47 protein-coding genes (1 of these 47 running past the window's edge) are annotated in these 41980 nt (G+C 48.1%); 27 read left to right on the top strand and 20 right to left on the bottom strand.

Annotation, left to right across the window (positions count from 1 at the left end; all coding sequences use genetic code 11):
* Positions 1-233 precede the first annotated feature (233 nt).
* Both XMG59_RS09025 and XMG59_RS09020 read right to left on the bottom strand, forming a co-directional pair.
* Positions 234-440, bottom strand: coding sequence for a hypothetical protein (locus tag XMG59_RS09025; protein ID WP_173498568.1), 207 nt, complete (start codon positions 438-440; stop codon positions 234-236).
* A gap of 86 nt (positions 441-526) precedes the next feature.
* Positions 527-1393 carry a ChaN family lipoprotein gene (locus XMG59_RS09020; RefSeq protein WP_173498567.1) on the bottom strand — a complete coding sequence of 289 codons (867 nt, stop codon included), beginning with the start codon at positions 1391-1393 and terminating at the stop codon, positions 527-529.
* A gap of 146 nt (positions 1394-1539) precedes the next feature.
* On the opposite strand from XMG59_RS09020, the gene parC reads away from it, so the two are divergent.
* Positions 1540-3780: a DNA topoisomerase IV subunit A gene (gene parC, locus XMG59_RS09015; RefSeq protein ID WP_371731451.1), complete on the top strand. Its 2241-nt coding sequence runs from the start codon at positions 1540-1542 to the stop codon at positions 3778-3780.
* Between the two features lie 73 nt (positions 3781-3853).
* Here the strand turns inward: parC and XMG59_RS09010 are convergent, their stop codons facing one another.
* A complete protein-coding gene (locus XMG59_RS09010; protein ID WP_173498566.1) occupies positions 3854-5674 on the bottom strand; it encodes a hypothetical protein in 1821 nt (606 codons plus the stop codon).
* A 201-nt stretch (positions 5675-5875) separates the two neighbouring features.
* Between XMG59_RS09010 and XMG59_RS09005 the strand changes: the two genes are divergently transcribed.
* From XMG59_RS09005 to lipA, 12 genes are all read left to right on the top strand, one after another.
* A complete protein-coding gene (locus XMG59_RS09005; protein WP_173495637.1) occupies positions 5876-7129 on the top strand; it encodes a glutamate-5-semialdehyde dehydrogenase in 1254 nt (417 codons plus the stop codon).
* Complete coding sequence (nadD, locus tag XMG59_RS09000; protein WP_173498565.1) at positions 7129-7782, top strand: nicotinate-nucleotide adenylyltransferase; 654 nt, start codon at positions 7129-7131, stop codon at positions 7780-7782. The genes XMG59_RS09005 and nadD overlap by 1 nt, the downstream gene beginning before the upstream one ends.
* Positions 7783-7792: 10 nt before the next feature.
* Complete coding sequence (gene rsfS, locus XMG59_RS08995; protein WP_173482044.1) at positions 7793-8122, top strand: ribosome silencing factor; 330 nt, start codon at positions 7793-7795, stop codon at positions 8120-8122.
* Between the two features lie 5 nt (positions 8123-8127).
* Positions 8128-8595 (top strand): 23S rRNA (pseudouridine(1915)-N(3))-methyltransferase RlmH, encoded by a 468-nt coding sequence (gene rlmH / locus XMG59_RS08990; RefSeq protein WP_173482032.1) that lies wholly within the window; start codon positions 8128-8130, stop codon positions 8593-8595.
* Positions 8596-8600: 5 nt separating this feature from the next.
* Positions 8601-10490, top strand: a complete 1890-nt coding sequence (gene mrdA / locus XMG59_RS08985) for a penicillin-binding protein 2 (RefSeq protein ID WP_173482031.1) — start codon at positions 8601-8603, stop codon at positions 10488-10490.
* Positions 10490-11629 (top strand): rod shape-determining protein RodA, encoded by a 1140-nt coding sequence (gene rodA / locus XMG59_RS08980; RefSeq protein WP_173482030.1) that lies wholly within the window; start codon positions 10490-10492, stop codon positions 11627-11629. Before mrdA ends, rodA begins: the two co-directional genes overlap by 1 nt.
* A gap of 29 nt (positions 11630-11658) precedes the next feature.
* The gene (gene mltB / locus XMG59_RS08975; RefSeq protein WP_173498564.1) at positions 11659-12642 is read left to right on the top strand and encodes a lytic murein transglycosylase B; all 984 of its coding nucleotides are present in this window, start codon (positions 11659-11661) and stop codon (positions 12640-12642) included.
* Between the two features lie 3 nt (positions 12643-12645).
* Positions 12646-13512, top strand: coding sequence for a septal ring lytic transglycosylase RlpA family protein (locus tag XMG59_RS08970; RefSeq protein WP_371743740.1), 867 nt, complete (start codon positions 12646-12648; stop codon positions 13510-13512).
* Between the two features lie 30 nt (positions 13513-13542).
* A complete protein-coding gene (locus XMG59_RS08965) occupies positions 13543-14691 on the top strand; it encodes a D-alanyl-D-alanine carboxypeptidase family protein (RefSeq protein ID WP_173498563.1) in 1149 nt (382 codons plus the stop codon).
* Positions 14692-14731: 40 nt separating this feature from the next.
* Positions 14732-15004, top strand: coding sequence for a YbeD family protein (locus XMG59_RS08960; protein ID WP_173482027.1), 273 nt, complete (start codon positions 14732-14734; stop codon positions 15002-15004).
* A gap of 68 nt (positions 15005-15072) precedes the next feature.
* A complete protein-coding gene (gene lipB, locus XMG59_RS08955) occupies positions 15073-15663 on the top strand; it encodes a lipoyl(octanoyl) transferase LipB (RefSeq protein WP_254442908.1) in 591 nt (196 codons plus the stop codon).
* Positions 15660-16637, top strand: a complete 978-nt coding sequence (gene lipA, locus XMG59_RS08950) for a lipoyl synthase (protein ID WP_173482025.1) — start codon at positions 15660-15662, stop codon at positions 16635-16637. The genes lipB and lipA overlap by 4 nt, the downstream gene beginning before the upstream one ends.
* A 6-nt stretch (positions 16638-16643) precedes the next feature.
* On the opposite strand, the gene XMG59_RS08945 is transcribed toward lipA, so the two are convergent.
* Entirely contained in the window at positions 16644-17564 is a 921-nt protein-coding gene (locus tag XMG59_RS08945; protein WP_173494305.1) for a LysR family transcriptional regulator, read from the bottom strand.
* Between the two features lie 186 nt (positions 17565-17750).
* On the opposite strand from XMG59_RS08945, the gene XMG59_RS08940 reads away from it, so the two are divergent.
* The 5 genes from XMG59_RS08940 (at position 17751) to XMG59_RS08920 (ending at position 23198) form a co-directional block, all read left to right on the top strand.
* Positions 17751-18644 (top strand): TAXI family TRAP transporter solute-binding subunit, encoded by an 894-nt coding sequence (locus XMG59_RS08940; RefSeq protein ID WP_173489130.1) that lies wholly within the window; start codon positions 17751-17753, stop codon positions 18642-18644.
* A gap of 64 nt (positions 18645-18708) precedes the next feature.
* Positions 18709-20646, top strand: a complete 1938-nt coding sequence (locus XMG59_RS08935; protein WP_173498562.1) for a TRAP transporter fused permease subunit — start codon at positions 18709-18711, stop codon at positions 20644-20646.
* The gene (locus XMG59_RS08930) at positions 20643-21959 is read left to right on the top strand and encodes a sulfatase (protein WP_173482020.1); all 1317 of its coding nucleotides are present in this window, start codon (positions 20643-20645) and stop codon (positions 21957-21959) included. The genes XMG59_RS08935 and XMG59_RS08930 overlap by 4 nt, the downstream gene beginning before the upstream one ends.
* 28 nt (positions 21960-21987) lie before the next feature.
* Positions 21988-22776 (top strand): sulfite exporter TauE/SafE family protein, encoded by a 789-nt coding sequence (locus tag XMG59_RS08925; protein WP_173482019.1) that lies wholly within the window; start codon positions 21988-21990, stop codon positions 22774-22776.
* Positions 22777-22859: 83 nt separating this feature from the next.
* On the top strand, positions 22860-23198 hold the full coding sequence (locus XMG59_RS08920) for a carboxymuconolactone decarboxylase family protein (RefSeq protein WP_173498561.1): 339 nt from the start codon (positions 22860-22862) through the stop codon (positions 23196-23198).
* Between the two features lie 62 nt (positions 23199-23260).
* On the opposite strand, the gene XMG59_RS08915 is transcribed toward XMG59_RS08920, so the two are convergent.
* The 3 genes from XMG59_RS08915 to XMG59_RS08905 form a co-directional block, all read right to left on the bottom strand.
* Positions 23261-24106 carry a universal stress protein gene (locus tag XMG59_RS08915; RefSeq protein WP_173482017.1) on the bottom strand — a complete coding sequence of 282 codons (846 nt, stop codon included), beginning with the start codon at positions 24104-24106 and terminating at the stop codon, positions 23261-23263.
* Positions 24107-24115: 9 nt separating this feature from the next.
* A complete protein-coding gene (locus XMG59_RS08910) occupies positions 24116-25594 on the bottom strand; it encodes a SulP family inorganic anion transporter (RefSeq protein ID WP_173482016.1) in 1479 nt (492 codons plus the stop codon).
* Positions 25595-25677: 83 nt separating this feature from the next.
* Positions 25678-25917, bottom strand: coding sequence for a hypothetical protein (locus XMG59_RS08905; protein WP_173482015.1), 240 nt, complete (start codon positions 25915-25917; stop codon positions 25678-25680).
* An 18-nt stretch (positions 25918-25935) separates the two neighbouring features.
* Between XMG59_RS08905 and XMG59_RS08900 the strand changes: the two genes are divergently transcribed.
* The 4 genes from XMG59_RS08900 to XMG59_RS08885 are packed head-to-tail and all read left to right on the top strand — an operon-like array spanning position 25936 to position 28741.
* Positions 25936-26418 (top strand): DUF2489 domain-containing protein, encoded by a 483-nt coding sequence (locus tag XMG59_RS08900; RefSeq protein WP_173498560.1) that lies wholly within the window; start codon positions 25936-25938, stop codon positions 26416-26418.
* The gene (locus XMG59_RS08895; protein WP_173482013.1) at positions 26418-26792 is read left to right on the top strand and encodes a hypothetical protein; all 375 of its coding nucleotides are present in this window, start codon (positions 26418-26420) and stop codon (positions 26790-26792) included. The genes XMG59_RS08900 and XMG59_RS08895 overlap by 1 nt, the downstream gene beginning before the upstream one ends.
* A 9-nt stretch (positions 26793-26801) precedes the next feature.
* Entirely contained in the window at positions 26802-27953 is a 1152-nt protein-coding gene (locus XMG59_RS08890) for a methionine aminotransferase (RefSeq protein ID WP_371731449.1), read from the top strand.
* Positions 27941-28741 (top strand): amidohydrolase, encoded by an 801-nt coding sequence (locus XMG59_RS08885; RefSeq protein ID WP_173484713.1) that lies wholly within the window; start codon positions 27941-27943, stop codon positions 28739-28741. Before XMG59_RS08890 ends, XMG59_RS08885 begins: the two co-directional genes overlap by 13 nt.
* Here XMG59_RS08885 and XMG59_RS08880 read toward each other — a convergent pair.
* Both XMG59_RS08880 and XMG59_RS08875 read right to left on the bottom strand, forming a co-directional pair.
* Positions 28738-29268, bottom strand: a complete 531-nt coding sequence (locus XMG59_RS08880; protein WP_173482011.1) for a hypothetical protein — start codon at positions 29266-29268, stop codon at positions 28738-28740. The two genes, XMG59_RS08885 and XMG59_RS08880, sit on opposite strands and share 4 nt — an antisense overlap.
* Before the next feature lie 102 nt (positions 29269-29370).
* The gene (locus XMG59_RS08875) at positions 29371-29946 is read right to left on the bottom strand and encodes a rhodanese-like domain-containing protein (RefSeq protein ID WP_173482010.1); all 576 of its coding nucleotides are present in this window, start codon (positions 29944-29946) and stop codon (positions 29371-29373) included.
* 152 nt (positions 29947-30098) lie between these two features.
* Here XMG59_RS08875 and XMG59_RS08870 point away from each other — a divergent pair, with 152 nt between their 5' ends.
* A complete protein-coding gene (locus XMG59_RS08870; RefSeq protein WP_173498559.1) occupies positions 30099-30641 on the top strand; it encodes a hypothetical protein in 543 nt (180 codons plus the stop codon).
* A 9-nt stretch (positions 30642-30650) separates the two neighbouring features.
* Here XMG59_RS08870 and XMG59_RS08865 read toward each other — a convergent pair whose 3' ends face one another.
* Positions 30651-31070, bottom strand: coding sequence for a hypothetical protein (locus XMG59_RS08865; protein ID WP_173483247.1), 420 nt, complete (start codon positions 31068-31070; stop codon positions 30651-30653).
* Positions 31071-31244: 174 nt separating this feature from the next.
* On the opposite strand from XMG59_RS08865, the gene XMG59_RS08860 reads away from it, so the two are divergent.
* Entirely contained in the window at positions 31245-32033 is a 789-nt protein-coding gene (locus tag XMG59_RS08860) for a DUF3530 family protein (protein ID WP_173482007.1), read from the top strand.
* A gap of 2 nt (positions 32034-32035) precedes the next feature.
* Here XMG59_RS08860 and ppiC read toward each other — a convergent pair whose 3' ends face one another.
* The 3 genes from ppiC to XMG59_RS08845 all read right to left on the bottom strand — a co-directional run bounded on the left by ppiC (position 32036) and on the right by XMG59_RS08845 (position 34251).
* A complete protein-coding gene (ppiC, locus tag XMG59_RS08855; protein ID WP_173482006.1) occupies positions 32036-32314 on the bottom strand; it encodes a peptidylprolyl isomerase PpiC in 279 nt (92 codons plus the stop codon).
* 40 nt (positions 32315-32354) lie between these two features.
* A complete protein-coding gene (locus XMG59_RS08850) occupies positions 32355-33506 on the bottom strand; it encodes a SulP family inorganic anion transporter (RefSeq protein ID WP_173482005.1) in 1152 nt (383 codons plus the stop codon).
* Positions 33507-33579: 73 nt separating this feature from the next.
* Positions 33580-34251, bottom strand: coding sequence for a DUF4395 family protein (locus XMG59_RS08845; protein ID WP_173482004.1), 672 nt, complete (start codon positions 34249-34251; stop codon positions 33580-33582).
* A gap of 168 nt (positions 34252-34419) precedes the next feature.
* On the opposite strand from XMG59_RS08845, the gene XMG59_RS08840 reads away from it, so the two are divergent.
* On the top strand, positions 34420-34854 hold the full coding sequence (locus tag XMG59_RS08840) for a flavodoxin domain-containing protein (RefSeq protein ID WP_173482003.1): 435 nt from the start codon (positions 34420-34422) through the stop codon (positions 34852-34854).
* Here XMG59_RS08840 and XMG59_RS08835 read toward each other — a convergent pair.
* Genes XMG59_RS08835 through XMG59_RS08825 form a run of 3 tightly spaced genes read right to left on the bottom strand, consistent with a single transcriptional unit; the run spans position 34834 to position 37815 of the window.
* Positions 34834-35409 (bottom strand): alpha-ketoglutarate-dependent dioxygenase AlkB, encoded by a 576-nt coding sequence (locus XMG59_RS08835; protein WP_173482002.1) that lies wholly within the window; start codon positions 35407-35409, stop codon positions 34834-34836. The two genes, XMG59_RS08840 and XMG59_RS08835, sit on opposite strands and share 21 nt — an antisense overlap.
* Complete coding sequence (locus XMG59_RS08830; protein WP_173482001.1) at positions 35409-36299, bottom strand: ribose-phosphate diphosphokinase; 891 nt, start codon at positions 36297-36299, stop codon at positions 35409-35411. Before XMG59_RS08830 ends, XMG59_RS08835 begins: the two co-directional genes overlap by 1 nt.
* Before the next feature lie 7 nt (positions 36300-36306).
* Positions 36307-37815 carry a thymidine phosphorylase family protein gene (locus XMG59_RS08825; protein WP_173482000.1) on the bottom strand — a complete coding sequence of 503 codons (1509 nt, stop codon included), beginning with the start codon at positions 37813-37815 and terminating at the stop codon, positions 36307-36309.
* 141 nt (positions 37816-37956) lie between these two features.
* Here XMG59_RS08825 and XMG59_RS08820 point away from each other — a divergent pair, with 141 nt between their 5' ends.
* Complete coding sequence (locus XMG59_RS08820) at positions 37957-38751, top strand: DnaT-like ssDNA-binding domain-containing protein (RefSeq protein WP_173481999.1); 795 nt, start codon at positions 37957-37959, stop codon at positions 38749-38751.
* Positions 38669-39475, top strand: a complete 807-nt coding sequence (locus tag XMG59_RS08815) for a replication protein P (protein ID WP_173481998.1) — start codon at positions 38669-38671, stop codon at positions 39473-39475. Before XMG59_RS08820 ends, XMG59_RS08815 begins: the two co-directional genes overlap by 83 nt.
* Before the next feature lie 15 nt (positions 39476-39490).
* Here the strand turns inward: XMG59_RS08815 and XMG59_RS08810 are convergent, their stop codons facing one another.
* The 4 genes in view from XMG59_RS08810 to XMG59_RS08795 are tightly spaced (at most 49 nt apart) and all read right to left on the bottom strand, a layout consistent with a single transcriptional unit that may run on beyond the window.
* A complete protein-coding gene (locus tag XMG59_RS08810) occupies positions 39491-39757 on the bottom strand; it encodes a hypothetical protein (protein ID WP_173481997.1) in 267 nt (88 codons plus the stop codon).
* Between the two features lie 3 nt (positions 39758-39760).
* Positions 39761-40762: a nucleoid-associated protein gene (locus XMG59_RS08805; protein WP_173481996.1), complete on the bottom strand. Its 1002-nt coding sequence runs from the start codon at positions 40760-40762 to the stop codon at positions 39761-39763.
* A 9-nt stretch (positions 40763-40771) separates the two neighbouring features.
* Positions 40772-41824: a DUF3549 family protein gene (locus XMG59_RS08800; RefSeq protein WP_173481995.1), complete on the bottom strand. Its 1053-nt coding sequence runs from the start codon at positions 41822-41824 to the stop codon at positions 40772-40774.
* A 49-nt stretch (positions 41825-41873) separates the two neighbouring features.
* On the bottom strand, positions 41874-41980 hold the 3' end of the coding sequence (locus XMG59_RS08795) for a monovalent cation:proton antiporter family protein (protein WP_173481994.1). It continues 1876 nt past the right edge of the window; the window shows 107 of its 1983 coding nt (coding positions 1877-1983); the start codon falls outside the window, past its right edge — the gene reads right to left on this strand; it ends in the stop codon at positions 41874-41876.

Raw genomic sequence — 41980 nt, 5'->3', positions numbered from 1 at the left:
CAGTCGTGAAACGCGTCATCGCCGATGGTAGTGTGGGGTTTCCCCATGTGAGAGTAGGTCATTGCCAGGCACCTAATAAACAAAGAACCCCAGTACCGAAAGGTCCTGGGGTTTTTTGTTTTTTGGTAGCAAGGAGACTTCTGAGCGAATGCCCATGTGACAACCCATGCCCCAACGGGGCGGGGTTGAGGCGCTGCAAGCGTCGCGAAGCGATGACGAGCAACGCTCGGCACCTATTGTAGGTCATTGAGAGCTTCGTAAAGGATCTCTGCCAAATCCATCGCGGCCTTTGCAAGACCGCTCCAACGGTTCAGAATCTCTGCCAACGTCAATAGCGGATGACAGGCTGAAGGCCAGTCACCGTAGCTTCGTAGTGAGTTAAGCACACCAGTGACAGGCTGAAGGCCAGTCACCGCAGCTTCGTAGCGAGTTAAGCACACCAGTGACTGGCTTTAGCCTGTCACCTGCTCTCTAATTACGCGCCCAACCTTCACGGCCTTTACAAGACCGCTCCAACAGCTAACTACTACCCTTCAATCTGCGAACAGTGATCCCTCTGCTCCACTTTCGGTGTGAATATCACATAATCAGCTATCGCTTCATCCTGATAACTGTCCGGTACTATTTCAAAGGGGTCCTGGCTTTCCCCAAAGGATAGCATCATAATCGATAAGCTGTTCAGCTCATTATGAAAGGGGACGCCGGCATCTTTTCTGACATGCATGTTGCCTGCAATGTATAGATCGACTTTATCGGTGCTGTTCTCTTTAAGTACTCTGCCCATCTGTCGATCACGGGCTATTTGAACTCTTAACATGTTGCCCAGTTGTGATTTGGGTAGCTTGCCGCAGTGGCTTTCATAGAGTATGTCGAGCATAAAGTTTTTGTAGTGTTCGTTAGGATGATCTATTGATTCATCCATGTAGGCTTGCATCTGTTGTTGTCGAGTTAGGTCTGTGCTGAGTACTCTGTTTGCTTTCGTTAAAGCTAAGTTCACGGGTGATTCATACCACTCCCAAGGCCAGCCTTTTTGCCAGTTGAGTTGTTCTGGATTCGACGGCTCCCCTAATGCGCTGTCTAGTGCACTCTGTTGATCTGTATTCGCCATTTCAAAGGCAACATTACCGAGTATCTTCTTTTGGGACAGTAGCTCTAGTATCTCTGTTTGAAGTTCGTGATGAATATCCGTTTCATGATTTTCACCCAACAATATCCAATCTATCTCACTCATTTGATCCAGTAATTGCTGTTGAGTTATGAAACGCTGGTTTGCGTTATCCCATATTTTTCCAACAATGGGATTATTACTTTTTATATCAGTTTGCCACTCAGCTGCTGATACGGCTGATATGCCAAATAGAATTGAAATAGAAACAGCTTTTAACAGGTTCATCTTGTCCGTGTCTTTTTGTTGATACTCGTTTTCACTCTACGCATTTGATCCTATCTTGGTGCTTTTCAGATGCAAGCGCGTGTCTATGGTGGCATACTCGTAAACAACTGTTTTTGTAAATGCTAACCCGTCTGGGAACACTATTTGTGGAAAATCTGATCGATGAAGGGGTCGAAACCCTTCCTTTAAAGACCTTTACAGAGAAAGCCTACTTAGATTACTCAATGTACGTCATTCTTGACCGTGCATTGCCTCATCTAGGCGATGGTATGAAGCCAGTACAACGCCGTATTGTTTATGCAATGTCTGAGCTTGGACTAAAGGCGAGCGCCAAATTTAAAAAGTCAGCACGTACGGTAGGTGACGTTTTAGGTAAGTTTCATCCGCACGGTGATTCGGCCTGTTATGAGGCTATGGTGCTTATGGCACAGCCTTTCAGTTATCGCTATCCACTTGTAGATGGTCAAGGCAACTGGGGTTCTGCTGACGACCCTAAATCTTTCGCAGCAATGCGATACACTGAAGCGCGACTCTCTAAATATGCCGAGGTGTTGTTAAAAGAGTTAGGTCAAGGAACGGTTGAATGGGTACCTAACTTTGATGGCACGATGGATGAGCCTGAGGTTCTGCCAGCGCGTCTACCTAACGTACTCTTGAATGGTTCTACGGGTATCGCCGTTGGTATGGCGACTGATATTCTTCCCCATAACCTTCGCGAAGTCGCTCGGGCTTGTACTTATCTGCTCGACAATCCTGATGCCAGTGTTGCGCGTCTTTGTCAGAAAGTAAAAGGCCCTGATTTCCCAACCGCTGCTGAGATCATTACACCGACGGCTGATCTTAAAAAGATCTATGAGACCGGTCGTGGTTCTGTAAAAGCACGTGCTATTTATGAAATTGAGGATGGTGACGTTGTCATTACGGCTCTTCCATATCAGGTATCTGGTGCTAAGGTGCTTGAGCAGATTGCAGCTCAAATGCAGCAGAAAAAATTGCCAATGGTTAGCGATTTGCGTGATGAGTCAGACCATGAGAATCCGACTCGGTTCGTGATTGTGCCACGCTCAAATCGTATCGATATTGAGCAGTTGATGGCTCACCTGTTTGCAACCACCGATCTAGAGCGAAGCTACCGAGTTAACTTCAACATGATCGGCATTGACGGCCGTCCACAGGTTAAAGATCTTCGTCAGATCTTAACGGAGTGGCTTACTTGGCGTACCCAGGTTGTTCGACGCCGTCTCGAATTCCGTTTGCAGAAAGTATTAGATCGACTGCATATCCTCGATGGTTTGATCATTGCTTATCTTAATATCGATGAAGTGATCGCAATCATCCGCAACGAGGATGAGCCTAAAACGGTTATGATGGAGCGCTTCGGTCTAACGGATGTCCAAGCTAACGCCATCCTCGATCTCAAACTTCGTCATTTGGCGAAACTGGAAGAGTTTCAGATCCGTGCAGAGCAGTCTGAGTTAGATGAAGAGCGTAAAAAACTTGAATCTATTCTTGGTTCTGATGAGTTGATGCGTAATCTCATTAAAGAGGAGATTGAACAAGCTGCTGAAGAGTTTGGCGATGATCGCCGCTCTCCTCTGGTTGAGCGTGAAGAGTCTCAAGCGTTCAGTGATAAAGATCTGCTTACCTCTGATCCTGTTACCGTCGTCCTCTCTAAACAGGGGTGGATCCGTGCTGCTAAAGGGCATGACATTGATCCGGCTACTCTGAATTACAAAGCGAGTGATGGTTATAAACTCTCGATTGCTGGACGCATGAACCAGCCGACGATCCTGCTAGACAGTATGGGGCGCAGTTATACATTAGAGACTCATAACCTGCCTTCAGCTCGGGGGCAAGGCGAGCCTGTTACCGGTAGCATTAGTCTGCAAAAGGGTGCTTCGATAGAGGCACTAACCGCGGGTAAAGAGAGTGATAAGGTTCTTCTCTCTTCAGATGCTGGTTATGGCTTTGTCACGTCGATAGGTGATATGACCAGTAAGACGAAAAACGGTAAAGCGGTACTGACGCTACCCAAAGGGGCCAATATCGTAGCGCCTGCTTCCATTTCTGATAGCGAAAATGGTTTGATCGCTGCCGTAACTTCTGAAGGGCGTCTACTGGTGTTCCCAGTCTCTGAGCTGCCTGTATTGGGACGAGGTAAAGGTAATAAGATCATTAACATCCCGTCGGCAAGGGCTCAAGCTCGTGAAGAGTTGATGGTTGCTGTGGCTGTTCTTAATGAAGATCAGGAACTTCTGGTTCATGCGGGTAAGCAGTACCTAAAAATGACCAAAGCCGATCTAGAACACTACCGTGGAGAGCGCGGTCGTCGAGGCAATAAACTGCCAAGGGGCTATCAGCGAGTGAGCCATCTATCGGTAGAGTAATGACTACCTAAATATCAAAAGGGAGCCACTGGCTCCCTTTTTTGTTGAATCAATAATGTGCGGTTTATGCAGATTACTGTGCGGCCTGCTGTGCCAGTTTTGCCAGAAGATAACGCCCCTGTTTTTCTAACAGATCTTGATAGCTTTTACTCAACGATAGGATCAGCACCTTGTCCTCATCTTCGCGTTTGATCTCAGCGGTTGATAGAACACCGCTTTTTAGATCGGGTGCCTCTGAGAGTGCTGTATGGCTAATCAATCGATCTGTTTTGGTTGAGCGAGTTAAGAAGCGGGCTTCGTCGGCCATTCTATCCTGACGACCCTGTTGACCTCTTACAATTGCGGTGTGGACGTTCAGTATCGGCTCCTGCTGATCTGAACGACTTCTATTGTACGAACGGGCAAGTTGGGCAAATAGCATGGCTGCACAAGCCGCATTAACGCCATGCTCGTCATCCTCGCTGGCATTATCAAACTGAATCAGTATGTCTTCGCCAAGTGCGGAGACCTCGCCTTCGTAAATATTGGCAACGGAGTTCGCCAGTGTTCGGTAAGTGCGTTTGATCTGTAACTGCTCTTCATTGGAGATCAGCGCCGAGTGGGGGCTGGTAAAGTCGATCAGGACAACGTAGGCCGCTTCACTGGCTGGTGTTAACAGATCAAGCTCCTGTTCAATGGTGTATAGATCGAGCTGTTCTTCATTGATGATAGGCAGTTTGCGCGCCAGTTTCTTCACGGGCTCTTGGCGCTCTGGCGTTGTATCAAACATCAACGTTTCAAAGCTGGGCTCTTCACGCTCTTGTTCGGGCTCTTTTGATAGAGGCTTGAAGGGCGGTACGCTCGGTTCGCGTCTCTCTGGTTTTAGAAGTTCAACCAGATCGATCTCATCCTTATCGGTCTCATCTATCTGCATTTTGACGATTGGCGGTTCAATGTTGGTAGGTTCATTGGTCTCTACCACTGTCTCATTTTCGCTAGGTTCCCAAGGCGGAATGTCTGCCTCATCAGTGTTTGGCTCGTGAACTTCTTCAAAGTTAGGTTCGCTAGGCTCATCTGAAGTGCTGTTTTCAACAATCGGGTCATCGTACGCGGATCCGAAATTGCCTATGTCATCGTAATCTACTTCAGTGTCCACTTCAGTCTCAATAGTCGATTCAATCTCTGTCTCCGCCTCGGATCCAAGGTGGTTATCTAGGGAGTTGAACTCAGTGTCCTGTTCTTGATAGTCTAGCTCTGGTTCTTGTTCGATTAGCGCTTCTGCCTCTACATCGTCTTCATAAACTTCTTCATCGCTGTCGTCGATTGTTTCCTGAGCTTCCGTTGAGTCTGTGATTTGATCATCAAAATGTTGCTCAATCTGTTCAATATAAGCCACTTCCTCTTCAAGAAGTTTGCTCTGACGACGATAGATAAACAGTGATAACAGAAATGCGATAATGGCGCCGCTGCTGATCAGTCCCGTTTGGTAATTGAGTTGTTGCTGAACGGGAGTCGGGTCAATCCACACCTCTAACTGAGCAATGGTTTCGTTATTTGGGGCGATGGATTTGGCTGTGTGGACACCCTCCTGCTTTCCAGCTGCAGCTAATCGCATAGTCTGGCTATCGGTGATTTGAATGCCTGCTACGAAGGGGTCGTCTGCAATCTGGTTGGTGACAAAGTTAAGGCTGACCAAATCCTTAGAGAGAATCAGAGGGGCAACCAGCATGGAGGCGCTGTTACTCCAAATTTTGGCCTGTTTTAGTGCTTCGTTTTCTGCGGCATTTTTGGCCAACAGATAGGAGCCAACCAAGGTCGAAGAGAAGAGCAAAATCAGAGCGATGGCTGCAGCAAAGGCAGGGCGCTGGTACCAACGTAGGTAACCTTTGTATTGTTCGCCGTCTTGTTCAAGCATGCCTTTGTTTCCAGTACACAAAATAAGAGTTTCATAATACCAGTCTGTCTTCGACCGATCGACCAGTTGGTTCCTAAAATTTGTAACTATTTCATAGGCATTAAAAGCAATTTTTGCTGGCGTAATTTCTTGTTATTGGTGGGTTCTTTATCGCTCTCACGCTATACTAGACTTCTCAATAAATTGATCGGTAAAGACCTGATGAATGTAGCGGATTACATGCAGACGCTTGGTGCGAATGCGCGCGAAGCTTCACGTGTCGTAGCACGTGCTAATACAGAACAGAAAAACAGTGCATTGCTTGCAATGGCTGAACTTATTGATGCCGATCGTGATGCGATCACTCAAGCTAACCAGAAAGACCTTGAGGCTGGAAAGGCTCGTGGGCTTGATGATGCGATGCTGGATCGTCTAGCGCTAACTCCAGAGCGTATCGATGGCATGATCGAGGGTCTTCGTCAGGTTGCCGCTCTACCAGACCCTGTCGGTGATGTATCCGACATGCGTTTTCTGCCATCCGGAATTCAGCTAGGTAAGATGCGTGTTCCTCTAGGCGTAATAGGCATCATCTATGAGTCACGCCCGAATGTCACAATGGAAGCCGCCAGTCTCTGTCTAAAGTCGGGTAACGCTACGATTCTTCGCGGTGGTTCTGAGGCAATTCACTCTAATCAGGCGATTGCTAAATCGATTATGGCGGGCCTAAAACAGGCTGGTTTGCCTGAAACGGCTGTCCAGGTGGTGGAAACCACGGATCGTGAAGCCGTTGGTCAGTTGATTACTATGCCAGAGTTTGTGGATGTTATCGTGCCTCGTGGCGGTAAGGGGTTGATCGAGCGTATCTCGAACGATGCGCGCGTGCCTGTTATTAAACACCTCGACGGTATTTGTCATGTCTATATTGATGCAGAGGCTGACCTAGCTAAGGCTATCAATATTGCCATCAATGCCAAGACTCATCGCTACGGTACTTGTAACACCATGGAGACACTGCTGGTGCATGAATCGGTTGCTAATGAGGTTCTTAAAGAGCTAGCTGAGGCCTACGCTGAGGCGGGTGTAGAACTTCGTGGATGTGACAAGACATGTGCCATTATTCAAGCCAATGCAGCGACTGAAGAGGATTGGGCGACTGAGTACTTGGCGCCGATACTTTCAATCAAAATTGTTGAGGGTATAGATCGTGCAATTGAGCACATCAATCACTACGGCTCTCACCATACCGACGCGATCATTACTGAAAACTACACGCTGTCGCGTCAATTTTTGCGTGAGGTCGACTCCAGCTCTGTCATGATCAACGCCTCTACTCGATTTGCCGATGGCTTTGAATACGGCCTAGGTGCTGAAATCGGTATATCTACGGATAAGATTCACGCTCGTGGGCCGGTCGGTCTAGAGGGGCTGACGTCTCAGAAATACATTGTTTACGGAGAAGGGCAGGTTCGTAAGTAATGCAGAAACCTCCTCTGGTTCTTTTTGGTGGTACCTTTGATCCTATTCACTATGGACATCTCAGAACTGCGCTAGAACTTCAGGAGGTGCTCAACGTGCCTCACATTAATCTGGTCCCAACCGGTGAGCCAGTCCATAAAGCATCAACCGGCGGCTCTGCCGTGCAGCGGTTTGAGATGGTTCGGTTAGCGGTAGAATCGGAGCCTGCACTGGTTGCTGATGATTGTGAATTGATCAGTGATGAGCCTTGCTACACCATCAACACGTTGATGAAAAAACGTGCCGAAGTGGGTGAGGATTTGCCGATTATATTAGTGATGGGGATGGACTCTCTGCTGGGCATTAAGAGTTGGTCCCATTGGCAGCAGTTAACGGATTTCGGTCACTTGTTGATCGTTGCTCGACCCGGTTATGAACCTGAGTTTGATTCAGAGCTTCAGTGCTTTGTTGATCAGCATAAGGTTGAGGATTTAGAAGCGTTAAGCCTTCGTCCTTCAGGTCATCTGGTGATGCATCAGTTGACTCCGATGAATGTCTCTGCGACCCAGGTTAGAAAGATTATTAAGCGGGGCTCAAACCCTAGATTTTTAATTCCAGACGGCGTTTGGAATTTTATTAGAAATGAGCGTCTCTATGACGCCAATGAAAGGTAATTTAATTTACATGCAAGATGATCAATTGATCGCCCTAGTGCAAGATGCGCTTGAGGGAATGAAAGCAAAAGATATCAACCTAATCGATGTTCGTGGCCGCTCTACCGTCACTGACTACATGATGGTTGCAAGTGGTACATCTAAGCGTCAAGTAGCAGCCGCTGCTCAAGAGGTGATCGACAAGGTGAAAGAGCAGGGTCTTTTGCCTATGGGTATTGAAGGTCAAACGGTTGGTGACTGGGTATTGGTCGATCTTGGTAGCATCATTGTGCACGTGATGATGCCAGATGCTCGTGATTTCTATGACATTGAACGCCTCTGGTCAGTAGGCGACGCCTAAGCCTTATGCGCATACGATTGCTTGCAGTCGGCACTAAGATGCCAAAATGGGTCACGGACGGCTACCAAGAGTACTGCAAGCGTCTTCCCTCTGATTTTCAGCTAGAACTGGTTGAATTACAGCCTGGCCATCGTGGCAAAGGGGCTGATATCCAACGGGCTATGCGCTCTGAAGGTGACGCCATGTTGGCGGCCATCCCAAAAGGGGATCGAGTGATCGCTCTCTGTGTTGATGGCAAGAACTGGTCGACCGAGAAGCTTGCTGAACAGGCTGAAAACTGGCGGATGGAAGGAAATAATATAACGCTTTTGGTGGGTGGTCCCGATGGTCTTGATCCAAGATGCATCGCCGCTGCCGATCAAAAGTGGTCGCTATCAGCGCTGACTTTACCGCACCCGCTGGTTCGCATTATTCTTGCTGAGCAGATATATCGAGCTTGGACCTTACTTCAAGGTCATCCCTACCATAAGTGAGTTAGATGGATCAGAGACGATTTAACGACTACCAGAAAGAGAATCGGTTCTTTGTTAACCGAGCAGTCGTCGCGTTTCTTTTCGTTTTAGTGCTGATGGCCATTCTGGTCAGTCGAATCTACTTCTTGCAGGTCGTTGAGCACGATCGATTCTCTCTGTTATCAGAAAACAATCGCATTAAACTTCAGCCAGTCGCCCCCAGACGAGGTCTTATCTACGATCGTAATGGCGAACTGTTGGCAGAAAACCGCCCTAGCTTCAGTTTGACGCTCCTTAAAGAGGAGGTCGATGATGTGGATTCGCTATTAGAGGATGTCGCCTCTCTAGTAGAGCTCTCTGCGGCAGAGGTAGAAGGCTTTAAAAAGCGCCTTAAGCACCGTCGTCGTCCACACTCCACCGTTCCTCTCAAATCTCGCTTAACCGAAGAGGAGATCGCTAAGCTCTCAGTGAACTTCTATCGTCTACCGGGGCTACAGATTGAAGCTGATCTTGTTCGTTACTATCCTCACCCTGATTCACTGGTGCATGCCATTGGTTATGTTGGGCGTGTTAATGAGCGTGAACTCAAAACCTTAGACCCTAATAACTATGCTGCAACACACTATATTGGCAAACTTGGGGTTGAGAAATATTACGAGCCGCTACTGCATGGACAGGTCGGTTTGCAGCGTGTTGAAACCAATGTGCGCGGCCGAGTCATGCGTGTTTTGGAGCAAGAGGACCCAACCCCAGGTTTGGATATCCAGTTAAGTCTCGATTTAAAGCTGCAGCAGTTTACAGCGAAACTGTTGGAGGGTAAGCGAGCTGCGGTTGTAGCGATTGAACCCCAAACCGGTGAAATCTTGTCATTGGTGAGCAACCCCTCTTACGACCCCAATGAGTTTGTAACAGGTATATCGTTCGACAACTACAATGCGCTTCGCGATGATAAAGACCAGCCTCTTTATAATCGGGCCATCCGTGGAGCCTACCCACCGGGATCAACGCTAAAGCCCTTCACAGCGCTTGCCTCAGTTGATTCTAAATCGGTACCGATTGATCACAAAGTTTGGGATCCCGGTTTCTATCAACTCTCCGAAAACGGCCGGAAATGGCGAGACTGGAAGAAATCTGGTCACGGTCGAGTCGATCTGAATCACGCATTGGCTGAGTCTTGTGATGTCTGGTTTTATGATACGGCTTCTAAAACATCGATTGATGTTTACAGTGACTATTTAGGGCGTTTCGGTTTTGGACAGGTCACCAGTCTGGATCTGCCTGAAGCGGGCCGAGCTATTCTCCCATCCAATGAGTGGAAGAAGCGTCGCGAGAAACAGCCTTGGTACCCCGGTGATTCACTCAATCTAAGTATTGGGCAGGGTTATATGATAGCTACGCCACTGCAGCTCGCGACCGCCACTGCAGTGTTAGCCAATCGAGGTAAGTGGGTGCGTCCACAGATGATCAAGAGCTTCATCGCTGAAAATGAGCTAACGGCGGAACAGACAGAGATTATCCAACAGCTACAACAGAAGCCGACACTACCCGATGTTGAACTCAATCACCCCGAGTACTTTGAAAAGGTAATTGAGGGTATGGTGAATGTGGTGAATGCTCCCTACGGTACGGCTCGAAAAGCCGGTGCGGGAGCGCCTTATACCATGGCAGGAAAAACAGGTACGGCCCAAGTGGTCGGCATTGCTCAAGATGCTGAATATGACTCAGAGGCTCTGCTAGAACGTCAGCGAGACCACGCACTCTTTGTTGCCTTTGCACCGGCTGATGATCCTAAAATTGCAGTGGCGGTAGTCGTCGAGAACGGCGAGGGTGGTTCTAGAGCTGCAGCACCGGTCGCGCGTGAAGTGATTGATGCTTGGTTACTGGGCGATTACACCAGTGAGTTGGGAGATGATTAATGTCTAAAGATTTCCACCGCTCCGTCTCGCCAGATCAGTCAGGACTTCGCAAGCAGCGCTCGTTGTGGAGTTACACTCACCTAGATTTACCCTTGCTTCTACTATTGCTGGCGCTCTGTATAGCAGGGCTGGTCATTCTTTACAGTGCATCAGGGCAAGACTGGGCCTATGTTGAGCGTCAGGCCATCCGCATGGCTGCAGGATTTGCCGCGTTGATTTTTCTCGCGCAAGTCCCTCCAAGGGTGATTATGAGGGTAGGGCCCTGGCTCTACCTACTAGGAGTGGCCTTGTTGGTTGGCGTTATCTTGTTTGGGGTCGGTGCTAAAGGGGCTCAACGTTGGTTGGCGCTGCCCGGTTTTCGTTTTCAGCCTTCAGAGTTAATGAAACTGGTACTACCTATTGTGGTGGCGGGTTACATCGCTCGCTACACACTGCCACCCAACTTCAAAGCGATCATAGTGAGTTTGATCTTAATTGCGATCCCATTTGCACTGATTATGAAGCAACCGGACCTTGGTACCTCGCTGCTGATCGGTGCCTCTGGTGTATTTATTTTGCTCTTTTCGGGAATCTACTGGCGCTGGATCTTTCTGAGTGCTGGGATTGTAGCGGCTTCACTGCCTGGGCTCTGGATGATCATGAAGGATTATCAGAAACAGAGGGTGCTGACATTTTTAGATCCAGAGAGCGACCCTCTTGGCTCGGGCTGGAACATCATACAGTCTAAAACGGCGATCGGTTCGGGTGGCCTCTCAGGTAAAGGCTTCTTGAGTGGTACTCAGTCTCAACTGGACTTTCTTCCTGAATCTCATACAGACTTTATCATTGCAGTAATCGGCGAAGAGCTGGGAATGAAAGGGGTATTGGTGCTACTCGCTCTATACCTTTTAATTGTAGGTCGTGGCTTAATGATCGCTGTTAAGGCACCTGACAGTTTTTCCCGTATGCTAGCTGCAAGTATCACGCTGACATTCTTTGTCTATGTCTTTGTCAACATCGGCATGGTCAGTGGTATTCTGCCGGTCGTAGGGGTCCCTCTACCAATGGTGAGCTATGGTGGTACCTCTATCGTGACGTTGATGATAGGTTTCGGAATTCTGATGTCGATTCATACCCATAAATCGATGTTGCGACGCTAGAATAATAAGATGACTGCTTGGAGATAAGCATGCTTAAACGTTTTAAAACGATGGTGTTAGCGGGTTGTTTAGCGGTATCAACAGCCTCTTTTGCTGGTTATGAGGCCCATCCACGAGCTCAGATATTGATTGATGATCTGAAGGCTGACGGTTTCGAAGAGAGTTACATTCGTGATGTGTTAGGTCGAGCAAAGTATCAGCAGAGCATTATTGATGCGATCAGCCGTCCAGCAGAGCGCCGCCTAAATTGGGGCGAGTACCGAGCGATTTTTATTGAGCAGCGTCGTATCAACCAAGCCATTCAGTTCTGGAAAGAGCACAAAGAGACCCTGTTAAGGGCTGAAGAAGTTTATGGCGTTCCGCCTGAGATAGTTTTAGCGATCATGGGTGTGGAGACACGCTTTGGGCGTATCACTGGCAATTATCGAGTTTTGGATGCGCTGTCGACCTTGGGTTTTGACTACCCTAAACGTGCCGACTTCTTCCTAGGGCAGTTGGGTGACTACTTTCGCTTAGCACGCCAAGAGGGTGTTGAACCCGGTGTTTTGAAAGGCTCTTACGCTGGCGCCATGGGTTATGGTCAATTCATTCCTTCAAGCTTCTTAGCTTATGCCGTCGATTTTGACGGCGATCAACAGCGCGATATTTGGGGTAACCCTGTTGATGCGATTGGTAGTGTGGCGAACTACTTTGCTCGTCATGGCTGGCGTGCGGGTGAGCCTATTGTCAGTGACGTCCTTTTGAACGGCAGTGTTGATTCAGAGTGGTTTAACCAGGGCCTTAAACCAGAGCTTACACTGGGTGAGTGGCGTCGACGTGGAGTGATTGCCAAGAGCGAGGTTGCAGACGATCAACTAGCAACACTGATGCGTATGAGCAGCGATCAAGGCGATCAATATCTTCTCGGGCTGCATAACTTCTATGTCATCACTCGCTACAATCACAGTCGTCTCTATGCCAATGCGGTTCGTGAACTTAGCGAAGCCATTCGTCTTGAGATCAACAAGGGTTAACTGGTGACAAGGTTCACGCTGAAAGCAATCGTAGCTCTATTCGCCCTGGCTCTGGTGGGTTGTAGTTCCACGCCTACCTACGATCGTGAAACGGCAGGCGGTCGATATAAAGTTCGCAAAGACTTTGCTCCTGATAATCCACCGGATGTTTCCAATGTGGCCGATGCTATTCCTGTCGATATACCTTATAGTCGTGGGGGCAATCGTTCGACCTACGAGGTCTGGGGTAAAAGCTATAATGTGCTCCCTTCGCACATTGGTTACAGAGCAGAGGGTATCGCCTCTTGGTACGGCCTGAAGTTTCATGGTCACAAAACCTCTAACGGTGAGATCTACGACATCTACAAGATGTCTGCTGCACATAAGAGCCTGCCCATTCCCAGCTTCGCAAAAGTGACTAATCTGGATAACGGTAAGTCGGTTGTTGTGCGCGTTAACGATCGCGGCCCCTTCCATGAAAATCGTTTGATCGATCTAAGTTACTCAGCTGCGGCGCGTTTGGAAATTTTGAAGCAGGGTACCGGTCGAGTTAGGGTCGAGGCCATTGATGCTCGAAATCTTGCTGATACCACTGAAACAGTAGAGAAAACGCCTCAACCTGTTGCGTCTCTTCAACAGCCAAAACCTGACGAGACCGGTGCATTCCTGCAAGTAGGATCCTTTGGTAAAGAGAGTTCGGCACTATCGGTTCAACGTCGACTCTCAGCGATGGATGGCGTCCAAGCTGTCATCAAGAGAGTTCGCCAGGGTGATGCAGAGTTTCATCGAGTGCTCGTTGGACCGCTGACTGACACACTATCGATTGACTCAATGGTGCAAAGTTTGGAGTCGATGGGCTATTCATCGCCATTGCTGATAAAATCCCCCTAAACTGTTTTAACCTATTTAAAAGTTGTAAAGATGCACTCAAAGATTCGTTCCCTAGTTCTACTGTTTGTCGCGGTTGCGACGGTTCAAATTCAGGCAGCCGTTCTGCCTCCACCACCTCAATTAGCGGCAACAGCTTATGTCTTAATGGATGCCTCGACGGGTGACATTATTGCTGAGTCAGGTGAAGATGGTCAGTTTGCACCAGCGAGTTTGACTAAAATGATGACCAGCTACATTGTTGAGCACGAAGTGTCTGAGGGTAACATCAGCTTTAACGACCTAGTGCCAATTAGTATCAAAGCTTGGAAAACGGAAGGGTCACGGATGTTTGTTCGTGAAGGGACTCAAGTTCGTTTAGAGGATCTGCTTCGTGGAGTCATTATCCAGTCAGGGAATGATGCGTCGGTTGCTTTGGCTGAGTATGTGGCCGGGAGTGAAGAGGCCTTTGCTGATTTGATGAACCAGCATGCTGAGCGTTTGCGTCTAACCAATACCCACTTTAAAAATGCGACCGGTTTACCTGCTGACGGTCACTACTCTTCACCTCGAGATCTAGCGTTGATTGGTCGTGCGTTGATTCAGGACTTCCCTGAACAGTACGCTATCTACAAAGAGAAGTACTTTACCTACAACGATATCAAACAGCCTAACCGTAACCGTCTGTTGTGGCGCGATCCAACGGTCGATGGTATCAAGACGGGTCATACGGAAGAGGCGGGATACTGCCTGGTATCGTCAGCCGTGCGTGATGATATGCGTCTGATCTCTGTGGTTCTAGGAACGACGTCTGATCAAGCTCGTGCCCAAGAGAGTCAAAAGCTGTTGGCTTACGGTTTTCGTTTCTTCAGAAATTACCCTCTCTACAAAGCGGGACAAGAGCTCAACAAGCCAAAAGTCTGGAAGGGTGTAACCGATTCAGTTTCTCTCGGCTTGGGTGGTGATCTGTCGTTAACTATTCCTCGCGGCAGTGAGAATCAGTTAGCCGCGACCTTAGACCTTCCAGAGGTTATTGAAGCACCTTTGGCAGCGGGTGAAGTGGTAGGTCATCTTTTAGTCACACTAGAGGGTGAAGAGGTTGCTCGTGAGCCCTTGCTTGCGCTTCAGTCTGTTGAAGAGGCAGGCTTCGTGAAAGCGATCTGGCACAGCATTGTTCTATTTTTCCAAGGGTTGTTCGGTTAGTCACTGATTGAGCCACCTTTCGTTCACTTTAGAGGTACCTATGAGCGAACCTACACCTCCTAAAATTGAGTTTCCTTGTCCTGACTACAAAATCATGGTGGTCGGTGACAGTGCACCGGACTATAGAGATTTCGTGGTTAATACCATGAAACTTTACGACCCGGATTTGGATGAGTCTAAAGTTGAGATCAATGCTAGTAGTAAAGGACGCTTTACCTCAGTTCGTGTATTGATCACTGCAACCAGTGAAGAGCAGTTGGCGCAGATTCATACCGATCTGAAGGCGTCAGGTCGTGTCAAAATGGTGCTTTAGTGGTATCTGATCTACCTCTAAACGTTCGCTATTTAGGGCGTCAGCCTTATCTAGAAGCCTTTGATAGGATGCAGGCTTTTACTAATGAGCGGACAGCAGACACAGCGGATGAGCTCTGGGTGTTAGAGCATGAGCCTGTTTTTACCCAGGGGCAGGCAGGTAAAGCGGAGCATTTGTTGGGCACCGGTGATATACCTGTCGTCCAAGTCGATCGAGGGGGTCAGGTTACCTACCACGGGCCGGGTCAACTGGTGATCTATCTACTGCTTGATTTAAAACGTAATAAGTTGGGTGTTAGAGATCTGGTCACACTGATGGAGGATTCGGTTGTCTCTCTGTTAGCGGATTATCGAGTCATAGCCGCCGCAAAACCAGATGCGCCGGGTGTTTATGTCGATGGAGACAAGATCTGTTCACTGGGACTGCGCGTACGCAAGAGTCGTAGCTTTCACGGTTTAGCGCTCAATATCGATATGGATCTTGAGCCTTTCTTACGAATTAATCCCTGTGGCTATGCAGGGCTTCAGATGACACAGTTATCAAGGTTTGATCCTTCTGCGACTAAAGTAGAAAAGGTTGGGTCTGAACTAGTACAATATCTGGCAAACGCAATTGGCTACGCAGAGTGGCACACTATTCATGGATGGGATAGCGAATGAGTGAAGAGACAATCAAACCTAAGGGTGTAGCGGAGCAGGGAGTTAAGCTGCGTGGCGCTGAAAAGTTAGCACGTATTCCGGTTAAGGTAATACCGACTGAAAAAGAGGATATGCCACGTAAGCCTGATTGGCTTCGTGTCCGCATGGGCTCTAATGCTGAAGTTAAGCGCATCAAAGATACCCTGCGTAAGCATAAACTTGCGTCGGTCTGTGAAGAGGCGAGCTGCCCAAACCTAGGTGAGTGTTTTACTCATGGTACAGCGACCTTCATGATCATGGGCGATATCTGTACTCGCCGTTGTCCGTTCTGTGACGTTGCACATGGCCGTCCTAATGCCTTATCGCCAGACGAGCCTATTGAGTTAGCCACAGCGATTGCGGATATGCGTCTTCGTTACGTGGTCATTACCTCTGTAGACCGAGACGACCTACGTGACGGTGGCGCACAGCACTTTGCTGACTGTATTCGTGAAACCCGTGAACGTCTGCCCTCTATTCAAATAGAGACCCTGGTGCCTGACTTTCGTGGCCGCATGGATATCGCATTGGAGATCCTTAAAGATACTCCGCCCGATGTCTTTAACCACAACCTAGAAACAGTGCCTCGTCTCTACAAACAGGTTCGCCCAGGGGCTGATTATGCTTGGTCATTGGAGCTTCTAAAACGCTACAAAGTACTGCGTCCAGAAGTGCGTACCAAGTCTGGTTTGATGGTCGGCGTCGGCGAAACGAACGAAGAGATTGTTGAGGTGATGAAGGATCTTCGTGCACATGACGTCAACATGATTACGATTGGGCAGTACCTACAGCCAAGCCGTGATCACCTTCCGGTTGATCGATTTGTCACACCTGATGAGTTTGCAGAGTTTGAGGCGTTGGCAAAAGAGATGGGCTTTAGTCATGTTGCCAGTGGACCATTGGTCCGCTCATCTTACCATGCTGACCTACAAGCCAAAGGTGAAAAGGTAGGCTAATTAATCCTACTGAGTGCTGGCGATGAGTGTCTTTGCTTGTGCCAGCATCACCTCTTTAATACTTTCATAGATGCTATTCTCCAGCATCTCTTCACGCGCCCAAAGATAGATATTTCTCGGTTGAGATAGCTCTCGTTTGAACTCTATCCGCTTAAACTCTTCAGAATCTTTAAATACCTGCATCGGCACGTTGGGCAATACCGCCAGATGCTTCCCTTGACGAAGAGTCTCTAACAGAAGATACCCCTCATTACGAAAGACAATCTGAGTACGTATTTTTGCTAGACCAGACTCTTTAAGCAGTTCCATCACCTCACGTTCAAAAGGTGACCCGTGGCCAAGACTTAACCAATTCGCTGCCGCTAAATCCTCAATCGTTAAATCCGATTTGTCGGCTAAAGGGTGGTTTTTACTGCAGTAGATGGCGATTTCATCATTAAAGAGGAGCTGTCGGTCACAGCCAGGTATCATTTTGTCAGACGCAGAGGGTGCAATCGCAATATCCAGTTGATTATCGATTAGATGATCAATGACAGCCGTTGGGCGAGAGACTTCAATCGTCAATGAGGCCTTAGGGTGCCGCTCTAACAGTGAGTTCATGGCGTCTGGCATGATGGTTGCCGACAGTAGTGGACCAATGCCAATGCGAATCTCTTTGTCCAAACCAATTCTGTAACGCGATGCATGAAATCGTGCCGCCTCCATGCTTCGATTGATCGTTCGACCCTCACGAGCCAAGGCGACACCAACGGGAGTTCCTTTAACGCCGTATCGACTTCGGCTGAACAGCTGTGTTCCAGCCTGCATCTCCAGTGTCGCCATGGTGCGAGTCAGGGTTGGCTGAGTCAGTGCTAAATGTTTAGCGGCTTCTGTCAAAGAGCCCTTCTCAAGGACCACCGATAGATAATAGAGGTGTTTTGGATCCATACGTTTTTTTTAATTTGGCTATTTAAAAATGCATTTTACACATTTATAAGCAATCTACTAGACTGGCTAAGTTCTAAAAATAATAACCCTTGGAGTTAAATGATGTTCAAGAACGCACTTCGTAAAACTGTCCTTGCGACTACATTAGGCCTCGCGTGAGTTACTGCACAAGCAGCAGATATCAGTATGGAAGCAGCAACTGCTCAGTCTGTTGTCGGTCTAATGCCTCAGACTATGGCCTCTTACCTTGCTGATAAGGATGTCAATGTTCAGCTAGCGATGGGTCAGACACTGACTAAGTCACTACTAAAAGTAGCTACGGGCAAACTAGATTCAGCCGTTATTCCACCAGGCGCTTTTAAAGCCTTAACAGTAGGTAAAGGCCCTTACAAGAAGATGGGCGCTGAGAAAGGCGCTGAAATGGCTAAAACTGTGCGTGCACTCTACGGCTTCCCTGGCAGTACTTACCACGCGATCACTTGGGCTGATAACGGCATCAACGAGTGGAAGGATGCAGCCGGCAAACGCGTATACATCGGTCCACCAGCGGGTGCTGCTAACGCTCAGATCACCTCTCTTGCAGCAGCGGGTGGCCTAGCTAAAGATGCATACGAGGGCATCAAAGCACCTTGGGGTGCTGCAGCTCAGGCTTTCCAGGATGGCCAGTTTGACGTTTACGTAGGTTCTTTCCCAGTAGGCTCGCAGGTTGTTGCTGAGCTAAGCCTTAAGCGTCCAATTCGGATCCTAGGAATTCCTGAAGGTACACAGCCTAAAGCTGGATTGGGTATGGAAGCTTCTGTCGTTCCTGCGGGTACCTACCCAGATCAAGCTAATGAGACTGATTCAGGCGCATTCCTAACACTGATGTTTATCGGTGTGAACGAGAAGATGTCTGATGATCTTGCCTACACAATGACTAAGGTTTACATGGAGTCACGTGAGCAGATGGGTAAAGACAACCGTCTACTTAACCACCTAGTTAAGTACAGCCCATTTACAGGTGTAACTGCTCCACTTCACCCTGGTGCTATCAAGTACTACGAAGAGCAGGGTATTGAAGTTCCTGCAAACCTTAAGTAACTATTCAGTTACTCGTTACCTATAAAGCGGGGCAGCTTTGCCTCGCTTATTTAGAGTCTTAATTATGAATACTTCTCTCGCAGCTACTGTGCAAAAGTCGATCGCTTTTGTTTTGGGTATTGTGGTGGCCTTCTACGGCCTTGCAAATATCCTTCCAGCTATTGGTGATTTCCGTTTAGGGCCTTTCCCTATGCACTGGTTCCGACCTACCTTCTTCGCACTTTGTGTAGCGATGGTGTTGGTTGATCTGGCTGATTCAAGCAAGAAAACGCCATGGTGGGTTCTTCTTACAGGATTGGCAGCTACTGCTGGCCTCTTCTGGGGTAGCTTCGAGTTCTATTTCGTCGCGCGCGATATTGATGATGCAATGTTCCTATTTGGCTCATACGAGATGTGGGTCGCAGTTTGCTCGGCTGCAGGTGCTCTATTTTTCTGTTGGCGTATTTGGGGCATTCCGGTTGCAATCCTTGGGGTGATCGGAATTGCGTATATGTGGACAGGGCACCTTTGGCCGGGGCCTTTACGTACTGTTAACAGCGGTATCGAAGAGATGTTGGCGCAGAATCTACTCTTCTCGCTTGATACAGGCATTATGGGAAGTACCTTCTCAATCGTTATTACAACAGTATTCCCATTCATCATTCTAGGTGCCGTTTTAGAGGGCGTTGGTGCCGGTGAGTCGATGATTCGCATCGCATTCTACTGGATGCGTCGCACTGCGGGTGGCCCTGCCTATGCAGCGGTCATGTCATCGGGCCTGTTTGGTACCGTGTCGGGCAGTGCAGTAGCTAATGTTGTCGGCACCGGTGTCGTGACCATCCCAATGATCATGCGTCGTGGCTTCACGAAAAGTTTTGCTGGCGCTGTAGAGGCATCGGCTTCTTCTGGTGGTCAGATTATGCCACCTATCATGGGTGCCGCTGCACTGGTCATGGCGGACTTTGCAGGTGTTGGCTACCTGACGGTTATCGTAGCTGTATTAGTACCAGCTGTAGCTTATTACGTCAGTGTCTGCACGATGATCTACTTCGAGACTAAGCGTTTGGGAATTCAGCCTAACGAAGAGGATATTGCCAATACTCCAGTTCCAGAGAGACAGGACTACCTTAATCTTCTAATGATTTTTGGCCCGCTGCTTGTGATCGTTGTTCTACTGATTCGAGGTATGTCACCATCGGGCGCTTCGATTACCGCTCTAGCACTGCTATTCCCATTGAGTTTCATTAACCCTGAGATTCGTAAACAGCCTGCTCGTTTGATTAAGTGTCTGTCGGATGGTGGATCCACCTTCGCAGGCCTTTTAATGGCGATTGCGGCGGTCTCAATTGTTATCTCAGCGCTTTCAGCAACGGGTGTGCCGGTCAAATTTGGGGTACTTCTAAACTCAGTGGTGACCGATTCATTGATGATTTCGTTGATTGTTGCGGCAGTCGGGTGTGTGATCTTGGGTATGGGTATGCCAACGCTACCCGCTTATGTAACGGTAGCAACAATCGCGATTCCAGCGATGCAGATGCTCGGTTTGGACACGCTAACGGCTCACATGTTTGTGTTCATGATCGCAGTGGGTTCAGCCATCACCCCACCCGTTGCAATAGCGGCCTATGCTGCAGCCACCATCTCAGGGGGTAAACCGATTAAGACATCCGTTGATGCCTCTCGAATCGGTATCATGATCTTCTTGATACCTTTCATGTTTGCTTACAACCCTATGATGTTGAGTGTCGATCAAGAGAATATTCAGTTCGCTTGGCTGCCTTGGGCCTGGTTGATGTTGAAACTGATTGTCAGCATTCCAGTTCTTTCAAGTGCACTGATCGGTTTTGATAAATCAAAACTGAATATTTTCGAAATTGCACTGCGGATCAGCTGTGTTGTGTTGATGTTTGTTCCTGACGGTTACTGGGATCTAGTCGGTCTAGGTGCAGCGGTTCTTATCCTGCTTGCTCACCGTCGTATTCTTGGATTTAACAGCCTTATTAAGGAAGGTGGGGCACTATGACCAATATTATTTACATTGTTGCTGATGATCTGGGTTATGCAGATCTAGGCTGTTACGGTGGTCGTGAAGCACAGTTTGGCATGATCTCTCCAAACATCGATCGCTTGGCAGAAGAGGGCATGATCTTTACCGACGGTTATGCGAACTCTCCCGTCTGTTCTCCGACACGTTTTGCCTTGATGACCATGGCATACCAGTACCGTTTACGCGGTGCATTGGAAGAACCAATCAACAGTCGATCAAAGGGTGACCCTCGTCTAGGCTTACCACCAGAAATCCCAACCTTGCCTTCACAGCTAAAAAAGGCGGGTTACAACACAGGTCTAATCGGCAAGTGGCACCTTGGCTATCCACCTCATTTCAGTCCACTCAAATCGGGCTATGATGAGTTCTATGGCATTATGGCGGGTGGTGTGGATTACTTTAGCCATGTCAGTGGTAAGGGTGACCATGATCTCTACATTGATGAAGAGGAGCACCATGAGCCGGGTTATTTGACGGATCTATTGTCAGAGCGTGCGGTTCAGTTTGTAAACCGTAAAGCAGATGATGCGAAAAACGGTAAACCTTTCTTCCTAAGTCTTCACTACACGGCGCCACACTGGCCTTGGGAGACGCGCGACGACGAAGAGGTCTCTAAAAACATCACCAATCTTTTCCATCTTGATGGCGGTAACATTCATACCTATCAACGTATGATTCACCACATGGATGAGGGGATCGGGAACATCATGGCTGCGCTTGAAGAGCAGGGCCTAACAGAGGATACCTTGATCGTCTTTACCAGCGACAACGGTGGTGAGCGTTTCTCCGATAACTGGCCTCTGGTCGGCGGTAAAATGGACCTAACAGAGGGCGGTATTCGTGTCCCTTGGGTGGTTCGTTGGCCTAAGGGCATTAAGGCTGGCCAGAAAACGACTCAGCACTGTATGACAATGGATTGGTCATACACTCTGATGAAGATCGGTGGCGGCGAAGCGGACCCAAGCTACGCAACGGACGGAGTAGATTTGACACCTGTTCTAACGGGTCAAGTTGAGAGCTTTGAACGTCCTCTCTTCTGGCGTATGAATCACCGTGATCAGCGTGCCTACCGTATGGGCGATTGGAAATACCTGAAAGTTGATGAGCATGAGTATCTATTCAATGTCGTCAACGATGCACGCGAACGTGCGAACCAAGCTAAGAACTATCCAGATAAACTGGCTGAGATGCGTCAAGTTTGGATGGATTGGAATGATACTATTCCAAGCATCCCTGACGATGCTTCTGTTAGTTTGGGTTATGGTCGAGCAGATATGCCGCAGCGATAAGCTGCGGTTTTTAATTTAGGACAATGTGATGGAACTCTCTCTCTTCAGTAGTCTGGATCCTTATGCAATTGTGGCAGGATTCTTCTTCTCGATGCTGATCTTTTTATCGGGTGTTGGCGCTGGCGTTCTGGTGGTTCCCTCCCTGATTGTTCTGTTTAATCTGGATCCAACATTGGCGGTTGCCAGTGGCTCATTCTTTGCCTTTTTAGCGAAGGTGTTGATGACAGTTGGTCATGCGAAGCAGGGTGGGGTTAACTGGACGGTTGGTCGAAAGTTTCTCTACCTATGCTTGCCGGTCACCATCCTCAGTGCCTTGAGCTTAACACTCGTTTCGGATCCAGAGATGAGAGTGACAGTGGATCGAGTGCTGATGCTACTCGTTCTTCTTGCTGGCCTGCTCTCTCTCGCTTCGATGTTTACTAAACGGATTAAAGAATATTTAAGCAGACTCAGCCTCTCTTGGCTCAGTGGTATCACTGGTTTTTTGATGGGTCTTACGGGTGTGGGTGGCGGAGTCCTAGTGGTTCCAGCACTCTCTTCATCTGGCGGGCTCTCTGTAAAATCTGCCGTAGCGACGTCGATTCCTGTTGGACTGATTCTATCACTGGCAGTCTCAATCACCTTTGGTAGCCGCGGTGTCATGGATTATGCACTGGTGGCCTCCTTGATGGTCGGCTGTGTGGTCTCTTTGCCGTTGGCCTCTAAGCTCTTTTCACGTTTTAGTGAAGAGTCGATTAAACGGATAACGGGACTCTTTATTGGTCTGGCCCTGATCGGTTTAGTTGAAGCCCTATTAGAATCTATGCACTTAATTTAGGGAATTCTAATTTAACTGACCTATCTCAATACCTTTCCTACCCACTTCTCTATTCTGCTTCTAACTTAATTTAGGAGCAGGCTATGAGTTATAACTACCCAGAATATCGCGATCACCTTAATGAATTTGCCGCTAAGCTGCCGAACGGTGCGCGAAAAGGCTTTGCTGCGTTGCATCAAGGCACCATGAAAGAGGGGGTGTTGGATGTTAAAACGAAAGAGCTTATTGCGCTGGGCATTGCAATTGCGATCCGTTGTGATGGCTGTATCGCCTACCATATGAATGCCGCGACCAACGCTGGTGTTACTCGAGAAGAGCTTGACGATATGATTGGGGTTGCTATGTTGATGGGCGGTGGACCTTCAATGGTCTATGGTGCACAAGCAATCGAGGCGTTCGAGCAGTATCAAGCTCAAAAGTAATTATGTACATTGCCTAAGAGGGTATTAAACCTCCTAGGCAATGCTATCAAAAACAGATAAGACTAACGCAACAGAAGGACGGGCGTCGGTGTTCGTCTTAGAAGCGAGGTAGTGGTACTGCCAACCAGCATCTGGCGGATACGCGAGTGTCCGTAAGCGCCCATTACCAGCAGCTCTGAACCCGTCTTAGACTCATGCTCCAGAATAACTTCTTCTGCTTCACCTGCCGCTAATGTGGCATTCACATTAAAGCCAGCCTCCACTAGGACCTTTTCAGCGATCTCCAACTCCTGTTTAAAGTCGAATGTCGCTGGCCCTACCATTAATAGCTCACAATCAGCCTCTTTTAACAGTGGGCTTTTGGCAACCATATCCAGAGCTTTACGAGCGGTTTTGCTACCATCGTAAGCGATCATAAAACGCTTGGGTTCAACCAGTGCTGTATCTGTAATCAGAATAGGGCGATGCAGTGCGCGAATGATCGGTTCGATATGAACCCCCATTGCATCCCCATGCGCGCCTTTGCCTAACACGAGCAGACGAGTATCTGACTGCTCCTCTTCAAGGGTCTGCTGCAGGTCGCCATGACGTTGTGAGGTTGAGGGTTCGAATGCGCGGTCTTGGTTGGCTCTCTCTAGAGCGGCATTCAACATGACACGACCCTGTTCACGGGCAATGCGTCCACGCTGCTCATCAAGAGAGGCGAGCTCTTCTAGAAGAGACTCGCGGGCACCGAGCCCAATGGTGCCACTGAGTTGACTCTTCTCTTCCGTTGGGAATTCACGTTTATCTAGAACGTGCAGAAGCTTAAGAGGTGCTTGAAGAACTCGGCTCGCCCAAGCGGCCGTGTCACACACGGCTTCTGAGCGTTCACCGATGCCATCAATACAGGCTACAACTTGAGTCATAAATACTCCTTAGTGTCCCATCAGCTCATCGATCTGATCAGGTTTGTCGTGTACGGCGAATTTATCCACGATGGTCGCGCTCGCCTCGTTCAAACCAACGGTATCAACCGCAATCCCTTCACGACGGAATTTAAGAATCACCTTATCCAGTGCGCCGACGGCAGTTAAATCCCAGAAGTGTGCACGTGATAGATCAATGGTGACACGATCTGTGTCCTCTTTGAAATCAAACGCAGCGGTGAACTTATCACTTGAACTGAAGAATACCTGGCCGACAACACGATAGACACGATGGTTTTCGCCCTCGCCATCCTCTTTGCCAATGTAGAGGAATTGACCAATTTTGTTGGCAAAGAATAGGGCCGCTAACAGCACACCGGCAAAGACGCCAAAGGCTAGGTTGTGAGTCGCCACAACGACGGCGACCGTCGTCAACATGACGATGTTGGTCGACATTGGGTGTTTGCGTAGGTTAAAGATCGACTCCCAAGAGAAGGTTCCAATAGAGACCATGATCATCACGGCCACCAGTGCCGCCATAGGAATCTGCGAGACCCACTCATCTAGGAAAACAACGAGTATTAGCAGAACCACACCTGCGATCAGTGTTGATAGGCGTGTTCGACCACCTGATTTCACGTTGATCACTGACTGGCCGATCATCGCACAGCCTGCCATGCCACCAAACAGGCCAGCACCGATGTTGGCAAGGCCTTGGCCTTTGCACTCACGGTTTTTATCGCTTGACGTGTCAGTAAGATCATCAACGATGGTGGCGGTCATAAGAGACTCAAGAAGACCTACGACTGCAAGAGGTAGTGAGTAGGGAAGGATGATCCACAGTGTTTCTAGTGTCAGAGGCACATCTGGCCATAAGAAAATAGGAAGTGTGTCAGGCAGTTCACCCATATCGCCTACCGTACGAATATCCAGTCCCAGTGCCATTGAAACCGCGGTCAAAACAAGGATGCAGACAAGTGGTGATGGGATTTTAGTGGTTAGGTAGGGGAAGGTGTAGATAATCACCAAGCCTGCTGCGGTCATGGCATAGACGTGCCAAGTAACATCAATGAGCTCAGGTAACTGCGCCATAAAAATCAAGATCGCCAGAGCGTTTACAAACCCGGTCACTACCGAGCGGGATACAAAGCGCATCAACGAGCCTAAGCGAAGATAACCGGCACCAATCTGAATAACACCCGTTAATAGAGTTGCTGCCAGAAGATACTCAAGACCGTGCTCTTTCACCAAGGTGACCATCAGTAGGGCCATGGCCCCCGTGGCGGCCGAGATCATGCCAGGGCGTCCACCGGCAAACGCGGTGATGACAGCGATACAGAAAGAGGCGTATAGGCCGACTTTTGGGTCAACGCCTGCAATGATCGAGAAGGCGATCGCTTCTGGAATCAAAGCCAAAGCAACAACCAAACCAGAGAGGATGTCGCCACGTACGTTAGAGAACCAGTTGTAGTGTAGTGATGGGCTCATTGGGACCTTCAGGGTATTGAAAAACGAAAGTCCGCAATTTTATCAGCTTTCAAGCCGTTTGTCGGTGGTCGGCCGGTTTTGAGTTATTGATCGGATTTGCTAGGGATGTAGTTCTGAAAAAAACTGATATGAGTATTAAAACCACGAGAAAGAGCGAGTGCTCTTTTGTGGTTCATTGGCAGCTCACCGGCTAGAATAGCGCTAAATTCTTTCGTATCAAGACCGCATAACTCAGCAGCTTGCTCTGCAGTCATCCCGGTTGGTTTTAAGTAGAGCTCCTCAATAAGAGTTCCTAGCTGTGCGTTTGAATCGAGAATTAACATGGTAATGGATTAGTGAACATGAACGAGAGTCTAGTATACACCCTGATCTTAATTGGTGTGATAGCCATTGCACTGCTGGCCTGGTTTATTACCAAACAGTTGCGTGAACAGCGAGAGATAACGCGTCAGTTAGCCGAGCAAGAGGAGAAATTGGCGGTACAGGCAGCAGCCAATCGACGTTACCTAACAGAGAGCATTCGTATCATCTCTAATGCCATACTGCACGATGACAAGATCACTTTGACAGAGGGGTGCATGCGTCTAAAAGTGATGATTGATAATTATGACGCATCGCTGCATCAAGACCCTGACTACCAAGTGATTGAAGAGGTCTATGGTAAAACTTCCCACATTCCTATCCTTCAAGATTGGAAAGCCTTGGATAAACAGTCACAGCGAAAATTTCAGATGGAGATGCTGAAAGTAGAGGCTGAATGCCAAGAAAGAATCCACGCCGCGGCTCAACGTCTGATTGATCATGAGATGCATAGGGTGCACTGATGTCCATACTGCCAGTATTTATCTTTACTCTGCTGGCAACTCTACTGTTGGTCGCGGCACTGACCTTTGGCAGAACACCCAGTTATCGTCCAACAAGAGGATCGGTGATCAATCTACTTGAACGTGTGCTCTCTGGGGAAGCCAAAGTGACCGAGTGGGATCTCTTTCTAGGCTTGCCAATACAGTCAGATCCACTACTGGAAGAGGCAAGGATTGATTGCCTCAGGATACATGAAGGACTTGATGGCGAACAAAAAGCGAGTGAAGGTCTCGCCAACTATCTATATGATCGAAAAGGTCGAGAGCGCATTGCAGAGGTTCTCGAACGGTTAAAAAAAGCGATAAAAAAAGAGCCCACAATACGAGAGTTTTAGGAGCCAAACGTGCTGAACTACCCCAAAACTAAACTGCCTTCTGTCGGTGAAACCATCTTCACAACAATGTCTGCATTAGCGGCTGAAAAACAGGCAATCAACCTGTCACAGGGCTTTCCAGATTACCTAGGCCCACAGAAGTTACTAGACGGTGTTGGTCGTGCGATTACCTCAGGCAACAATCAATACGCCCCTTTGGCCGGTGTTCCCAAACTGTTGGAACAGATTAAACTCAAAGTGAAAAACTATTATGGTCGTGATTTGGATGTGGCCAATGAAGTGACTGTAACGCCAGGTGCTACAGAGGCGATCTACTCAGCGATTACCTCCGTGATTCAGCCCGGTGATGAGGTGATCGTCTTTGATCCCGCCTATGATAGCTATCAGCCTGCCATTGAGATTAATGGTGGAGTGCCGGTTCACATTAAGTTGCTACCGCCCAATTTTTCGGTGCAGTGGGACGAGGTAAGAGCAGCCATCACCTCTAAAACCCGTATGATCATCATTAACACGCCACATAATCCGACGGGATCTATTTGGCAGCGATCCGATTTAGATGCGCTGGCAGACGTTGTCAGGGGCACCGACATATTGATCATCAGTGATGAGGTCTACGAGCACCTGGTCTATGACGGACAGGTGCATCAAAGTGTGAATACTCATCCAGAGTTGATTGAGCGTTCGTTCATTGTCTCCTCGTTCGGCAAAACCTATCACGTCACAGGCTGGCGCACTGGGTATTGTGTTGCACCTGCGCCATTAACCAAAGAGCTGCGCAAGGTTCACCAGTACGTTACATTCACTAGCCACACCCCGATTCAACATGCGATAGCGGACTTTATGGTTGAAGAGCCAGACTACCCACGAACACTGCCGGATTTCTTTACGCAAAAACGCGATCGATTGGCTAAGGGGCTGCAAAACAGCCGTTTCAAACTGCTCAACTCGAGTGGTACCTATTTTCAGTTGGTTGATTACACTGAGATCAGCGATGAGCCTGATGATCAATTTGTACTGCGTATGATTGATGAGGTGGGTGTCGCAGCCATTCCTCTTTCGCCGTTCTACTCAAACGGTGAGCAGACAGGTTGTATTCGTCTCTGCTTCGCCAAAGCGGATGACACCCTTGATAAAGCGATTGAACGCCTATGTCGAATTTAACGCTGAGCTATTTTCAGATCGATCTTGCTTGGGAGGACTCTCAGGCCAACCGTAAGGCTATCGATGAGCAGATATTAGCTTTAGATAGTTGCGATATAGTCGTTCTGCCTGAGATGTTTTTGACAGGTTTTACCATGTCACCTGAAACCTGTGCAGAACCGATTGATGGTAAGAACTTACAATGGCTGATTGAACTCGCGTCTCAAAGCGGGAAAGCTCTGGCAGGCAGTCTCTCCGTCTCTGTGGCAGGGGAGTTTCGAAATCGCTTCCTATTTATCACCCCTGAGGGGCGTGTCGCTAAATACGACAAACGCCATCTGTTCACTATGGGTGATGAGCCAAATCACTACTCGGCCGGTGAAGAGCGCGTCATTATTCACTACAAAGGGTGGCGAATTATGCCGCTGGTCTGTTATGACCTTCGTTTCCCGGTATGGTCAAGAAATTGTGATGAGTATGATCTGCTTCTCTATGTGGCTAACTGGCCGGCTGCTAGAAGAGTCGCGTGGCGCTCTCTGCTTCAGGCGCGAGCCGTGGAGAACCTAGCCTATGTTGTTGGAGTCAATCGAGTCGGTACGGACGGAAATGGACTGGAGTATTCTGGCGACAGCCTGGTGATCTCTTTTGATGGGGAGTTGTTAAAAGAGAGTGAACCGTTTCAAGCAACGATCGAATCTGTTTCGCTGAATAAAGACGATCTTATGGAGTATCGATCTCGCTTCCCGGCGGCCGCCGATCGTGATGCGTTCACCTTGAGCGGTGTTAAGCGCAGAATCGTTGAACTTTAACGAAGTTTAAGCGGGCGCATGCAACGATACTCAGGTAACCCCTCTTTGGTGGGTACAATCGCACTGAGGCGAAGTGCGCTTTCAAGATGACCCGCTAACTCCTTAGGTAGTGGCTCTTCAAATGGGTCAAATGTCTGAAAGTAATCGATTAAAGGATTTCTAAAGAAATAGAGTGCGGATTCAGCGGTAATTTTGTCGCACAGTGCTTTTGCTTTTCGCGTACTTCGGGAATCATCAAACGCACCCTTAAGGCGTGTCTCAACGATTAAAATAATATCGGTTTCAGGTGAAGAGGAGATGTAGGCGCGCATGCCAATCTGCTCGTCTCGGGTATTAAGAAGATCTGCAATATTCGGGATTAACTGCTTATCTAGATCAAGGTTGAGTCTGTAAAAGCCCATATCAATCAGTGTGACCGGTCTCTCTGCAAGTTGGTAGAAGGCTCTAGCAGAATCATCGGCTTTGAGAGCGCCGCTGACCAATAACACGGCTGAGATAATAAGGGCTTTTAGAGAGTAGGTTTTCAATTCATGTTCCTGATCAAAATTTAGCCTATTTTATTCATTGAACAGGAATAAAAAAAGAGGCTCTAAGGCCTCTTTAGAATATTTATCAGCTCACTCTCTCAATTAGAGTTCACCCTCAACCGTTGTAAGTCCATGAATGGTCCAATCTTGGTAACCACCACGGTAGTAGTAGATCAGTTCTGCTGGGTAGCCTTCACGGATCATGGCACGAATGCCGCTTGGGCTTTGTGGACAGGTGCTTGAGTTACAGAAAGCGTAGATCTTAGTTGTAACGTCTGCACAGCTCCAACCCTCACCCTTTTTCTCACAACCGAATTGATCCATGTTCATGGCAACTTCAGTGTATGGAATGTTGATAGATCCAGGGATGGTACCTAGTTGAAGAACGTGATCTTTCATACGCATATCAACGATCATGTTGTTCTCTTTACCAATCGCTTCGATCACATCGATCTCACCAACTGGCGTTACACCTTCTGCTGGAACCATTGGTTGTAGGTAACCCTTAATCAATGCAGGTGGAGTTTTAACTCGAGTGATCTCCATTGGGCCATCTTCAAGCTCAACGGTGTAAGCGTTCATTTTGTCCCATAGCTGGATGTGTTCGTCGCTGGCGATTGCAGTTAATGTGGTACCCGCAAATACTGCAGCGGTAGCGATGCTTAAAAGCTTTTTCATGATCTTTCCTCAGTGTTAATAGCGACTCTTACTTTTTATAACCATAAACAAGAGTCTTATTACCATTATCCTCTTCTGCTTTGGAAAAGTCTTATTAATTTTTAACCTCTGCTATTATTCTTTGATCGAATAATTACTTCGTAGGTCCTGGCATGAAAAAACTGACTCCACTCTCATTAGCCCTGTTTTTGATGACGGCTTCTAGCCACTCAATGGCAGAGATGTCCGTTGACCACAGTAAAATGACTCAACAGGATCATGAGATGATGATGAAACATCTCGGCATGGCTGAAGAGGAGGCCACGCCTATCGTCAATGACCAGAGAGAACTCGTGTTGTTCCCTGAAGCTGAATACCATCTCACTTTGCAGAACATGCGAGACCACCTGAGAGGGGTAAACCTAGCCCTAATGAATGTGGCATCTGGAGACTATGTTAAGGCTGCAGAAGCGATTGAGCAGCACCTTGGTTTTGGCAACAGTCACGGTGCTAATGGCCTGCATTCAGCTCGAGAGTATATGCCTTCTGGTATGCAGATGTTGGGTCACGGGATGCACACTAAAGCCAATGCATTAGCTACGACGCTCAGGGATGCGGAAATTACCGAAGATAGCCAGGAGATTTTTCTGAAAATGGCCGATCTTACGTCGCAGTGTGTGGCCTGCCACGATGCGTATCGATTGGGCGCAGAGTAGAAGCTAGAGCTAGTTTGCGGCGTTTGAGCTAACAGGTGATAGCACACCACCCACATCAACCGCGCCTAATGCGACGTTTACCATGGCGTTAGTACCAACATCGGCAAGTATCTGCTCTTCATTGAGTGGATTCTTGCCGCAACTCTCCAACATGTTGGATGCATTTTTGCGATCGACATAGTCCAAGGCTGCGTTGGCACCGATGATGATGGGTGCCAATCCAACGGTCGCTACCGTCAAAATAGGCGTTGCAATGTTACGTCCCCATTTTAACTTCTCATGCTCAGTGACCGTTGACATGGATGATTCACATTGGGCAGTGACTACATCGCCATTGATACGTAGCTTATGAGCCGTGTCGTAACTCACGCTAGAGCATCCACTTACCAGCAGTGTTGAGCAGATTAAAGAGGTTGCGATGATTCTCATTGGACTTTGCTTTTGTACCATTAATGAACATTGTGACACTTATCTATATAGAGACAGGTTTTCCTGAAAAGTTCCCTAAGTTATTAATTTATTTTAAAAGTGACTCAATATTTACACCTTTTCGTATTCTGCTTTAATACAGTTAACCTGTCTGATTCATCTTAGGAGTTTGTCATGCGCCTATCTACCTTCCCGTTAGCATTTACACTGTGGGTATCGATGCTTGCCACTGTCGCTCATGCTCAACGAGTCCCTGATCTTGAACGTGAACAACGGATGGTGGATGAAATAGTTGATGTCATCTTTGATGGCGACCCTATAGAACTCAGTGACGGTGATCGGGAGTTTCTAGCGATCTTTATGGAGGCCGACGAGCCAAAAGGGACAGTGATCATCGCTCATGGACGTGGTTATCACGCCGACTGGGAGAGCGTTGTAAACCCTTTGCGAGTGGGTTTGGTTGAAGCGGGTTGGAATACCCTCAGCATTCAACTTCCGGTTTTGGAAAAGAGCGCTAAGTATTTTGACTACGTCGATATCTTTGATGAAGCTGCCCCACGTTTCCAGGCTGCGACTGAGTTTGCTAAGGAGCAGGGTGGTCAAGTTGTTTTGCTCGCTCACAGTTGTGGTTCACACATGGCGCAGCGTTGGATTAAGAATCAACCTGAAGCGAGCTTAGCCTCATTTGATGCCTATGTCGGAATCGGGATGGGAGCCACCGATTACAAACAACCGATGGTAGAACCTTTTCAGCTCGATAAAATGCCAATGCCAGTCTTAGACCTTTATGGCAGTGAAGATTTCCCGGCTGTTATCAGAAAAGCGCCAGAGCGTCTGGCTATGCTGGAAAAAGCAGGTAATCCAAAGTCGGCACAGCTGGTTGTTGAAGGGGCAGAGCACTACTTTAAAACGCATAAATCTGAGTTGGTCGACACTGTTTCTGGTTGGTTAGATAGGCTTTGACCTTAGTTACGGTAAAGGGTCTTAATTAGATGGTAGCCAAAACGGGTTTTGATAGGGCCGTGTACCTTTAAGATCGGGCGCTTAAAGACCACATCATCGAAGGCTTTGACCATATCGCCACGATGAAACTCACCGAGGCTACCGCCTTTTTTGCCTGATGGGCAGATAGAGTGTTTTTTAGCGAGCTGATCGAACTTCTTGCCCTTTTTAAGCTCAGCTAATATCGCCAAAGCTTCCTCTTTGGTCTTTACCAAAATGTGTACTGCAGATGCGGTGGCCATAGTCTCTCTCGAAATGGTTATGTTGTGTATTCTATCAGATCTACTCTAGCGCTTCTGCTAAGGTGGCGGTAAAACTTAACTGGTTCGGTAGAGGTGTCAGGTCAGATCGAGAGACAGTTTTTAACGGTTGAAACTGCAGATCTGCCAAAACGATTTCACAGCCATCCTGAATTCGACGTTCAATGAAACGTTCAAGTGCCGACAGCCCGCCGGCATCCAGTATCGATACACCATCTAGGTATAAGATGATTTTTTGTTTTCCTTGGCTTAGGTGCTCCAGTTGGTCAAAAACTCGATCAGCGGCAGCAAAGAAAAGCGGACCTTTGATTTTGTAGACGGCGGTTCTTTCAGAGAGCGGCCTAGGGACATGTTTACGCACCCCACTGATATCTTTTACTTGGGTCATCTGTGCTATGTCTCGCATGAAGAGCAGTGCCGCTAGCACGACGCCCACGCAAATGGCGATCACCATGTCAAAGATGACGGTCAGCGAGAAGCAGCTAGTCTCTATCTCGTTAAAGCCCCAGAGAAAAGCCGCTAGGGTTCCGACAATGGCTGCTGGAAGATAGGTTGGGATGGGCGTTTTAAATTTTGGCCAAATGATCAATGAGGCCAGTGTCACCACCCCGACAACGAGCTCCCCGGTGTGAATGGCAGGAAGATGGTCAAACAGGGTGACAAGCTTGGCAAAGAAGAATTCAGGCATTTCAGCTATATGAAGGCCTAGGAAATCATTGAGTTGCAATACTGCGATAACGACGGCAATGCCACTGGTGAAGCCGAGAGTCACCGGTTCGGGTATATACTCAATCAACCGACCTAACCTCGCGAAAGCGAGCGTGAGCATGATCAAACCGGCCAGAAGCGTTGCGAGTAGAAGTCCATTCAAGCCGTAACTTTGAGCAACGGGATAGAGTATGACTACGAATGCAGCCGTTGGGCCTGAAACGCTGTATCTAGAGCCACCGGTTAAAGGGATCAATATACCGGCAATGATCGCTGTATAGAGACCGTACTGTGGAGGTACACCGCTGGCAATGGCGAGTGCCATAGAGAGCGGAATGGCGATGATACCGACAGTTAAACCGGCGAGTAGGTCTTTGATGAAATGATCAAAACGGTACCCCCCTTTAAAGACCTCACGCAGAGCAGTGAAAGGGAGTACCGAATTAAAACGTGATCGATGTGGCATGTCAGTGAGGACCGTATAGATCGTATAAGATCCTCACAATTTATAAGGATTTGAGTGAACTAGCTATCGTCTTTTAGTCGTTGCTACTGTCAACACAGGTGTCACAGTGCTCTTTGAAGATACCGACTTTTACCAGCACCGAGTGGAACCAACAGCCGGCACACCAACCTGCAGCGGCTTCAAGCCACATGAAGGTTAGACAGAGAGGAATGGTCACTAGCGGGGTCCAGCGAGGCATCCAGTTTTGTGTGGTTGTCAGCAGTTCACTTCCTGTGAGGCTGTTTACAAATTCGGCAACCGGTACCGGATTGAAGAAGAGCAGGCAGGCTGCAACCAGTGCGGTACCAATCTTCCAAGCAAACTTCTTAGGCTGGTATGGGCGGTAGACCGGCTTGTGGTGACGGTTCATGGCAGCGGAAATCCAGAACAGAGGGCAGAGCCAAGCGGTGCGTTTGCTTTGACTTAGCACCATCTCCCAAAGGACATAGAGCAATAGGTAAGTTTGTGGGGTCCAGTCGTAGACCTGGCGAACGACCTCAGCGGAGTAGATGATCTGCCCAGCCATGTTGGTTTCCCAAGTATCTTCCAGTGTGCTGGGATCAACAATGAAAGCCGAGCCATTTATGGTGTTGTAGAAGATGACTAATATAGAGACGGGTACTAAGAATAGAAAAGCGGCACGTGTTCTAACAACATTGTCGTTGACCATGTCGTAACTCATTGGGTGAAACAGTGGGTTTCTCATCAGTGATCCTCTATTGTTTTTATATTAACTGTTCCTAATAATAGGCTAGGTATAAGCGTTAATAATAGATGCTGCTTAGGTTAAGTTTTTCTTAACTAGTTTGGTTATAGATCTCTTGGTTATTTATTAACTTTACTAATATAAGCGGCTCTCCAGCAGGGTTATTGGATGTCTAAGTTTCAAATCATCGTCGGTACCGTTTATGGTTCAACTATTGAATTGGCTGATGAGTGTCAGGAATTTCTGACCACTCAGGGACATCAGTGTGAATGGCTAGATACACCCGAGCTCTCTGATCTTGATCCATCAGCTTCCCTGCTGATTATGACGGCATCGACAGGAATGGGAGACATCCCAGACGGTTTGATGCCGCTCTACTGTGATCTATTAGATGAAGAGCCCGATTTAACCCATCAGCGCTTTGCATTGGTAGGGTTAGGGGATTCAAGTTATGACTATTTCAACGGGGCGGCCAAACGACTGTTTGAAGTGTTTTCAAATCTGAAGGCTCAATCGTTGGTTGAGCCGCTCTATGTTGATGCCAATAAAGATCCTGAGCCAGCAGAACCTGTTATGCGTTGGCTAGCGAGCTGGATCGATTAGTCGAAAGGTTAGATTGATTCTCGGTTGTTTAACGCGAAGACGTTTTGGCACTGAGTGCTCCCAACTCTCTTGAACTCCAGCGTTCATGATCAGCAGAGAGCCGTGGCTGAGTTCAAAGTCGACGGTCTCTTTTCTACTCTTTAAATCTCTAAATCGAAAGGTGCGAGAGCTCCCTAGTGACAGTGACGCGATGACAGGCTGTTCGCCCAGTTCTGGCTCGTTATCACTGTGCCACCCCATACTGTCATGCCCATCTCGATAGAGGTTACAAAGAACGGCATTAAATGTGTGGTTGGCCGTTGACTCGATTTTGTCTTTAATGGATTCGAGAATGCTCGGAAAGCCGCTACCCTCCATCGTCAGATTAGAATAGCGATAACTAACACCTTTTGATGCTACAAAGCACTGCAGTCTTGGAATAGGGTGGCTTTTTCCATAAAGGGTAATACTCTCTTGGCGCCACTCTAAGGTGTTTGTGAGCTCCATGAGCAACTCATCTGCTTCACTCGAACTGAGAAAATCCTCGATCAGTTCAACGTTTATACGACTACTCATTAAAGTTGTTTAAGATAGCTTAGCAGTTGATCGGCTATGACCGGTGTCAGATCTAAGGAATTTGTCTCATGGACGATGCTGTTGCAGCTGTGAATTTCGGCAATATCTTTCAATAGTGCATATGCATCTTTAGCAAAAATACCGTGTACCCCAAGGATCAAAGGTTTACCCATCTCCGCTGACTCCAAGTGTTCGATGGTCGCTAGCATGGTTCTTCCGCTGGAGATGATGTCATCGACTAATACAGGACGATAGCCTCTGTATTGGGCCAGTTCAGGCTCTGTCACAGCGACATCGTAATCACCTGATCGCTCTTTCAACAGGATCTGATAGGGGCGATTAGATGCGTTAGCGATGGCAGCTACCCACTGTTCACTCTCTTCATCAGGGCCGATCAACAATAAGTTATCGGTTTGAGTTTTTAGGAACTCGGTAATCACCGTTTGCGCCGTGCAGACCATTCCGTTGAGTGTATATACCGCATCCAGTGTTGGATAACGATGTAGGTGTGGATCGACCGTTATCAGTGCATCAAAGGCGAGGGATAGGTGCTTAGCAAAGTGTCTAGAGGTGATCGATTCGCCAGTATGAAAACGTTTGTCTTGGCGCATATACGGAAGATAGGGCGTGATCAGACAGATATTGCTAGCGCCAAGCTCGCGCGCATTTTCTGCAAAACTGAGTAGCGGAAACAGTTTCTCATTGGGTTGGTAGAGGTCGCAGAAAATAACCACGTTGGATTGTGCTACGTCGGTATCAACCCTGAGAAACGTCTCCCCATCAGGGAAGTGACGGATTTCAAATTGACCTAATGGTAGACCGGTAGCTTCAGCGAGTTTCTCCGGAATAGGGTGGCTTGGAGATAGATTAAATAGAATGGAGTTTTTCATACGTCACCTATTCACCAAAGGTTAAAATTTGTAGGTGTGATTGCAGATAGTCTACCGCGTAGTTTAGCTCGCCAATGTGTTCAGCATGAATCGTTAGCATGGGCTGCCCACGTTTGATCAGATCGCCTACTTTAACGTGTAGATCAACCCCCGCCGCCGCATCAGCTGGCGCACCGGCCAACTTGGCGACTTTGGCTAGAATACGATTATCAACAGTGGCGAGAGTGCCATCCTTCTCCGCTAACATTTCGTAACGATAGTGGGCTATAGGTGGCTCTTTAAAAGCGCCTTGCGCCTGACAGATGGCAACAAATTTCTCCCAAGCTTTCCCCGTTGTAACCAACTCTCTGGCGAGCTTTTCACCTTCGCCAGGTGAAACTTTACCGCTTAAATCGAGCATTGCACCGGCAAGGTAGACCGCGCGATTTAGCAGATCCTGAGGTGCTTGCTCATCACATTTTAAAACTCGGACAATATCTCGCGCTTCAAGAGCGGGTCCAACTCCTTCACCGACCGGTTGAGTCCCGTCTGTTTTAACAATGGCTAAGGTGATACCTAAGTTATCAGCCACTCGTTTAAAACTGTTTGCTAGCTTATCGGCGGCTTCATCATCTCTAACTTTAGCGGTTGGCCCTACTGGAATGTCGATCAAAACGTGGGTCGCGCCTGCGGCTACTTTTTTTGATAAAACAGAGGCTATCAGCTGTCCTTCACTGTCGATATCGAGTGCGCGTTCTACTTGAATGAGTAGATCGTCAGCAGGGCTCAGCCTCACGGACCCTCCCCAGGCTAGACAACCTCCTTCCGAGTGAACTACTTCTCGCATCTGATCTAAAGTGAGACTGACGTCGGTCAACGTCTCCATGGTGTCAGCCGTACCGGCTGGGGATGTGATTGCTCGTGAAGAGGTTTTGGGAATGGTTAAGCCTGCAGCTGTTAATATGGAGACCACAATGGGCGTGGTGCGATTTCCGGGTAGGCCACCCACACAGTGTTTGTCTAGGACCTGATCCAGCCCCCAATCAATTGTGCTACCAGCATTGATCATTGCGCGAGTGAGAGAGGTGATCTCTTCATCATCTAACTTGTCGTCACCACAGGCCGTAATAAAGGCGGCTAGGTAAACATCAGCATAACGTTCATCAACGATGTCATTAATAATTTCGCTAAACTGCTCTTCATTCAATTTATGGCCATAGACCTTTGATCGCACATGCGACAGCGAGTGAACAGGCCTTGGGTGAGACAGCCATATGGACTCATGTCCTATCAGTTTAAGTTTCTCCCAAGCCGATTCAGAGAGTCCGATCTCCCCCTCGTCGATCAGATCTCCCGTCACGATATTCAACGTGGCGATCATGTGATTCTGTTCTGTCGAGACGAGGACACGCGTTAAGCTATTAAACCCTTCCGATTTGCAGACAGAACTGTCTGAACGAAGGTAGATGTTGGGTTCGTGGTGTGTATCAATCCCTAAACGGCGTGCCCTTAAAGGATTCATTTTCTCTGGAAACATAGGTCACTCTTATACTAAGACTAAATTCAGTCTACTTAAAAACGGGATACTTTCCACAAGAGTTCAAACAGTAATGAGGTTTCTACTGTTATGGATCAATCGGCGCTGTTAAAATAATTGATCAACTTTGAGAGTGTATTGATGAACGATCTACCCGAACAGCCTCTATCTGTCTCCCCATCCCTAGCATCCAAGTATGGTGTGGATGGTGCGCTGCTGTTGGGTCTGATTGAACAGTACCGCCTTATTGTCAAAGCAGATGAGTTAACTCTCTCATTGTCTGCGTTGCAGGAGCGCTGCCCCTTCTGGAGTGAGGCACAGTTGCTTGAGCTTCTTTACACGCTGGCATCTGAATCCCTGTTTGGTCTGCAAGTATCTGATGATCAACTGCTGATTAGTTTTGAAAAGGGGGCTTCTCAATCCGTAGCAACGCCTGCGACAAAACAAGCGCCTGCAGCCATCCAGGCGACAGCTGCTCGACCTCAAACTCATCGTTTGCCAAACTCTAGACGGAACGTGCCGCCCAGTTTTGGTGGTGGCTGGCGTCGATCAACCAATGAGTTGGATGAAATTTTCGAAGCGGCTGAACAAAAACGCAAACTTCAAATTCGTATGGATGTCTCTTGGAGGCCTGATGAGAGTTTCTATCAGTTGCTTCAGCAGCATGGTATTGAAGCTCGATTTGCGGAATCGCATCTTGATGAATTTACACTCTACTATCTGGATAAACTTGATCACCAGAGCGTTTGGAACCAGAAATTCTTAGCCTGGGTAAAACGTGCCGTTCGTGATCAAGAGAGCCGTTCGGCTAAAGCTGAACGTTTTAACGAATCTTCACAAGCCGGTGGGCAGCATGAAAAAAGTCGACGAGATACTCGGGAAAACCGAAAACGGGTTACCGCAGCCGTCATGGACCTCAAAAACCTCGACTGGTAATCGCTCACTCAGTACGCTTGAACATGAGGCGCCGCAACGCGAGCTGATCAGCCAAGAGACCAAAGCGATGGTCAACATGGTGTTTGCTCGTTTCATGGCGATCTATGGCCATAAATTCAAAAGTGCTTTTGAAACCGAGCAGGAGATTATGATTGCCAAACGTGAGTGGGCAATGAGCATCTCTGGCTATGGTGAAAATGAACTGGTAGCGGCTATTAATCGTTGTAAAGAGACCTTAGCTTGGATGCCATCCATCTCAGAGTTCCTCAACATACTAAAAGAGGTTGGAGCAGACTTTGGTCTTCCTAGCAGTTATGAAGCTTACCAAGAGGCTTGTCGATACGCGGGTGATCATCATCACGGTTGGTCTCACCCTGCAGTATATGAGGCGGCTAAGCAGACCGGTTGGTATGAGATTCGAGGGGAGGCGGAAGCCAATATCTACCCACGTTTTCGATACTACTACGATATGATTTCAAAGCGGGTGCGTGCTGGTGAGACGATTGATCAACCGGTGCCTGTTGCGATTGAAGACAAAAGCGAATTGACGCATGCAACCACCATGCTCGAGTTTGCTAAAACCCATCAGATCGATGAGGCGGAAGCCTGCAAATTGCTCTATTACTTGACCTTGCCTGAGGGCTCCAATGTGCGCTCGCGACAGTACCAGCAGAGTCTAGCAACGGCTCAAGATCGTGGTTGGACGCTGCCAACTACTCAATAGTCAGATCCAAGAGAACTATTTTCTTCCAAGAAAGCGTTTAAGGTGCTTCGACATTTTCGAGGCATTTTGATCGCTGATCAGTTGATCAAACAGCTTACTCCACCCCAGAATCGATACTGAAAAGAGAAAGCCCAATTTCACATCATCAAACACAATCGCGACCAGCGTCATGGTGATCATTGTGGCAATGACCGAGACGATAAATACCTCTAATTGGCGTGGTCTAAAAAACTTCCAATAGATGAAGAAAGCGACCCCCGCGATGATGATGAAAAAGTGCATCGGTTACTCCTTAGTCTCTGGCCCGAGTTGCTCTTTGAGCTGCTTGATCAGGTTCGCAGGCAGATCCTTTACTGTCAAAGTTTCACTGTTTGGATCGAAAGAGATCGATTTTCCAAGCGATTCATTGCTGAAGCTGATCGATACCTCACGCGTTCTACCCGTATAGCGAACGTATTTTTTCAGACTGGCGCGATCGGGAATGAACTGCTCTTTAAGTTCTGGGGCTTCAGAAGCGATGTATTGATCAAACCCAACCTCTTGGTCGCTTTCAACCGAGGCGGTTAGGTCACGATAACTAACGGACTCACCCGCTTTGGATTGCTCTATACAGAACTCGGCAACCTCTTTCTGATAACGTTTACCAGCCTCTTCCGGCATATTGGCGCTGTAGTCACGAACCACCTCCATGAAGCGCTCTGTGTCAGCTTGGGTATCCACCGTATCGAAGAAGCCAATAAACTCTCCCAAAGCTCGAGTGGCAGAGCGGTCACCAAAACCGAAGCCTAAGGTTAGGTAGCGACTGGCGCTAGGGTCAAACAGGCGCTTTAGATCGATGCAGCAACAGAGCCCCATTTTTGAAAACTCAATCTGTTCTGATTCAATCAGCTCATTGCTCTCATCAAAACACCAACCATCGGTCTGTTTTAATTGCGCTATCCAGAGTTCGTGTAGGTCAGTTTCATCTTGCTCGATGAACGCCCAGTAACCATCAGTCTCTAAATCCTCAGTCTCAAACATCACCGCTAACAACTCGATCACTTTGGAGCTGAATTGAGTTAGGTCTAGACCCTTCTCTTGCCAGTTCAGCAGTAGTCCTTTGAAGCTCGTTGCTTCATCCGCAAAGCGGCCATATCGCTTGGTGGCCCTGCGGGTGAAGACCTGATCGATTTCGTTTAGCAGTTTTCGGGCATTCAGTTCTGACCCTATAGGTTGCTCTTTCAGGTGAAATGACTGATCGCCAGTCTGACGAGTTAATCGGTGAGCGATAGCGCGAACACTGTTCATTGCAAGAGCCTATTGTGGTTGGCGAAAGTGTGGGCCGAACATTAGATCGGTTGCCTGTTTCAGTGCATCGGACACCGAGGATGAGCGAAGCGCTTGAACCATCAATACTCGATGAACAGGCAGGTACATTAGGTCTGCCAGGATGCGACTGAAGGCGTTCTGCCCAGCATCACACTGGGCTAACGCTTCTAAAAACAGAGTTAGAAGTGTTGGCTCGAGCAGCGCGTTTTCACAACGGGTAGCGATCGCAGCGAGCAACTCAGCACTCTGTGCTGCTCTGCTATTAAGAACAGCTTCAATCGCCTGATGCGTATGACTTTCTGTTTTAGCACTTGAGAGCGCACGGACAAGAAGCGAGATGAGCACTGGGTCTCTGTTTTCGTTTAATGCCTCTGTTAGCTGCTGCAACAGCATTTTGGATAGATCGCTGCTAGGCTTTGCGTGCTCAAGCAACCCAAGAACCTGTGCGTGTAAGCCTTCTGGAAGCTGATTGAGTGCGTTCACAAGAGTGGCTTCATTACCGGACTGTTCAAGTCTTACAACAAAATCAGCCAAGCCCTGAAGTGACAAGTTCTCCCAGCCTGTATCAAGGTTGGGTTGGCTGATAAACTGCTGCACAGGCTCATAATAGGCAGATGCTGCTTGCTGGTTATCTAGAGCCGCTTTCGCATGAAACAGTGCCATCTTTTCATCGATTGGTTTAAACGCGAAAGGATTCTCCTTTAGGCTGTCTTCTGTCGGAACACCGTCGATACTGGATTGAACGTTTTGCAGGAGGCGATTGACGATATCATCACGAACAGCGCTGAGCAGAAACCCTTGCTCATCGAGCGGTAACTTTAAAAACCAGACGGCATTCTCATCTGCAGACTTAGGATTCCAAAGTAGGAGAGCTATCCAGGCGTGCTGCAGATAGGGAGTAGGGTAAGGGGTGGCTTGAGTCTCGATGCGTTCAAACTCGTCAGCACTGAATGCCCTGATGCGACGGCCGAGATCGTAGATACGCATCGCGGTTCCGGCCTGTTTGAATAGTGCGGTTAAAGTTACCTGTTGATCGCTCATCGCTGACTCCATTTTCTAAGCGCGCGATTTTACCATGTCGGCGAGCGAATCACAGGTTGCCGAGCAGAATCCTCTCTTCTGCTTGTTCAATCTCCCTAGGCGATCCGTTCAGAATCAAAGTGTCACCCTCATTAAGCAGCAGAGTTCCCGATGGGT

Origin of the sequence: Marinobacterium sp. xm-g-59, from assembly GCF_013283315.1 — a bacterium.
Lineage (GTDB): Bacteria > Pseudomonadota > Gammaproteobacteria > Pseudomonadales > Balneatricaceae > Marinobacterium_E.
The sequence above is the reverse complement of the archived record's forward strand: the minus strand, read 5'-3'. Positions and strand labels throughout refer to the sequence as shown.

Bases quoted from the DNA above. Each gene is read 5' to 3' on its own strand.
- XMG59_RS09020 (WP_173498567.1), bottom strand. From the start codon at position 1,393: ATGAACCTGTTAAAAGCTGTTTCTATTTCAATTCTATTTGGCATATCA.
- XMG59_RS09010 (WP_173498566.1), bottom strand. From the start codon at position 5,674: ATGCTTGAACAAGACGGCGAACAATACAAAGGTTACCTACGTTGGTAC.
- XMG59_RS09005 (WP_173495637.1), top strand. From the start codon at position 5,876: ATGAATGTAGCGGATTACATGCAGACGCTTGGTGCGAATGCGCGCGAA.
- nadD (WP_173498565.1), top strand. From the start codon at position 7,129: ATGCAGAAACCTCCTCTGGTTCTTTTTGGTGGTACCTTTGATCCTATT.
- rsfS (WP_173482044.1), top strand. From the start codon at position 7,793: ATGCAAGATGATCAATTGATCGCCCTAGTGCAAGATGCGCTTGAGGGA.
- rlmH (WP_173482032.1), top strand. From the start codon at position 8,128: ATGCGCATACGATTGCTTGCAGTCGGCACTAAGATGCCAAAATGGGTC.
- mrdA (WP_173482031.1), top strand. From the start codon at position 8,601: ATGGATCAGAGACGATTTAACGACTACCAGAAAGAGAATCGGTTCTTT.
- rodA (WP_173482030.1), top strand. From the start codon at position 10,490: ATGTCTAAAGATTTCCACCGCTCCGTCTCGCCAGATCAGTCAGGACTT.
- mltB (WP_173498564.1), top strand. From the start codon at position 11,659: ATGCTTAAACGTTTTAAAACGATGGTGTTAGCGGGTTGTTTAGCGGTA.
- XMG59_RS08965 (WP_173498563.1), top strand. From the start codon at position 13,543: ATGCACTCAAAGATTCGTTCCCTAGTTCTACTGTTTGTCGCGGTTGCG.
- XMG59_RS08960 (WP_173482027.1), top strand. From the start codon at position 14,732: ATGAGCGAACCTACACCTCCTAAAATTGAGTTTCCTTGTCCTGACTAC.
- lipB (WP_254442908.1), top strand. From the start codon at position 15,073: ATGCAGGCTTTTACTAATGAGCGGACAGCAGACACAGCGGATGAGCTC.
- lipA (WP_173482025.1), top strand. From the start codon at position 15,660: ATGAGTGAAGAGACAATCAAACCTAAGGGTGTAGCGGAGCAGGGAGTT.
- XMG59_RS08945 (WP_173494305.1), bottom strand. From the start codon at position 17,564: ATGGATCCAAAACACCTCTATTATCTATCGGTGGTCCTTGAGAAGGGC.
- XMG59_RS08940 (WP_173489130.1), top strand. From the start codon at position 17,751: ATGGAAGCAGCAACTGCTCAGTCTGTTGTCGGTCTAATGCCTCAGACT.
- XMG59_RS08935 (WP_173498562.1), top strand. From the start codon at position 18,709: ATGAATACTTCTCTCGCAGCTACTGTGCAAAAGTCGATCGCTTTTGTT.
- XMG59_RS08930 (WP_173482020.1), top strand. From the start codon at position 20,643: ATGACCAATATTATTTACATTGTTGCTGATGATCTGGGTTATGCAGAT.
- XMG59_RS08925 (WP_173482019.1), top strand. From the start codon at position 21,988: ATGGAACTCTCTCTCTTCAGTAGTCTGGATCCTTATGCAATTGTGGCA.
- XMG59_RS08920 (WP_173498561.1), top strand. From the start codon at position 22,860: ATGAGTTATAACTACCCAGAATATCGCGATCACCTTAATGAATTTGCC.
- XMG59_RS08915 (WP_173482017.1), bottom strand. From the start codon at position 24,106: ATGACTCAAGTTGTAGCCTGTATTGATGGCATCGGTGAACGCTCAGAA.
- XMG59_RS08910 (WP_173482016.1), bottom strand. From the start codon at position 25,594: ATGAGCCCATCACTACACTACAACTGGTTCTCTAACGTACGTGGCGAC.
- XMG59_RS08905 (WP_173482015.1), bottom strand. From the start codon at position 25,917: ATGTTAATTCTCGATTCAAACGCACAGCTAGGAACTCTTATTGAGGAG.
- XMG59_RS08900 (WP_173498560.1), top strand. From the start codon at position 25,936: ATGAACGAGAGTCTAGTATACACCCTGATCTTAATTGGTGTGATAGCC.
- XMG59_RS08895 (WP_173482013.1), top strand. From the start codon at position 26,418: ATGTCCATACTGCCAGTATTTATCTTTACTCTGCTGGCAACTCTACTG.
- XMG59_RS08885 (WP_173484713.1), top strand. From the start codon at position 27,941: ATGTCGAATTTAACGCTGAGCTATTTTCAGATCGATCTTGCTTGGGAG.
- XMG59_RS08875 (WP_173482010.1), bottom strand. From the start codon at position 29,946: ATGAAAAAGCTTTTAAGCATCGCTACCGCTGCAGTATTTGCGGGTACC.
- XMG59_RS08870 (WP_173498559.1), top strand. From the start codon at position 30,099: ATGAAAAAACTGACTCCACTCTCATTAGCCCTGTTTTTGATGACGGCT.
- XMG59_RS08865 (WP_173483247.1), bottom strand. From the start codon at position 31,070: ATGAGAATCATCGCAACCTCTTTAATCTGCTCAACACTGCTGGTAAGT.
- XMG59_RS08860 (WP_173482007.1), top strand. From the start codon at position 31,245: ATGCGCCTATCTACCTTCCCGTTAGCATTTACACTGTGGGTATCGATG.
- ppiC (WP_173482006.1), bottom strand. From the start codon at position 32,314: ATGGCCACCGCATCTGCAGTACACATTTTGGTAAAGACCAAAGAGGAA.
- XMG59_RS08850 (WP_173482005.1), bottom strand. From the start codon at position 33,506: ATGCCACATCGATCACGTTTTAATTCGGTACTCCCTTTCACTGCTCTG.
- XMG59_RS08845 (WP_173482004.1), bottom strand. From the start codon at position 34,251: ATGAGAAACCCACTGTTTCACCCAATGAGTTACGACATGGTCAACGAC.
- XMG59_RS08840 (WP_173482003.1), top strand. From the start codon at position 34,420: ATGTCTAAGTTTCAAATCATCGTCGGTACCGTTTATGGTTCAACTATT.
- XMG59_RS08835 (WP_173482002.1), bottom strand. From the start codon at position 35,409: ATGAGTAGTCGTATAAACGTTGAACTGATCGAGGATTTTCTCAGTTCG.
- XMG59_RS08830 (WP_173482001.1), bottom strand. From the start codon at position 36,299: ATGAAAAACTCCATTCTATTTAATCTATCTCCAAGCCACCCTATTCCG.
- XMG59_RS08825 (WP_173482000.1), bottom strand. From the start codon at position 37,815: ATGTTTCCAGAGAAAATGAATCCTTTAAGGGCACGCCGTTTAGGGATT.
- XMG59_RS08820 (WP_173481999.1), top strand. From the start codon at position 37,957: ATGAACGATCTACCCGAACAGCCTCTATCTGTCTCCCCATCCCTAGCA.
- XMG59_RS08815 (WP_173481998.1), top strand. From the start codon at position 38,669: ATGAAAAAAGTCGACGAGATACTCGGGAAAACCGAAAACGGGTTACCG.
- XMG59_RS08810 (WP_173481997.1), bottom strand. From the start codon at position 39,757: ATGCACTTTTTCATCATCATCGCGGGGGTCGCTTTCTTCATCTATTGG.
- XMG59_RS08805 (WP_173481996.1), bottom strand. From the start codon at position 40,762: ATGAACAGTGTTCGCGCTATCGCTCACCGATTAACTCGTCAGACTGGC.
- XMG59_RS08800 (WP_173481995.1), bottom strand. From the start codon at position 41,824: ATGAGCGATCAACAGGTAACTTTAACCGCACTATTCAAACAGGCCGGA.